Origin of the sequence: Flavobacterium sp. MR2016-29, from assembly GCF_015350695.1 — a bacterium.
Classification (GTDB): domain Bacteria; phylum Bacteroidota; class Bacteroidia; order Flavobacteriales; family Flavobacteriaceae; genus Flavobacterium.
In genome coordinates, this window is the sequence record NZ_JADKPU010000006.1 from 1 (window position 1) to 57,671 (window position 57,671).

33 protein-coding genes (1 of these 33 running past the window's edge) are annotated in these 57,671 nt (G+C 34.8%); 21 read left to right on the plus strand and 12 right to left on the minus strand.

From position 1 onward, the window contains the following. The first annotated feature begins 212 nt into the window (after nucleotides 1-212). Both IR010_RS13755 and IR010_RS13760 read left to right on the plus strand, forming a co-directional pair. Complete coding sequence (locus IR010_RS13755; protein ID WP_228515168.1) at nucleotides 213-4,046, plus strand: T9SS sorting signal type C domain-containing protein; 3,834 nt, start codon at nucleotides 213-215, stop codon at nucleotides 4,044-4,046. A 495-nt stretch (nucleotides 4,047-4,541) separates the two neighbouring features. Continuing rightward, the gene (locus tag IR010_RS13760) at nucleotides 4,542-8,060 is read left to right on the plus strand and encodes a T9SS sorting signal type C domain-containing protein (RefSeq protein WP_194604630.1); all 3,519 of its coding nucleotides are present in this window, start codon (nucleotides 4,542-4,544) and stop codon (nucleotides 8,058-8,060) included. A gap of 63 nt (nucleotides 8,061-8,123) precedes the next feature. Here the strand turns inward: IR010_RS13760 and IR010_RS13765 are convergent, their stop codons facing one another. The 4 genes from IR010_RS13765 to IR010_RS13780 form a co-directional block, all read right to left on the minus strand. Further along, nucleotides 8,124-9,005: a cupin-like domain-containing protein gene (locus tag IR010_RS13765; RefSeq protein ID WP_194570167.1), complete on the minus strand. Its 882-nt coding sequence runs from the start codon at nucleotides 9,003-9,005 to the stop codon at nucleotides 8,124-8,126. 78 nt (nucleotides 9,006-9,083) lie between these two features. Then, nucleotides 9,084-10,172: a biotin synthase BioB gene (bioB, locus tag IR010_RS13770; protein ID WP_194570169.1), complete on the minus strand. Its 1,089-nt coding sequence runs from the start codon at nucleotides 10,170-10,172 to the stop codon at nucleotides 9,084-9,086. 170 nt (nucleotides 10,173-10,342) lie between these two features. Next, nucleotides 10,343-10,780 (minus strand): hypothetical protein, encoded by a 438-nt coding sequence (locus tag IR010_RS13775; protein WP_029270995.1) that lies wholly within the window; start codon nucleotides 10,778-10,780, stop codon nucleotides 10,343-10,345. A gap of 116 nt (nucleotides 10,781-10,896) precedes the next feature. Further along, nucleotides 10,897-11,826, minus strand: a complete 930-nt coding sequence (locus IR010_RS13780; RefSeq protein ID WP_194604633.1) for a bifunctional riboflavin kinase/FAD synthetase — start codon at nucleotides 11,824-11,826, stop codon at nucleotides 10,897-10,899. Between the two features lie 195 nt (nucleotides 11,827-12,021). Here IR010_RS13780 and IR010_RS13785 point away from each other — a divergent pair, with 195 nt between their 5' ends. Continuing rightward, nucleotides 12,022-14,694: a reprolysin-like metallopeptidase gene (locus tag IR010_RS13785; protein WP_194604636.1), complete on the plus strand. Its 2,673-nt coding sequence runs from the start codon at nucleotides 12,022-12,024 to the stop codon at nucleotides 14,692-14,694. Between the two features lie 62 nt (nucleotides 14,695-14,756). Here the strand turns inward: IR010_RS13785 and IR010_RS13790 are convergent, their stop codons facing one another. After that, nucleotides 14,757-15,335 (minus strand): ComF family protein, encoded by a 579-nt coding sequence (locus IR010_RS13790; RefSeq protein ID WP_194570175.1) that lies wholly within the window; start codon nucleotides 15,333-15,335, stop codon nucleotides 14,757-14,759. A gap of 203 nt (nucleotides 15,336-15,538) precedes the next feature. On the opposite strand from IR010_RS13790, the gene IR010_RS13795 reads away from it, so the two are divergent. The 5 genes from IR010_RS13795 to IR010_RS13815 all read left to right on the plus strand — a co-directional run bounded on the left by IR010_RS13795 (nucleotide 15,539) and on the right by IR010_RS13815 (nucleotide 21,404). Next, nucleotides 15,539-17,077, plus strand: coding sequence for a glycine--tRNA ligase (locus IR010_RS13795; RefSeq protein WP_029270986.1), 1,539 nt, complete (start codon nucleotides 15,539-15,541; stop codon nucleotides 17,075-17,077). A 200-nt stretch (nucleotides 17,078-17,277) separates the two neighbouring features. Then, a complete protein-coding gene (locus IR010_RS13800; protein ID WP_194604641.1) occupies nucleotides 17,278-18,153 on the plus strand; it encodes a LytR/AlgR family response regulator transcription factor in 876 nt (291 codons plus the stop codon). Nucleotides 18,154-18,327: 174 nt separating this feature from the next. Beyond that, complete coding sequence (locus IR010_RS13805; protein WP_029270984.1) at nucleotides 18,328-18,567, plus strand: hypothetical protein; 240 nt, start codon at nucleotides 18,328-18,330, stop codon at nucleotides 18,565-18,567. A gap of 301 nt (nucleotides 18,568-18,868) precedes the next feature. Further along, entirely contained in the window at nucleotides 18,869-20,716 is a 1,848-nt protein-coding gene (locus IR010_RS13810) for an ATP-binding protein (protein ID WP_317174474.1), read from the plus strand. Continuing rightward, complete coding sequence (locus tag IR010_RS13815; protein ID WP_029270980.1) at nucleotides 20,706-21,404, plus strand: response regulator transcription factor; 699 nt, start codon at nucleotides 20,706-20,708, stop codon at nucleotides 21,402-21,404. The genes IR010_RS13810 and IR010_RS13815 overlap by 11 nt, the downstream gene beginning before the upstream one ends. An 85-nt stretch (nucleotides 21,405-21,489) precedes the next feature. On the opposite strand, the gene thiL is transcribed toward IR010_RS13815, so the two are convergent. After that, nucleotides 21,490-22,536, minus strand: coding sequence for a thiamine-phosphate kinase (gene thiL, locus IR010_RS13820; RefSeq protein ID WP_029270978.1), 1,047 nt, complete (start codon nucleotides 22,534-22,536; stop codon nucleotides 21,490-21,492). A gap of 107 nt (nucleotides 22,537-22,643) precedes the next feature. Beyond that, on the minus strand, nucleotides 22,644-26,702 hold the full coding sequence (locus tag IR010_RS13825; protein ID WP_194604647.1) for a T9SS type B sorting domain-containing protein: 4,059 nt from the start codon (nucleotides 26,700-26,702) through the stop codon (nucleotides 22,644-22,646). 187 nt (nucleotides 26,703-26,889) lie between these two features. Between IR010_RS13825 and IR010_RS13830 the strand changes: the two genes are divergently transcribed. Together IR010_RS13830 and IR010_RS13835 are read left to right on the plus strand one after the other, a co-directional pair. Further along, nucleotides 26,890-27,822, plus strand: a complete 933-nt coding sequence (locus tag IR010_RS13830) for a 1-phosphofructokinase family hexose kinase (protein WP_194604649.1) — start codon at nucleotides 26,890-26,892, stop codon at nucleotides 27,820-27,822. Nucleotides 27,823-27,946: 124 nt separating this feature from the next. Continuing rightward, the gene (locus IR010_RS13835) at nucleotides 27,947-28,435 is read left to right on the plus strand and encodes a DinB family protein (RefSeq protein WP_029270972.1); all 489 of its coding nucleotides are present in this window, start codon (nucleotides 27,947-27,949) and stop codon (nucleotides 28,433-28,435) included. A 64-nt stretch (nucleotides 28,436-28,499) separates the two neighbouring features. Here the strand turns inward: IR010_RS13835 and IR010_RS13840 are convergent, their stop codons facing one another. Further along, the gene (locus IR010_RS13840; RefSeq protein ID WP_029270970.1) at nucleotides 28,500-29,459 is read right to left on the minus strand and encodes a helix-turn-helix transcriptional regulator; all 960 of its coding nucleotides are present in this window, start codon (nucleotides 29,457-29,459) and stop codon (nucleotides 28,500-28,502) included. A 130-nt stretch (nucleotides 29,460-29,589) separates the two neighbouring features. Between IR010_RS13840 and IR010_RS13845 the strand changes: the two genes are divergently transcribed. Next, nucleotides 29,590-30,084 carry a hypothetical protein gene (locus tag IR010_RS13845; protein ID WP_029270968.1) on the plus strand — a complete coding sequence of 165 codons (495 nt, stop codon included), beginning with the start codon at nucleotides 29,590-29,592 and terminating at the stop codon, nucleotides 30,082-30,084. A gap of 47 nt (nucleotides 30,085-30,131) precedes the next feature. Here IR010_RS13845 and IR010_RS13850 read toward each other — a convergent pair whose 3' ends face one another. The 4 genes from IR010_RS13850 to IR010_RS13865 form a co-directional block, all read right to left on the minus strand. Further along, the gene (locus IR010_RS13850; protein WP_194604652.1) at nucleotides 30,132-34,658 is read right to left on the minus strand and encodes a fibronectin type III domain-containing protein; all 4,527 of its coding nucleotides are present in this window, start codon (nucleotides 34,656-34,658) and stop codon (nucleotides 30,132-30,134) included. Between the two features lie 169 nt (nucleotides 34,659-34,827). Next, complete coding sequence (lepA, locus tag IR010_RS13855) at nucleotides 34,828-36,624, minus strand: translation elongation factor 4 (protein WP_029270966.1); 1,797 nt, start codon at nucleotides 36,622-36,624, stop codon at nucleotides 34,828-34,830. A gap of 162 nt (nucleotides 36,625-36,786) precedes the next feature. Continuing rightward, nucleotides 36,787-37,500, minus strand: coding sequence for an NUDIX hydrolase (locus tag IR010_RS13860; protein ID WP_157494980.1), 714 nt, complete (start codon nucleotides 37,498-37,500; stop codon nucleotides 36,787-36,789). 43 nt (nucleotides 37,501-37,543) lie between these two features. After that, entirely contained in the window at nucleotides 37,544-38,260 is a 717-nt protein-coding gene (locus IR010_RS13865; protein ID WP_194570195.1) for an NUDIX hydrolase, read from the minus strand. Between the two features lie 534 nt (nucleotides 38,261-38,794). Here IR010_RS13865 and IR010_RS13870 point away from each other — a divergent pair. The 10 genes from IR010_RS13870 to IR010_RS13915 all read left to right on the plus strand — a co-directional run. Continuing rightward, nucleotides 38,795-41,887 (plus strand): SusC/RagA family TonB-linked outer membrane protein, encoded by a 3,093-nt coding sequence (locus IR010_RS13870; RefSeq protein WP_194604655.1) that lies wholly within the window; start codon nucleotides 38,795-38,797, stop codon nucleotides 41,885-41,887. Between the two features lie 12 nt (nucleotides 41,888-41,899). Further along, a complete protein-coding gene (locus IR010_RS13875; RefSeq protein WP_194604658.1) occupies nucleotides 41,900-43,477 on the plus strand; it encodes a RagB/SusD family nutrient uptake outer membrane protein in 1,578 nt (525 codons plus the stop codon). Nucleotides 43,478-43,497: 20 nt separating this feature from the next. Beyond that, nucleotides 43,498-44,352: a hypothetical protein gene (locus IR010_RS13880; protein ID WP_194604661.1), complete on the plus strand. Its 855-nt coding sequence runs from the start codon at nucleotides 43,498-43,500 to the stop codon at nucleotides 44,350-44,352. A 97-nt stretch (nucleotides 44,353-44,449) separates the two neighbouring features. Next, entirely contained in the window at nucleotides 44,450-46,939 is a 2,490-nt protein-coding gene (locus tag IR010_RS13885; protein WP_194604663.1) for a glycoside hydrolase family 2 TIM barrel-domain containing protein, read from the plus strand. A gap of 65 nt (nucleotides 46,940-47,004) precedes the next feature. Next, nucleotides 47,005-49,404 (plus strand): alpha-xylosidase, encoded by a 2,400-nt coding sequence (locus tag IR010_RS13890; protein WP_194604666.1) that lies wholly within the window; start codon nucleotides 47,005-47,007, stop codon nucleotides 49,402-49,404. Between the two features lie 435 nt (nucleotides 49,405-49,839). Further along, the gene (locus IR010_RS13895) at nucleotides 49,840-51,843 is read left to right on the plus strand and encodes a glycoside hydrolase family 97 protein (RefSeq protein WP_194570204.1); all 2,004 of its coding nucleotides are present in this window, start codon (nucleotides 49,840-49,842) and stop codon (nucleotides 51,841-51,843) included. Nucleotides 51,844-52,004: 161 nt separating this feature from the next. Next, nucleotides 52,005-53,585, plus strand: coding sequence for a GH39 family glycosyl hydrolase (locus IR010_RS13900; protein ID WP_194604668.1), 1,581 nt, complete (start codon nucleotides 52,005-52,007; stop codon nucleotides 53,583-53,585). Between the two features lie 42 nt (nucleotides 53,586-53,627). Next, entirely contained in the window at nucleotides 53,628-55,865 is a 2,238-nt protein-coding gene (locus tag IR010_RS13905; protein WP_194570208.1) for a glycoside hydrolase family 3 C-terminal domain-containing protein, read from the plus strand. Nucleotides 55,866-55,879: 14 nt separating this feature from the next. Continuing rightward, on the plus strand, nucleotides 55,880-57,109 hold the full coding sequence (locus IR010_RS13910; protein ID WP_194570210.1) for a glycoside hydrolase family 5 protein: 1,230 nt from the start codon (nucleotides 55,880-55,882) through the stop codon (nucleotides 57,107-57,109). Between the two features lie 135 nt (nucleotides 57,110-57,244). Continuing rightward, nucleotides 57,245-57,671, plus strand: the 5' portion of a protein-coding gene (locus IR010_RS13915) for a sialate O-acetylesterase (protein WP_194570213.1). The gene runs 1,523 nt beyond the window's last position; 427 of the gene's 1,950 nt are visible here — the first part of the coding sequence; its start codon is at nucleotides 57,245-57,247; its stop codon lies off the right edge, out of view.

Consider the following 57,671-nt stretch of genomic DNA (forward strand, 5'->3'; position numbering starts at 1 on the left):
TTTTCAATAGATAATTAAGTACAATTACAGACAAATAAATAGTCTGTCTTAAAAAGCCATTTATCAATTGATAAATGGCTTTTTTTAATTACAAATATCCCTAAAAGTGGGTATTGTGTATTAAAAAAACTGGTTTTAATTTTCAGGAAAATTCTTATAATTATTTATTAACCTGATTATTATTTATTTTGTTTAAAAAATTACTTTATTCATTGATTTTAATTGTATGCATTGGAAAAATTGATTTGCATGCACAGCAAGGAAAAGTTGATATTACTTTTAATACGCTGGATGATGGTTTGACTGGAGATGGTTTTGATAGTTCAGTACGAACTTTATCTTTACAATCCGACCAAAATCTAATAGTTGGCGGTGATTATCTAAATCTCAACGGAATTCCTTCTCCTTATTTAACACGCTTAAAACCAGACGGAACGATTGATGAAAGTTTTAATGTAGGTTCTGGTTTCAATGGCAAAGTTTACACTACTTATATACAGTCTGATGGCAAAATAATTGTTGGAGGCAGTTTTACTACTTATAACGGAATTTCTTGCGGAAGACTTATTCGCTTAAATAATGATGGTACTTATGATGCATCATTTAATACTTTAATTGGTGCAACAACTGGAATCATTTATGAAGTTACACAACAGCCTGACGGTAAAATTATTATTTCAGGAAGCTTTACAAAATATAACAATATAACAGCTAATAGGATCGCGCGAATTATGCCTAACGGCTCTTTAGACACCTCTTTTCTCATAGGTTCAGGTTCTTCCACAAACATCACAAACGTGAGAGTTTTATCGGATGGGAAAATTTTGCTTTCTGGAAATTTCATTTCTTTTAATGGAATTCCAACTAACAGAATTGTTCGATTAAATTCAGACGGAAGAGTTGATTCAAGTTTTAATGTGGGAGCAGGTTTTGATGATGATGTCAATGCAATGGAAATTCAGGCTGATGGCAAAATAATTCTCGGCGGAAAATTTACGACATATAATGGCATTTTGGCTAATAGAATCATCAGACTTAATGATGACGGCAATGTAGACAACAGTTTTTTATCTGGTACTGGATTTAACTCAGGAGCAGTTCAAAAGATAAAAACAGATTTCTCAGGAAATATTATGTTAGGAGGTTCTTTTAGCGGTAATTATAATGGTATTGATGTTAATCGGGTATGTCTTTTAAATTCTGTAGGTGTTCTTAAAAACGATATTGATTTTGGTTCTGGACCCGCGACATTATCTGTTTTAGCTTTAGAAAAAGATGCAGAAGGATCTTGGTATATTGGAGGATCATTTTCAGTTTTTGATGGTCTTAATCAAGGAAGATTAGCAAAAATTAATCCTGAAGGAGAATATGATACGGGTTATTTGTCGGCTGGAGTTGGTTTTGATAATTCTGTTTACAAAATATTGTCTCTAGAAAATAAAGAGACTATGGTTTTTGGTAATTTCAAAAAATTCAATGGTAATTTTGCTTCTAGAATTGCAAAACTGTTAGAGGATGGATCGTCAGATTCTAATTTTAATTTTGGGCAATCTGGTGCCAATAATTTAATTAAAACTGCGATTTCACAATCTGATGGTAAGATTATATTTGGAGGAAACTTTACAAAATACAATGAAACATCCATTAACCGAATCGTTCGTATTTTACCAGATGGTACAGTTGATCCTGCCTTTAATGTCGGTACTGGTTGTAACGGTCAAGTTTATGCAATGGCAATTCAATCGGATCAAAAAGTAATTGTTGCCGGAAATTTTACTAAATATAATGAAGCAGCTTCAGGCAGAATAATCAGGCTATTATCTAATGGTTCGCGTGATGTGAATTTTAACGTTGGTTTGGGAGCAGATGCAATTATTGAAGCCGTTTTGATTCTGCCCGATGGTAAAATTTTGGTCGGAGGAAGATTTAATAATTTTGATGGACATTTAATTTCAAAGTTAGTTCGTTTAAATAATGATGGAAGTATTGATCTGAGTTTTAATGTTAGCACTGGATGCGATAAATATATTTATGCAATAGCTGTACAATCAGATGGAAAAATAATTGTTGGAGGATCGTTTTTAAGCTTTAATGGAGTTTCTCAAAAGCGAATTCTTCGATTAAATTCAAATGGCAGTTTAGACACAACATTTGACTCTGGAATTGGTTTTAATAAAGGTGACGTCAGAAGTATTTTAGTACAGCCAGATGATAGCATTTTAGTTGGCGGCACTTTTTCTGGAACTTATAAAAGTACCTCTTCGTTGAGGTTAATTCGATTATTGAAATCAGGTGATTTTGATCCTTCTTTTAAAGCTAATCTTAATAGCAAGCTTTATACAATGGGTTTTACATCAGATTATAAACTTATGATTGGCGGTGATTTTAATTCCGTTTCTGGTATTTCTAAACACAGAATTGCGAGATTAAAACTTTGTTTAGAAGCTACAGTTTGGAATGGCACTTCATGGTCAAATGGTTTTCCTTCAGGCGGAAAAGAAGTTCTTTTTAAGGATGATTACCCTTCTATGACTAATGCAAATGTATGCAGCTGCGCTATTGATGCAGGAAAGACAGTAACCTTATTAAATGGAAATACATTAGGAATTGAATTTTCTTATTCTGGATTAGGAACTTTAATTTTAGAAGATGGGTCAAATTTATATCAGTCAGATGATGATATGATTAATACTGGAATTATACATCTTAAAAGAAAATCATCTCCTATTTTAGGGAAAGATTACACATATTGGTCTTCTCCTGTTGCAGATCAAAAATTAATTGATGTTTCTCCAGATACGGCATCTGATTGTTATTATTCGTATGATTTTTTAATAAAAAACTGGCATAGAGAAAGTGGGTCAAATACTATGAACCTCGGAACAGGATATATTATTAGAGGACCAGAAAATTTTTCTGAAACAGTTGCTCAGAAGTTTGAGGCAACTTTTAAAGGAATTCCAACAAATGGGAAAATAGAGGTAAGCATAGGAGATAAATATGTCTTTAATTTGGTTGGAAATCCTTACCCGTCAACTATTAATGCAGATGTTTTTCTGAAAAAAAATGCATCAAAAATTAAAGGAGCACTGCATTTTTGGACTCACAATACTCCTGTAGCGAATAACAAATATGCCTCTGATGATTATGCCGTTTACAATTTGCTTGGAGGAGTAGGTACGAGAGGCGCACTATCGTCAGGTATTAACGAAAATATTCCAGATAATAAAATTGCTTCAGGACAAGCCTTTTTAGTAGAAAGTGAAAATTTGGGGACAATAGAATTTGATGATAGTATGCGTATGGTAGAACAAAACTCTACTTTTTTTAAACCTGGAAAATACAATAAATTACATAATAAAAATGAAATTGAAAGGCATCGCATTTGGATAGACTTTAAAAATCCTGAAGGTATCTTTAAGCAAATTTTGATTGGATATATTGATGGAGCCACAAATTCATATGATGTGAAGTATGATACTCAATCTTTTAACGGAAATAAATTTGCAGATTTTTACAGTATCGTCGACGATAAAAATCTAGTTATTCAAGGCCGAAGCCTGCCATTTGAAGATACGGATATTATACCGCTTGGCTATATGACTAAAGTGGATGGAGAATTTACAATTGGAATAGATCAAGCCGATGGAAACATGAGTATTCAGCCCATTTATTTAGAAGATAAAAATACGGGACTTATACACGATTTAAGAGTTAGCAGTTATAAATTCAATACAGAGTCAGGAACTTTTTTAGATCGATTTCTTCTACGTTATACAAACAAACCTTTAAATACAGCTAATGGTAATGATACTGGAAGCAATATTTTAATTTCTGTTAAGAACAAAGTAATCAGAATAACTTCTATGAAAGAAAATTTACAAGAAGTCTCTGTTTTTGATATATCTGGAAAACTGCTTTACAATAAAAAAGATATTGGACAATCAGAATTTGATATAATAAATCTACAGGCAGCAAATCAAGTTTTATTGCTAAAGGTTAGTTCGGAAAATGAATATTTGATAAGCAAAAAAATAATTTTTTAAAGGAAAATTTATTGATTTTAAGAATCCACTTCAAATATAAGAAGTGGATTTTTTGCTTATATAAGGGTTGAAAAGTTCCTGTCAAAAACACATTAACAGTTGCTTTTAATTTTTAATTGAATTGAATGTTTTTTTATTCGAAATGTTAAAGTGTTGTTTTTCAAGTTAAAGTTTAAAAACAGATGTAAAAAAAATCGTACCTTGTTGTTGTTCTTACCCGACGAACAAACGTAAAAGCCCGTTATACTGCCTTTTTGGTAAGTTTTTTAAGAAAGCTAAATCACATATTTTTTAGTTTTTATCCGCCTAAATACTTCTTGTAAAGTTTTAAATGCCTCATTATAATAAACAAAAAAGTACGTTACATTGATTTTAGTATTTTGGATATAGTTTAGGGTACTTTTTTGTATTTCTGTTTAATTGTGAGCCGTTTAAATTTCAAGATGATTCGATTTGACTTTGAATCTAATTTTTAAATTTTTTAAATGCCACGTTATGAAAAAATCTTTACTTCAACTATTACTTTTTGCCCAAATTTTATTGCCGTTTTTATTTGTTAAAAGGCTCTATTCAAAACAATTCTCGCTTTCAAAAGTAAAATTGTCTCTTGTTTTAATTTTTGCTTACGCTTCTTTATGGTCTCAACCTCCACCACATAAATTTATTGCTACCGGTTCATTAGTTGTTCCGGCTGGAATTACAACGGTAACTGTTGAAGCTTGGGGAGCAGGTGGAGCAGGTGGAGGAGCTAGTGGGGCTATAGGGACTACGGGAAGAAGTGCAGGTGGCGGTGGCGGTGGTGCTTATGCCAAATCAAATATTACTGTAGTGCCAGGTACAACTTTAACGGCAATTGTGGCTCCTCAAACTTTAGGAACAACTTCTGACGGAGCTTCAGGAGGAAATTCTACCATTTTGAATTTCGAAGGAAGTATTCTGGCTCGTGGTGGCGCAGGTGGAATTGCGAACACAACTGGAAACCAGCCAGCAGGAGGATTAGGAGGTTCAGCTCTAACATCTATTGGTGGTTTATCGACTGCTGCTGGGGAAACAGGAGGTGCTGGAAATTTCGTTTTAATATCCGCTTTGCTTGCTTCTGGAAAAGGAGGCAACGGAGCTAGTCCTGGTGGAGGAAATGGTGGTAACCCAGCTTCAACGGTAGTTTTAGGTAGTTATCCCGGAAATATTGGAAGCGCACCAGGAGGAGGAGGAAGTGGAGCTCTAAACTCTGCAGGTGCCGCTGCTCAGATTGGAGGGATAGGTGAACGTGGAGAGGTTGTTGTGACTTATACTTGTCCTTCTTATAGTATAACAGGAATCTCAGTTGTAAATGCTTGCGCTACAGTAGGCGCCGCTAAAATAATACTAAGCTCAAGTGCGGCTTCATTACCATTTGGTGTTTATACAGTAGATTATAATTTAACTAATCCTGTTGCAAGCGGAACTGCAACAATGAGTGTTACAACAGCTGGGACAGGAAATTTTGATATTTCAGGTTTAACAACTGTTGGAACAAGAGCTATAACAATTACAAAATTAACTTCTGGAGTATGTGTAAGTAATATCACAACAGGTAATACAGGAAGCATTGTAATTTCAGGAGCTTCTGTTCCTGGATCTGTTACTGGTGGCAGTACAATTTGCAGTGGTTTTACAAGTGGTACACTTTCATTAGGAACACATACAGGCTCAATTATAAAATGGCAATACTTTACTGCTTCATCAGGCGTTTGGACAGATATTTCAAACACAGCGGCCACATATACTTCCGTTTCATTAACAGAAACTACTCAATTTAGAGCAGTGATAAAAAATGGAGTTTGTGATGAAGCGTATTCAACTTCCACGACTGTTACTGTTAATCCGCTGCCTCAAGGTAGTCTTACTGCTAACGGTCCTTTTTGTACATCTGGAGTGCCTCAGTTAATATTTACAGCTACAAATGGCGCCGGTCCGTATACTGTTGTTTATAAAGAAAATGGAGGTGCAGACCGCAGTGCAACAGGAGTCATAAGCGGAACAGCTTTTACTCCTTTCACAACTCCAGTACTAAATACAACAACTTATACATTAGTCTCGGTAACAGGGGCAAATACATGTGTACGAAATGCTGGATTTACTGGAGGATCAGCAACGGTTACGATTAATTTAGTTCCAGCTGCTCCTACAATTTCAAATATTATACAGCCAAACTGCACAACGGCTACAGGGAGTATTGTTGTAAATGGTTTGCCTGGGTCTGGAAATTTGCTTCAATCAGACGGTAGTACTATTGTTAGTCGCCCTTATACAGGAAGTTCTTTGGCAATTTCTGGATTAGTAATGGGCAAGTATAATTTTGCGATTGATAACAGCTGTGGATTGAACTATTCTACAGATGTAACAATACAGGCAAATACATGGAATGGAACAAGTTGGTCTTACGGTTTAGAACCTACAACTGATAATTTAGTGAATTTTAACGGCGATTACAATATAAGTGCAGATGTAAATGCTTGTTCGTGCACAATAAGCAATGCGGCAGCGGTTACCATACAAAATGGGAAAACATTAAATGTAGTTAAAGGTGTGCACGTGGTTTCGGGCTCCCTAACATTTGCAGATGGAGCAAACTTATTGCAGACTAGTACTGACAATAATTTAAATACTGGAAATATTACTTATAAACGTGCAAGTAAACCAATTCGCCAAGCAGATTATGTGTATTGGTCAACGCCGGTTAAAGGACAAACTTTAGCTGGAGTTTCTCCTCTAACAGCTAGTGATAAATATTTAAGTTATGATGGAACCAAGTGGGTTGCTCATCCTAGTACTGATGTGATGATTGTTGGTAAAGGTTATATCATACGCGGTCCCGAAAACTATTCAAATACAGTAAGAAATCCGTTTGCGGTGGCTTTTGTAGGTGTGCCTAATAACGGAGACATAAATGGAGAAACCGTACTGGATTCGAAATATTATTTGATTGGAAATCCATATCCTTCGGCTTTGAATGCTGATGATTTTATACTAGCAAATAATCTCTTAGAAGGAACGCTTCACTTTTGGACACATAACACACCTGTAGTTTTAGGTCCGAATTATAAATATGCCTCAGATGATTATGCGACTTATAATTTAAGCGGTGGTGTTAGAACAGCATTTGCAGCGCAATCTACCGGTAATCCGTCTGATCCTGAAAACAATAAAAGCTTACCAAGCGGTGAGATTGCGGCAGGACAGTCATTTTTTGCTAGTACTGTATCATCAGGTATAATTCAATTTAAAAACTACATGAGAAGAGGAGGCGCTTCAAACGGTCAATTTTACAAACCCGGGAGTGAATCAAAAACTCTTCTAGAAAAACACCGTTTATGGCTTAATATGACTAATTCAGAAGGCGCATTTAAACAAACCCTGATTGGTTATATTGAAGGAGCAACTAATGAATATGATCAGAGATATGATGGAACCAGTCTTGACGGAAATAAATATTTAGATTTTTATAGCATTAATAGTGGAGAAAACCTTGTAATTCAAGGACGTGCTCTTCCTTTCACTAATCGGGATTCAGTTCCATTAGGGTATCGCACAACAATTGACGGAGAGTTTACGATTGCAATAGATCAAACCGACGGCAATATGAATTATCAATCTATTTATTTAGAAGACAAAGATACAGGCGACATTCATGATTTACGCGCCAGCAATTATACTTTTACTACTTTAGCTGGTACTTTTGCAGATCGCTTTGTTCTTCGTTATACAAATAAAACACTTGGAACAGATGATTTTGAAAATACTGAAAATTATGTTTTAGTTTCTGTAAAAGATAAAATCATTAAACTCACGTCATCAAAAGAAAACATCAGCGAGGTGAATATTTTTGAAACATCCGGAAAGAAAGTTTTTAATAAAAACAAGGTTAATGCAACAGAATTGCAAATATCCCATTTACAGCTTCGTCACCAGGTTTTACTGGTAAAAGTAATTTTTGAAAATGGAAAAACAGTAACAAAAAAGATAGTTTTTTAATAGTGCTAAATAAAAAAAGCAGTTGTAGTTTTTAAAATTCTACAACTGCTTTTTTTCTATTTATTAAGATACTTTCCTTAAAAAAGTCTTTTCTAAATTTTCATGTGTATTCTGAATTGCTTTTTCATTTTTGTAATCAATCCATTTTTGGCCTTTAAATTTCCGCATCATTATATCAAAATGACGCATAATAAAAACATTATATGCCGCCTTAGATAAGTTCGCAATGTTTCTAGGAAACGCACGTAAACTCATAGAAAATCCTGGAGTTAAATATTTCATATAATGCCAATAACCCTCAGGCATATAAAGCATTTCTCCATGTTTTAGATTAGTGATAAATCCTTCTGCATTTTTTAAAGCCGGAAATTTATCATAATCAGGATTATCAAAATCAATATCTTCTCTCGAAATTAAAGCGTGTGGTACTTTATACATATATTTTGACTGATCAGGAGCAAAAATCATACACTGCTTTTCTCCATGAAAATGAAAATGCAGAATATTCGAATAATCAATATCAAAATGCATAAACACTTTGGAGTTTTCTCCACCAAAAAAAAGCATAGGCATTTGCTTAACCAATTTGAGGCCAATATCCGGCCATAAGAAGTCATCTTTTAGCGTTGGCACCACTTTCATTAAATTATAAAGAAAGATTCTGTAATTGGTAGGTTTTGATTGTAAAAGAGCAATATAATCGCTCATTTTCATTTTAGTATGTGCTTCATTAAAGCCATCTTCATGATTTACAGGTCTATCATCATATAGCGGAACTGTAATATCACCAGCGATATCATTGATATAAGATAATTTCCATTTGTGATAAGCCGGCCAATCTTCGGTCAGCTCTTCAACAACTACTGGAATTTGTTTTTTAACGTATTGGGAAATAAAATCGGATTTTGAGATCTTTTTTACCCTTTCGATTTGTTTTAAATTCATCTCTTTGAAATAAAAAAATTGCTTCTGGAACTCAGAAGCAATTTAAAAATATTTATTGAGATGTATTAACTCAATTAACTAAATTTTTGATTTGATCGAAGCCTCGAGGTTTCTTTCAATGGTATGTCCTGGTCTTGACCATTTAGGTTTTTCGCCTAGTGGAGCAAATTGAGAATCAGCTGCTTCTACCGTTTGTGGCTGTGAAACTTTAACAAATGGTTTTTGCGGAATCAATCCTAATAGTTCAAACATCTTCATGTCTTCTTGTACATCTGGATTTGGCGTTGTCAGTAATTTATCTCCAGCAAAAATAGAATTTGCACCTGCAAAAAAGCACATTGCCTGTCCTTCACGGCTCATATTAGTTCTTCCTGCAGATAAACGAACCTGAGTATCAGGCATGACAATTCTTGTTGTTGCAACCATACGAATCATCTCCCAGATTTCAACTGGTTTTTCTTCTTCCATCGGAGTTCCTTCTACAGCAACCAAAGCATTTATTGGAACTGATTCTGGCTGGGGATTTAAAGTAGAAAGCGCAACAAGCATTCCGGCTCTGTCTTCAATACTTTCTCCCATTCCAATAATACCGCCACTGCAAACGGTGACATTTGTTTTACGGACGTTTTCTATAGTTTCTAATCGATCTTCAAAAGCACGTGTCGAAATAACGTCTTTATAATATTCTTCAGAAGTATCTAAATTATGATTATAAGCATATAAGCCTGCTTCTGCTAAACGCTGTGCCTGATTTTCTGTAATCATTCCTAAAGTACAGCAAACTTCCATATCAAGCTTGTTTATGGTACGAACCATTTCTAAAACCTGATCAAATTCTTCACCATCTTTTACATTTCTCCAAGCCGCTCCCATACAAACTCGAGAAGAACCGCTAGACTTTGCACGCAAAGCCTGTGCCTTTACTTGGCTGACACTCATTAAATCATTGCCTTCAACTCCTGTGTTATAACGTGCAGCTTGTGGACAATAGCCACAATCTTCTGGACATCCGCCAGTTTTGATAGATAGTAAAGTTGATACCTGAACAACATTGGGATCGTGCTTTTGTCGATGAATTGTTGCAGCTTCATAAAGAAGATCCATCAGAGGTTTATTATAAATTGCAATTATTTCGTCTTTAGTCCAGTTGTGTTTCGTAATGGTCATTGATTAATTTTTTTTGGTATTTCAAAAGTAGTTAAATTGTCGTAATCACCAAATATTGAATTTGTAAATGAATAATTGTCAGCTATTTTCAAAAAAGAAGCACTCTAAAATCAAAGAAATTTACTTTTTTATGATTTTAGAGTGCTAATAATATGATTTATTTTGAATAATTAATCAGCGATATATTTGTTGTTCCAATATAACATCATCATCAAGGTGACAATCACCGAAGACGCAATTCCTTCAAAAAGTAAACAGATGCAGTAAGTTGGAACAGAAGGATCTCCTCCAAACATAAAAGTTTCTGATAATGTTTTAACGTAGGCATCTCCCCCTCTGGCATAGCTATATATTAATAATCCAAAAACACTCATCGATACGCCAACTACTGAAGTTGCCATTGCTGAGACAGCATTCGATACAAAATTGTTCTCTCCTTCGTGAAGGTTCATTTGCATAGTTCTGTTTACGCCATAAAAGATAAAAAATACATTTAGGGTTCGTAAGTAAAACAAATCTGCTAAACCTAATAGATTCATTAATAAAAAATAAATGCCTATTCCGAGGAAAATCAAAAAACCGTTGGTTATTTCTTTAGGTAATTTCATAGTGGTTATTTTTAGAAGTTAATAGTAAATATTTGATAAACAGAGTTCTATATCAAATTTACTAAAAAAATAACTACGATGATTTAAAAAAGGCAAAAAGTATAGTGCAGTATATTTTAAAGCTGCTTCACAAAAGCTAAAGCATCTTTTTTGTCTTGGCTTAATTGCGCTTTCAGTAAGTCAACTGAACCAAATTTCTGCTCTTCGCGAAGATATTGCAATAGTGAAACTTCGATTTTTTTGCCATAAATATCGGCATCAAAATCAAAAAGATTTACTTCAATAGTTTGCTTTTGGCCATTTACAGTTGGATTGAACCCAATATTCATCATTCCAAAAACTTCTTTTTGATCGATTACGGCTTTAACAGCATAAACCCCATTTTTTGGAATTAACTTGTAATCTTCTTCAATTTGAATGTTTGCTGTCGGAAAACCAATTGTTCTTCCTAATTGTTTTCCTTTAACAACTTCTCCGGATAAAAAATAAGCATAACCCAGATATTCATTGGCTAAAGCCATATTTCCTTCATTTAAAGCTTTCCTGATTTTGGTAGAACTTACAGAAACATCTTGTATTTCTTCTGCAGAAATTTGTTCTACTTCAAACCCATATTCAGCTCCAAAAGCAATTAAATTGTCAATATTTGCAGTCCTGTTTCTTCCAAAACGGTGATCGTGACCAATAATTATTTTTTGAATTTGAAATTGATCTACAAAAATAGAATGCACAAATTCTTCGGCAGTTAATCGCGAGAAGCTTTCGTTAAACGGATGAATAACAAGATTTTCAATTCCGGTAGCTTCTAAAAGTTTTGATTTTTCAGAAATAGTATTTAAGAGTTTTATTTCTGATTTTTCTTGTAAAACCATTCGCGGATGCGGAAAAAAAGTAAGCACTAAACTTTCGTATTTCCCATTTTCAGTATTTTGAGTAATTCGTTCCAGAATTTTTTTATGACCAATATGTACACCATCAAAAGTACCAAGAGTTAAAATCGTTTTCTTGGTCGAATGGAAATCGTTTATAGAATGAAAGAGCTTCAAAACAAATAATTTAAGATGCTGCAAATTTATACTATCTATTTTGAATTTTATATCAAGCCAAGTTGATTTTTTGGAGAGTTTGGGTTTCTTTTTGTGAAAAATGGCCAGCTCGTCGACTAAAAAGCATTAATTGTCGTATTTATGTAAGAATTTAATTTAATTCGTTTAATTTTGATTGATCAATTTGCCACGAGTATGAAAAAACAACTACTTTTTATATTTTTTATTTTTAGCTGCGCCAACATTTATGCTCAAAGCGATGACTTGTGGCAGAGGTCAAATTCAAGTTCTGCTCTCAGCAAAAAGATAAATTCATCCGATTCTGATAAATTATACTATAAATTAAATTCAGATTTTTTAAAATCAAAACTTTCTCCTGCGACAAATGAAACGACGCAAAACGGTACTGTAGAAATCACTTTTCCAAATGCAGCAGGTGTTTTAGAAAGGTTTGCAGTTTGGGAATCTTCGAATTTTGAGCCAGAATTACAGGCAAAATATCCAGAAATAAGAGCGTATGAAGGAAGGGGTTTAGATGATAAAACGGCGAAAATTCATTTTAGCGTTTCTCCTGCAGGAGTACAAACCATGGTACTTCGTCCTGATAAATCGACTGAGTTTATTGAAACAAATCCAGACAATCCAGCAGAATATGTTTTATTTGCTAAAAATAGTACCACTTCAAAAAGATTACTTTGTAAAACAGACGATTTATTTTTAGATAAAAATCTTTCTGGCAAAACGGCGAAAACTGCATCTAATACAAAAGTTTTTAAAACAATGCGTTTGGCATTGTCTTGTACCGCCGAGTATACTACTTTTTTTGGAGGTACAAAAGCTGCTGCATTAGCCGGAATGAATGCAACAATGACGAGAGTTAATGGTATTTTTAATAAAGATTTGGCCGTAAAATTGGTCATAATTGCCAATACAGATGCTGTAATTTATACAGATGCAGCAAGTGATCCTTACTCGAATGCTTCTACAGGTGCAGACGGCGCATGGAATCAGGAAGTGCAAACGACTTTAACCAACGTAATTGGAAATGCGAATTATGATATTGGGCATTTATTTGGAGCTTCGGGCGGTGGCGGAAACGCAGGCTGTATAGGCTGTGTTTGTACCAACCCAACAGTTAATGTGCCTTTAGGAAAGGGAAGTGCTTATACTTCGCCTTCTGATTCAAAACCTCAGGGAGACACATTTGATATTGATTTTGTAGCGCATGAATTCGGTCATCAATTAGGTGCAAATCATACATTTTCATATGATTCTGAAGAAAGAACCACCGTAAATGTTGAGCCAGGAAGCGGTACGACAATAATGGCTTATGCTGGAGTTACTGTTGATTATGATATTCAAAGTGCTTCTGATGATTATTTTGCTTATGCTAGTATTCTGCAGATTCAAAATACTCTTGCATCAAAAAGTTGTCCGGTAAATACTGCTATAACAAATAATCCACCTACAATAAATGCTGGAGAAGATTATACTATTCCCATTGGTACGGCTTTTATTCTAACAGGAACAGGTTCTGATCCTGAAGGAGATTCGGTAACTTATACTTGGGAACAGAATGATAATGCCACAACAACTTCTGGAGCAAACAGTATAGCATACCCAACAAAACCAGATGGTCCTTTGTTTAGATCTGTGATTCCGAGCAGCAGTACAATTCGTTATATGCCTAGCTACAGCTCAGTTCTTCAAAATAGATTAACCACAACTTGGGAGTCAGTTTCGTCTATTGCAAGAACGTTGCATTTTACCTTAACGGGAAGAGATAATGCAGCTTTAGGAACAGCACAAACCAATACAGATGCAATGGTGGTAAATGTTGCTTCATTCGCTGGTCCGTTTGCGATAACTTCTCATACAAATGATAATGTAAGCTGGTGGCAGGGATTAAGCGAAACAGTAACTTGGAGTGTAAACAATACAAATACGCTGCAAGGTTCTACTACGGTTAACATAAAATTATCTACAGACGGAGGTTTAACTTTTCCGATAACTTTAGCGGCAAATACTCCAAATGACGGTTCTGAGACAATTGTACTTCCAACAAGCGTACCTTCATCTAAAAATTGCAGGATCTTGATTGAACCTACGGGAAATATTTATTATGCAATTAACAGCAAAGCTTTTGCAGTTGGTTATACGTCATCAGCAACCTGTGATTCTTATAGCTTTGGGAGTTCATTTTCAATTCCAAATACTGCTGCTTTTGTGACTAGAACAATAACAGTTCCAGATACTGGTGCAACGGTTGCAGATGTAAATGTTTCTGTAAATGTAACACATGCAAGATTTTCTGATATTGAAATTCAAATCGTAAACCCACAAGGAACTATTGTACGTTTATTTAATAAAAACTGCGAATCTACAAATTCAACTTTAGCACTCCAGTTTGATGATGCCGGTGCCGCTCTAGATTGTAATGCAACTACTCAGCAGATTGTTATTCCTGTAGATGCTTTAAGTGTTTTTAATGGGCAAAATACACAAGGAACTTGGACTTTAAGAGTTCGAGATGCAGTTACTGGAAGTTTCGGTACTTTAAATTCAGCTTCAATAAGCATCTGCGGTCAAACGTTTACTTTAGGAACTAGTGATTTCGAAAATATAGATTTCAGTCTTTATCCAAATCCCAATAAAGGAAATTTCAACATTCAGTTTGAAAGCCAGGGAACAAAAGGAGTTAAAGTATTTGTTCATGATATCCTAGGCAAAAATGTATATTCTAATACTTTTGAAACTACAACTCAGTTCAATCAAAATATTCAATTGCAAAATGTGTCTTCAGGAATTTATCTTGTAACGGTTATTGATGGAGATCGAAGAACAGTTAAGAAACTTGTAGTTAACTAAATTTCAATATTTAAATTCCAAATTCAAATTAAAAATGAGTTGGAATTTGGAATTTATTCTTTTTAAGAGTTCGCCATCGCCATACAAACAATACTAATCTTAGCTCCGGGAATTTTTAGTAATGCTCGTGAACAGGCTTCTAGAGTTGCGCCGGTAGTAAGAACATCATCAACAATTAAAAAATGTTTGTTTTGATTTGCTTCTGAGAAGTTGGCGTCAAAAATAGCATCAATGTTTTCAGATCTTCCCAAAAGATTCTTTTTAGATTGTGTTTTCGTGTATTTCTTTCGGTATAAAATAGAATCATCAAAGCTGATATTAAAACCTTCGGATAAAGCTTTTCCAAAAGTTGTGACTTGATTGTAACCGCGTTCTCTAAATTTTTTCGGATGGAGCGGTACCGGAATTACAACATCAAAAGGAGTTTTCAGATTTAATTCTTTCAAATCTTCTACGTACCAATTTCCTAAGAGCGCACCAATTTCTTCGTGACCTTTGTATTTTAGGTTATGAATCAATTCCTGAACTATTCCTTTTTTATTGAAATACAAAAATGCCGAAGCGTGTTCAATTTCAATTTTGCCATAAAATTTTTTAACGGCTTCATTATTTGAGTCTAAATGATATTGCGTAAGAGGCATTTCGTGTCGACAGCTGGTGCATAACACAGATTCATCATTTAGTAAAAGTTGCCGGCATCCGGCACAAACTTTAGGAAAAAATAGGCTTATAAGATAATTAAACACAAATAGAAAGAATTTAGTTACAAAAATAACGAAATCAATCCTTCAATCTTTATTATTTTTCTTTTTTTTAAAAGTACTTTTTATATTTTTGCATCACTATGGCAAAACAAGAAGATTTATTTAAGAATGTGGTTTCGCACGCAAAAGAGTACGGATTTATATTTCCGTCAAGCGAAGTATACGATGGATTAAGTGCTGTGTATGATTACGCACAAAATGGTGTCGAGTTAAAAAAGAATATCCGTGAATATTGGTGGAAATCAATGGTTCAGATGAATGAGAATATTGTCGGCCTTGATGCTGCAATATTAATGCATCCAACGACTTGGAAAGCTTCAGGCCACGTTGATGCCTTCAATGATCCATTAATTGATAATAAAGATTCTAAAAAAAGATATAGAGCCGATGTTTTAGTAGAAGATTTTGCTGAAAAGATCAATCAAAAGGCTCAAAAAGAAATTGAAAAAGCAAGAGCTCGTTTTGGTGATGCTTTTAATGAAGAAGAATTTGTTACCACAAATGCCCGCGTTGTAGAATATCTTTCAAAATACAAAGAAATTTTATCAAGGCTTGCAAAAGGAATGACTGATAATCTTCAGGATGTAAAAGCTTTAATCGAAGAATTAGAAATTGCTGACCCTGAAACTGGTTCAAAAAACTGGACAGACGTAAAGCAATTTAACCTAATGTTCGGAACTAAACTTGGAGCTTCTGCAGAATCTGCAATGGATTTATATTTGCGTCCAGAAACAGCTCAGGGGATTTTTGTGAATTTCCTGAATGTTCAGAAATCAGGCCGTATGAAAGTTCCATTTGGAATTGCTCAAACAGGTAAAGCGTTTAGAAACGAAATTGTTGCAAGACAATTCATTTTCCGTATGCGTGAATTCGAACAAATGGAAATGCAGTTTTTCGTTCGTCCGGGTGAAGAAATGAAATGGTACCATCACTGGAAAGAAACGCGTTTAAAATGGCATTTGTCTCTAGGACTAGGAAAAGAGAACTACCGTTTTCATGATCACGAAAAATTAGCGCATTACGCAAATGCGGCGGCAGATATTGAATTTAACTTCCCATTCGGATTTAAGGAATTAGAAGGAATTCACTCTCGTACAGATTTTGACTTAAAAGCGCACGAACAATATTCAGGCAGAAAACTGCAATATTTTGATGCTGAATTGAATGAAAATTACGTTCCATACGTTGTAGAGACGTCTGTAGGTCTGGATCGTATGTTTTTAGCTGTTTTTGCAACATCGTTGCAAGAAGAAACTTTAGAAGACGGATCAACAAGAACTGTTCTAAAATTACCAGCAGTTTTAGCGCCAACAAAAGTGGCAGTTTTACCATTAGTTAAGAAAGATGGTTTGCCAGAAATTTCTAAAAAAATTATCGAAGATTTAAAATGGGATTTCAATGTAGCGTATGATGAAAAAGATGCAGTTGGTCGTCGTTATAGAAGACAAGATGCTCTTGGAACTCCATTTTGTGTTACTGTAGACCATCAAACAATAGAAGATGAAACAGTAACAATTCGTCATAGAGATACAATGAAACAAGATCGAGTTAAAATCTCTGAATTAAGAGGTATTATAGAGAACGAAGTTTCGATGAAAAATTGGTTGATGAAAATGTAATTTTTTATTTTAACACTATATAAATCCCAAATTCCTAGCAGGAGTTTGGGATTTTTTTAATTTTGAGATTTGCATTTCATCGATGATTTCTGCATTTCGTCCTTATGTATTAACATTTTGTTTTAATGTGTTAACAATGAAATGATTAGAATATTGAAATGCGTAAATTTAATTGCGTATAATACACCATAAACAAAAAATTGAAAAAATATTCGTACATTATTATTGACAATGACGCTGAAAGTGTTTTGAAAACCAGAATCGTTGCAGAAGGTTTCTCAGAATTGACTTTTATAGCATCTGCTACGAATTACCTTCAAGGTTTAAATTTAGTTTTGGAACATCGGCCGTCCTTTGTTTTTCTCGAAGTTGATCCTGAAAATTCTTTAAGTAATTTGTCATTGGCATTTATTGGCGAATTATATCGATATCTGGCTATTATTCCTAAAATAATAATTACTACAACCAAAAAAGATTTTGCTTTCGAAGCTATTCAGTACAGCGTTTTTGATTATATCATAAAGCCTTTAACCCACATTGATCTACTCAAAACACTTCTCAAATTAGATAAAATACTTGTTGAGTCAAAAAATACAAACATTACTGCAGTTTTGCCTGAAACTATTGTTCCTCAAGAAATTGTTTCTATAGTCGAAAATCCTGTTTTAAAAGAAGAAATAACACCAACTATTATTAGAGAAGTACAAATAACTCAGGAGGCCGAAAAACCGCTTATTATTTGTGTAAAATCATATGGCGATTATCGCTATATGAATGCGGCTGATATCTGCTATTTTCAAGCCGATAATAATTCGACAGATATTTATTTGAGTTCTGGCGAAATGGTTACTGCTTTTAAAACTTTAAAACATTTTGAAATTGTATTATCTCTACCTTTTGTAAGAATTCACAATAGTTATATTATCAATCAAAATTATATTTCTAGAATTCACCACGGGAACTCAGTTTGTTACATAAAAAACTCTCCAAAAAAGATCCCTTTTTCAAAGACCTACAAATCAAATATCGATTTAATTATTGCTGATTTCGCAGCGGGAAACTACTTAGAGGTCTAAAAATTAGATATTTACACAGATTTGACGCTCATTGACTATCATTTGGGCATGATCTACCATAAAGCCAATTTTTCGTATAAATTTTTTTTGATTCTGGAGTTAGTTTTACACCATGATTCGCACAAGGCGATCAACTCCAAAAACAAAAAATCACATTTAATACCCCCCAGGAACATGAAAAAAACAGCTTTAACAATCGGATTATTTTCTTTAGTAGTAGTAGCAACATCTTTTGCTAACCCAACAATAAATTCAGCAACAAGTTCATATAATGAAGAAGGTGTAATAACTGGACAAAATCAAGGAAGAAAACTTGATTTTCATTCTAATGGTAATCAACTAAAAAATAATAATCAATCTGAAGGATTTCGTCAAGATAGACAATCATTAGGGAATACTATAAAACTTGACTAATAATACAAGTTTACTATAACAAAAAAAGGCTCTCAAATTTTGAGAGCCTTTTTTTGTGTCTTTACTTTTAGTATTTTTGATGAAATTCATTAAAATATTGAGAAAAGCCTGTCAAATATTATTAGTTCTGCTTGTATTTAGCTGTACCAAGAAAACTGATCTAAATAAAGAAATAACTTCTTCAGAGGATAGTCTTTCAACATACCTATCATTGGCTAATGATATTAATTTGTCTTATGACTACAAGCAAAAATATAACCATAAAGCTTTTTCTATTGTTAGCAATCAAGAAAATGATTCAATGAATAGAGTTAATCTTTTTAAAATTGCTAATCGATATTATAATATGAATGATTTAAAATCATATCAGCAAATATCACATTTAGTCCTAGAAAGATCCAAAAGTGCAAAAGATTCTGTTAGCACAGCAAAAGCTTATACTTATTTGGGAGATTATTATAGTTCTGAAGGAATCGCAGATAGTGCTTTTTTGTTTTTTTTTAGAGCTCAAAAAATCTATTTGCAAATTAATGATGATTATAATTTAGCAAAAGCATTCTTAAGCAAAGCAAGCCTTCAGTACAACGAAGGAGATTTTTTTGAAAGTGAAATTGCTGTTTTTAAAGCATTAAGTATTTTAAAAAAACAAAAGAATGTTAATGATTTACTTTATGAGTGTTATAATCTTTTAGGCATATTATATAGCGACAGAGAAGAATATACAAAATCATTAGAATTTCATAATAAAGCTTTAGAAGTTTTAAATGATAATTCTATACCATCAGAACTTCAGCTAAGAGCAACTTCGTTAAATAATATAGGATTTGTTTATATCAGTATGCGCGATTATGAGCAGGCCAAAAAATATTTTCAACGCGGATTAAAGGAAAAAAATCTTTTTAAGGAAAAGGTAGTTTTATATGCCATGTTATTAGATAATTTGGCGTATTCCAAATTTAAATTAAAAGAATCAGACGGACTTCCTGATCAGTTTTTTAAAGCTTTGCGAATAAGAGACAGTCTGGGATTAAAATCTGGAATAATCTCAAATAAGATTCACTTGTCTGAATACTTTGCTTTTAAAAGAGATACTTTTAGAGCAATTCAATTTTCAAAACAAGCATTAATTTTAGCCAGAAATTCAAATAAAATAGGGAATACGATAGATGCTCTTAAACAAGTTGCAATTGTTGACCCAAGAAATGCTTCGACTTATTCAAAGGAATACATTCGATTAAATGAAAAAATGCTGAAATCAGAACGCAAAATGGGAGAGAAATTTTCCCGTATTGAATATGAAACAAACGAAATAAAAGATCAAAATTCGAATTTGCAGGAAAAGAATAAAACATTAGTATATGTTTTTAGTATTTGTACATTAGCGGGGTTATTTTTCTATGTATACAAAACACAGCAGGCAAAGAATCGTGAATTGCTTTTTAAACAGCAACAGCAGATTGCCAATGAAGATATTTATAATTTGATGATCTCGCAGCAAAATGACATCGAGCTGACTCGTATAAAAGAGAAGAAAAAAGTTGCGCAAGAGCTTCATGATGGTGTTTTGGGCCGAATGTTTGGCGTGAGAATAAGTTTAGACAGTTTAGATAAAATAGATGAAGCGCAGGCAGCTCCAAAAAGAAAAAAATACTTAACAGAACTTAAACACATAGAAGAAGATATACGAGAAATTTCGCATGATTTAAATAGAGAAAAATCAGAATTAATTAATAATTTTGTGGCAATTTTGTCGAAACTGTTTGAAAATCAGCAGAACACGTACGATTCAGAATTAATTACAAAATTTGATTCTCATATAAAATGGGAATTGGTCAGCAATGCTGTTAAAATTAATTTATACAGAATAGTGCAGGAAGCGCTTCAAAACTGTAATAAATATGCTAAAGCAAATATTATCAGGGTTGAATTTAAAAGCGAGATAGATCATTTGGTTTTATCTATTCTGGATGATGGTATAGGTTTTAATACAAAAAGAACCAAAAATGGTATAGGATTGCATAATATTCAATACAGAGCGACAGAATGTAAGGGTACAGTTACGATAAAATCTGCCAAAGGAGAAGGAACACTTCTAATAGTTAAAGTCCCAATAGATCAAAAAATTAACCTGCATAATAATGACATTTGACCTTACAGCCTCATCTTCGCAAACAATTAAGCGAAATATTCTAATCGTAGATGATCACCCTTTTATTATTGAGGGATATAAAAATGCAATTACGCGGTATAATCCAAAAGAGTATGACTTTGTTATTTCGCAAGCTTACGACTGCAGATCTGCCTATGATTTGCTTGAAGATGAAGCAACTCCAAATTTTGATATTGCTTTTCTAGATATCAGTATGCCAGCATATGAAGAGAAAGAGCTTTATTCTGGAGAAGATTTGGCAAAGCTTATCATGAAAAAAATGCCATATTGCAAGATTATCTTGCTAACAATGTATACAGAACTTCTTAAGATAAAAACAATTATCAGAACCATTCAGCCCAATGGACTGATCATAAAAAATGATCTCACTTTTGATGAGTTGCTTTTTGCTTTTGATAAGGTAATTAAAAACGAAAAATATTACAGTCAGTCTGTTGTAAAAATGCTGAATCAATCACCTCATAATTCAATTGAAATTGATCAGTTTGATAAACAGATTTTATTTCATTTGTCAAAAGGAACGAAAGTTGAAGAAATGTCTCAATACATTCCTATTTCCTTAAACGCAATCGAAAAGCGCAGAATCAATTTAAAAGAACTTCTTAAAATAAAATCCGGCTCTGATGAAGAATTGGTAAAAGAAGCAAAAAGCAAAGGGCTTTTCTAAATATAAAATTTCAGATAAAAAAATTCCAAATTCCAATGTATAATAGTATTGGAGTTTGGAATTTTTTTATTTGAAATTTTTAAAACTACTCACTCAAAGCATCCCAGCCTCTTGCTTTTAGAGCAATTTTTGTATTAGCACGGGTTACCAAATGAATTCCCTCGCTTTCATCTGCCATGTGGCCGATAATTGAGAAGTTTGGATTTCCTTTTATTTTGTCAAAATCGTTAATATCGATTGTGAATAGTAATTCATAATCTTCGCCGCCATTAATAGCAACTGTTGTACTGTCAATATTAAACTCTTCGCAAGTCGAAATAAATTGCGGATCTAAAGGCAGTTTATCTTCATATAAATTACATCCCACTTTAGACTGTTTGCACAAATGAATAATTTCTGATGATAATCCGTCAGATATATCAATCATAGAAGTTGGTTTTATCTCAAGCGCGTGCAATAAAGTACGAACATCTTTTCTTGCTTCCGGTTTCAACTGGCGCTCGATTAAATAACTGTACATATCTAAATCGGGCTGACTGTTAGGATTTACCTGAAAAACCTGTTTTTCTCGTTCTAAAACCTGTAATCCCATGTAAGCAGCACCGATATCTCCGGTAACAACTAATAAGTCAGTTTGTTTAGCTCCATTTCGGTATACGATTTCATCTTCGTTAGCCTCACCAATTGCGGTAATGCTGATAATTAATCCTTTTTGAGACGAGGTAGTGTCTCCTCCAATAACATCAACTTTATATTCTTTTGCGGCGTGTGTAATTCCTTCAAATAATTCTTCTAAAGCTTCTAGAGGAAAACGATTAGAAACGGCAACAGAAACAGTTATTTGCGTTGGTTTGGCATTCATTGCACAAATATCAGACAGATTTACAACTACTGATTTATAACCTAAATGTTTTAAAGGCATATAAGCTAAATCAAAATGAACACCTTCGATTAGCAAATCTGTAGAAACAACTGCTTTTTTATCTTTGAAATCAAGAACTGCTGCATCATCACCTATACTTTTTAAAGTAGATTCCTGAGTAACATCAAAATTTTTGGTTAAATGTTCAATTAAACCAAACTCGCCTAATTGCGCTATACTGGTACGTTGCGGATTTTTATCTTCGATCATTATTTTAAGTTCCAAAAGTTATTTAGCTGCAAAGGTACAAAGTTGATAGTTTAATAGCTATAATTATCAGATAAAGGATAATTTCATTAAACCACGGCATCAAATAATTACCTTTTTAAAGTGAAATGAGATTTAAATATTTGAGACACGCCGTTTTGGGTATAAAAAGCTTGAAACCAATAATCACTGGAAGGAAGCGGACTTCCATTGTAATTACCATCCCATCCAGGTCCAGAAGGTTTGAGCTGTTTTAGGAATTTACCATAGCGGTCGAAAATATTTATTACTGCGTCAGGCTGAAAAGCGAGATCTGTAATGTTCCAAGTATCATGAAAACCATCGTTGTTTGGAGTGAAAAACTTAGGATATTTTAGAACGTTGGCAATTAAAATTTGATCATCACAATTTCCTTTTATGTCTTTAATTGTAATAACATGCTCTCCGGAATCAACATCCGAAAAAACATTGCTGGTTTGAAAACTGCCATCATCTAATTGATATTCGTATGTTCCAAATCCATTTGTTAAGTTTACAATTATATCGATATTATCTTCAAAAGCATCGGTAACAGTAACGGTTGCAATTGCCGGACTTGATTTTTCGACGATAACTGTGGTTGTGCTATAACCGCAATCGTCACCAATATTAGGTGTAATTTTAGTACTTACAACGGTATAAGTTCCTTCTTTGATGGCTGTATAAGCTGGTCCCGTGCTTATTTTACTGCCTTCTAAAAACCAGTCAACGGTATAAATATTCGAGTTAAGTCCGGAATCTAATTGTACCGGGCTCAGTAAAATTCCGGTTTGGTAATCGACACAAATTATGCCGCCATTTATTGGCAAATCTTTTAAAGGGTAAATCGTAATATTAAAATCATCTTGAGAAGCACAAGTCTGATTTGTCGCTGGAAAAGCATAGATATACATTTTTTGGTTGGTCTTTATTTGTTGACCAGCAAAATATTGCGTTCCTGTCGCACTTGGTCCGCTATAGTAATAACTTCGAATCGGTAAGGGAGGCAATGTGTAGCTTTCACAAATGGCAACATCAGGTGTACTGACCAGTATGGGCGTTATAGAAATGGTAACAGAAAAGCTCTTTTCGCTCGTGCAAGTCGATCGCGTTCCCACAATCGCATAAACATAGATTGTCTGTGAGGAAGTTAAAACAGTTCCCGCTGGAATAATGGGACCTTTGCCTCCAGGCTGTGAAAAATAATTGCCTAAATTTAATGGTGGAAGAGTGTAGCTGTCGCAAACATTTATATTTTCGAAAGTTCCAACATCTATTCCGTTGGCATTGATTTTAAAAAAAGTTTCATTAGTGCACGTTTTAAAATCAGGCCATTCATTATAAATATAAACAGTTTGAGTTGTTTTTATGCTTGTTCCTTCAGCAATTTGAGTTCCCAAACCATTTGGGCCTCCTGTAGCGGTGTAGTATTGACCATTTTTCAATACAGGCAGTTTAAAATCTGCACAGGTAACGACATCAGTAAAACTATCAACTGGGGGAAGCTTTCTAATTTCGACAATAAAACTATGTTCATTATTGCATTCTGTTCCAACGGAATAAACATAGATGGTTTGTGTTGAAGTGATTATGTCTCCAGCTTTTAACGAATTTCCTCCGCCATTTGTACCAGTAAAATAATTGCCATTTATCAAGGGAGGCAAAATATAACTTTTGCATTCAAGCCTATTGCTAGGCATATCGACCAAAGGCAAGGGTTTTATGGTAATGTCATATTTAAGGTTATTTGTACAATTGTTAGAAGTTGTAGTGGCGACATAATAATAAACGGTTTGTGAGGTGGTAATAATGGTTTCAGAAGGAATGTTTTTTCCTTGTCCACCAGGACTATCATAATAACCTCCTATTTCAACTGCTGGCAAAGTGTAGCTGCCGCATTGCGTAATTGGAACAAAGATTGAAGAATCAACAATATCAATTTTAAAAGAATGTTCATTGGTACACCTTCCGTCATTTGCAAAAACAAATAAGGTTCGGCTTGAAGTTATATTCGTTCCAGCATTCAATAAAGTTCCACCGCCACCAGCTGCAGTGTAATAATTTCCATTAACTAAAGAAGGCAGTGTATACGAATCGCAAGTCACTACATTACTTGGTTTGTCTATCGGTGGCAGGGGATGAACAATAAATGGCACAGCTTCGTCACGACAAACTGATCCATTAAATACGGCATAATAATAAATGGTCTGATCAGTAGTAAATAATGTGCCGTTTGGAATAGGATCTCCCCGGCCACCAGGTTCGGTAAAAAAACCGCCCGCAGCTACTCGGGGAACAATGTATGCTCCACAAGCTTCTTTTGCAAATGAGAGTTCATAAACTAAGGTTACATTAAAGTAATTCTCATTGGTACAATTATTACTAGTTGAACCACTGTATATGTAATATACTCCAGTTTTTGTAATAACATCTCCAGCATTCAATTTGGTTCCCGTTCCGCTTGGACCAGTATAATAATTTCCAAAAGTGATTGGCGGCAATGTATAACTGTTGCAGGCAATAACATCTGGAAGAGCATCTACATTCGGAAGCGAATTAATTATGATATCGAAATTTACTATAGTATAACAAACTGAGCTCGAAATATTTTGAACTCGAACCCAGATGGTTTGTGGTGATTGAGCTAAAGAAGTAATAAAGACGGTTGGATTTGGTATACTGTTCCTGCCATTGTTTGCATCTGTTTGGCTTGTGTAATATATAATTTTATAATCTGATGGATTTAATCCATTTAAGATAGCCGGTTCTTGAACAGTCAAATCAACTCGTACTCTTCCTGAATTGGTATCACAAACACTCAAGTCTGGCGGTTTTACAACGTTGATTGGAGCGGTCACCAACAAATCAAATGAGATTAGATTATTGCAAAACGTATTTCTATTATTAACTGGTACCGCTTTTATGTATATAGTTTGATTGCCAGAGCTGGTAAAAGAGTTCAATTGATTTTCTGGTATTATTGGGCCGTTTGCATTGGCAGCAGTCAAAGAAGCAAAATAATAAAGTGAATATTCTGCCGGATTAACACCTAAGACAGTCGCATTATTTTGAGTTAGGTCATATTGGTAGATACCGTTTTCGGTATAGCAGGCAATCAAATTCTTAGGAGGTTTAATCGCCAAATCGCTAATCACGACTTCATCTTTTATAACGCAGCCAGAAAGTGTTGCCGTAACGCCATAAGTTCCGGCTTTATCTAGCGTTAAAGAACTGCTTGTTTCTCCAGGAATAACGGTTCCGTTTAAAGTCCAGATATAGGTATAATTCCCGATAAGTCCTGATTGAAGTGTGATTTTTTCGCCTTGACAAATATTTCTGTCTGGACCCAAATCCATATTGGTCATAAAACTGCCCCCTTTTATAAAAACTGCAGAATCATAATTGCTGTCATTGTAATCGCCAATTGCCAGTTTGATGCTGTAAGTTCTATTTGGAATTACAGTTGACGAAGCCATTAGAACTTTGGTCTCACCTCTCATATTTATGGCCGAATTTGCTGGATTATTTACGTTATAATGGTCAAATAAATTGGCATTGGCAGATAAACAGGAAGAATTATATTGTTGATCTCTAATATTCTTGACTGAAACAGGCGTATTTGTTCCCGGAACTACAGCAAGATTAGTGGTAGTTCCTGTAGTTAAATCAGTCAGTATAAATGCAAAAACATCGCTGAAACCACATTGAAATTCGCCATATTCATTCGAAGCAAAAAGAAACTCAAAACTAAAATTACTCGATAAAGGCGTAAAATCAAACTGAACAAAACTTACATCTGTGATCGGAACAATTTGTCCGTTGCTGTCACTGATAACCTGCAGATCGCTGTCATTGGCAGTATTCAATTGACTGCTTTCATTATTGCCAGTATAGTTTCCTTCGGTATATTTGGCGATTCCATTACGAATAATGATTCCTTCTGAAATGGGAAAGTTAGGATTCGTACTTGTAAATTTACCAATGCCCAGATGTGATGAGAACTTGAAGTTATTTTCGTTGGCACAGGCATTCTGCATTAATTCTTCGCGAATCAGTTCAGGTATAGTCAAAGTTGTAGTGTCGACAACGATCCCCTGTGACAAAGATATAGTCGAATAAAATAATAAAAGAAGAAATAGAGTTGCTCTCATAATTCTTATTTTTATTAATTGGGGTTATTAAAGATACGAATGATTTTATTTTTAATACCATGAATGTCAGTTTTTTATGATTTATTTCGTTAAGATTAATTATTTGTCCAAAAGTGATTATCGGTTTTAATTTTAGTAAATTGCATATACATCTCATAAATAGAAACCATTTTCACAATAAAAAAATATGAAATCATTTGATATAGTTACCTTGACCGTAAACCCTTCCGTAGATAAGAGCACACATTTCTCTGGTTTAATTGCTGAGCAGAAAATTAGATGCAAAGACCCTCAGTTTGATGCTGGAGGCGGTGGTATAAACGTTTCAAAAGCAATTTCTCGCTTGCGCGGAAGTTCTCTTGCTGTCTTTACTTCTGGCGGACCTGTAGGAGAAATGCTTAAAGATTTGGTTAAAAAAGAAAAAATTGATTTTGAAGTTATTGAAACGGAAACGGCAACAAGAGAAAATTTTATTGCTGTTGATGATCATACAAATTCGCAATATCGTTTTGGATTTTCGGGCGATGTTTTAGCTGATGTTGAGGTTGAAAAGATTTTAAAAACCATTTCAGAATTAAAACCTAAGTTTTTGGTGGCAAGTGGCAGTTTGAACGAAGGTTTATCTGATGATTTTTATCAAAGAGTGGCTGAAATTGCTAAAAAATCAAATTCTAAATTAGTCGTTGATACTTCCGGAGAAGCCTTGAAGAAAGTTTTAGAAACGGGTGCTTATCTTATAAAACCAAATGTTGGAGAACTCGCAAAATTAGTAGGAGTAGAGCGCCTTGAAATGGAAGAAGTAAACGATGCCGCAAAAAAAATAATTGCCAAAGGCGGAGCAGAAATTGTCGTAGTTTCACTCGGGCCTCAAGGTGCAGTTCTGGTTACTAAGGACAGTTACGAATATGTACCTGCGCCAAATGTTGCTAAAAAAAGTACTGTGGGAGCAGGAGACAGTATGGTTGGGGGCATAGTTTGGGCATTATCTCAAAATAAAGATTTGAAAGAAGTAATTCGATGGGGTGTTGCCTGTGGATCAGCCGCGACCATGAATGAAGGAACGCAATTATTTAAATTTGAAGATGCCAACCGTTTGTTTGAATGGCTGAAGAATAAATAAATTTAATTGTTAATTATGAATTGTGAGTTTAGGAAATAAAGTAAAATATTTTTTCCTGCTGACAAACTGTTGTCACCGACCCTCAATAATTTTGAAGTATTAAACAAATTAAAACTTTAAAATCATGAAAACATTAGAAGCACATGCACAAGTAATCAGTTCAGAAGATTTATTAAAACACTGGCAAGGACACCGCGCACTTACACGCCGAATTATCGAAGTTTTTCCGGAGAAGGATTTTTTTGAATTTTCGATTGGCGGAATGAGACCTTTTGCAAAATTAGTAGATGAACTTTTAGCAATTGCAGTTCCGGGCTTAAAAGGAATTGTAAATAAAGAAATTAAAGCTTTTACCGAAGAGGAATCGGAAAAATTGATTTTTAAAGCGCAATATCTTGAAAAATGGGACGAAGCAACTTTAGAAATTAATAAATATTGGGAAAAACTGTCGGTTGAGGATTTTAGTGAAACTTTTAATCTGTTTGGTCAATACGAATTTCCTGTTATACAGAATATATTATATTTTATTGATAATGAAGTACATCACCGCGGACAAGGATATGTGTATTTAAGAGCTTTAAATATTGAGCCTCCTTTTTTCTGGGAAAGATAAAACCTTAGAATTTATAACAAAAAACTCCTAAAAGATGAAATCAAATTCTTCTCTAGGAGTTTTTTTATAAAAGTCTTTTTCGATTAACCTCCAACAATTCTAAAGTTCTAGTTTTAAGTCTTTCCGGTTCTAAGATTTTAGCGTAATCTCCAAACATTAAAAACCACCGTGGAAAACCGCTTTCTATATCTCTGCACATAAAGGTCATTTCGATTTGTCCGTTTACTTCTTTTTCAGAAACATATCCATGATATTTTTGTTCATAACGAAGGTAACAGGCAATTTTTTTATCGACTAAAATGCGAACTTTTGTCGTTGGTATCGTTTCTGTTTTCGTTAAATATGTTTCTAAAGAATCGTGTTCTATTGTAAAATCGTAATCTGTTTTTTGAATTCCCTGAATTCTATCGGTTCTAAATTGGCGATAATCTTTCCTCAAATGACAATATCCTAAAAAATACCAATTATTGTTATCATGAAAAACACCAACAGGCTCAATATTTCTATTGCTCGCTTCTTCGGCTTCCAAGGTTTTATAAGTTAAAAGAACTTGCTTTTTCTCCGCAATACTTTCAAACAAAACGGCTAAAGTATTAGGAGAACTGTCATTAAACATGGGTTCGGCAGTTTGCATAACTACTCTCGATTCAATATTCGAAAGCCAATCTTTATCCGTACTTCTTAAAACCGATTTGAGTTTATACATGGCAGAAGCGTAATGTGACCCAAGAGATGGATCAGTGAATTTCTGCATTAATTTCTCTGCAGCAATAAAACTGCTCACTTCTTCGCGCGTAAACATAACTGGAGGCAATCTATAACCTTCCATTAAAGCATAACCCACTCCGGCTTCACTGTAAATAGGAACTCCGGAAGCTTCAAGAGTTCGAATGTCCCTGTAAATAGTTCTCAAACTACAATCAAAACGATCAGCCAATTCCTGAGCTTTTACAATTTTTTTAGATTGTAATTGAATCAGAATGGCGACAATTCGATCAAATCGTTTTGGGGTTTCGTCGAGCATGATTTTTTTTGAGGGTTGAGAGGTTCAAAGATACAGAGTTTTTAATGTGGAAATAAAAAGAAAGTCTTTAATAATTAATTCAAAATGCTATTTTTGAATAAATATGACAAATAAGTTTTAATGAAAATATATGATAGAAAATTACACTTTTAATGAAACTCACACACGATTTGAACCTCTTAACAATAAATGTACTTATTGCGGAGAAGCAGAAATGAAAAGTATTAATGATTGCTGTTTTGTATCTCTTTATGCAATTAATGACAGAACAAACCTTATTGTCTACAGATCTGTAAAATATGCAGCAATCACGATTGGAGTACCACGATGTTCCTCTTGTAAAAAAATCCATATTTCGACGCAAAGCAAAGCAAATTGGGTTAGTCTCGGGATATCTGCATTTGTTTTAGTTTTTATCATTTACTTATTTTTTGGTTTTAATCCTTTCTCAATTGTCTTTGGGCTTTTTGGAATTTTTATTGGCGCAGTTTTATTGGCTCCAAAATTAACGGAGACATATACGAGTAATCAAGGAATCTATACAATGAAAGATGGTGCTGAAACAAACCAATTTATTCATGATCTAGTTATGTCTGGCTGGTCTTTTACCAAGCCATCAGCATAAATAAAAAACCTCGCTGTTTGCGAGGTTTTTATCTTATTTGAAAATTTTTATTTCTTTATAAATTTCTTGAAAACTGATTTTTCTCCATCATTCAATTCTATAATATAAATTCCTGAGCCAATTCTGCTAATATTAATGCCAGCTTCATCAACTTTGCCTTCATCAATATTTTGACCAACTACATTAGTTATCTTGTATGTTGCTGTTTTATTTTCAGGAATTCTGACAAACAATTTATCATGAGCTGGATTTGGATGCAAAATATAACCAAGATTCTTTGAAGTGTCATGATCTTCGACAGAAAGATTTGATTGGATATTTACAGTATAATCTTCGACTTCTCCCAAAGCAAATGTTTCGCAACTGGCAGGAGTTCCGTTTTGTTTCATAGAAATCCTCATTCTTGTCGATCCGTTGACAGCAGTATTTGGAATTGTAAAATTACCTGTTACAGCTGTTGAAGTTACCAGAGCTGAACTCCAAATTAATTCATTGGCATCCTCAAAATCTTTATCTCCATTTAGGTCAATCCAAACAGCAAACACATTTGATTTGCCGTTTGAAGTCCAAGTTTCTATAGTAATCGTATTGCTTTGACCCTTTGCTAAATTTGTAGATATTGTCGTGAAGTCAGAATATCCTCCAATTCCTCCTTTTGTTGTATTGTCTATTGAGTTTAAGAGTACTTTATTAATGTGTCCTTTTTCTGTATCTGTTCCAGCAGAAGTACAATATAAAATTTCTTTATCGGTAGTTACAGTTACAGTATTACTCGCATCAGATAAATTTTTTGCCCTGTCTTTTGCTTTAACGGTAAATAAATAATCCCTTCCTAATGTTAGATTTTTAACGGTATAAGTTGTTGTTGTAGACGTTGCAATCAGCGTATTATCAATATAAATTTCATAACTGGTTACACCTACATTATCTGTAGAAGCTGTCCAAGTTAAGATTGTTGTTGTTCCGTTAGTTGTCGCAGTAAGATTTTTTGGTGCTGTTGGAGGCGTTGAGTCTTCCGGTAAAGTATCTACTATAACATTTTTGCTGGCGTCAGATAAATTTCCGTCAGCATCTTTTGCTTTTACAGTAAACGAATACCTTTGTTCTGCTATTAAATTCGTAAAAGTATAAGTCGTATTTGTTGTTGTAGCAAAAAGAACATTATCCAGATAATAAATGTTATAGCCGGTAACTGCAATATTATCTGTCGAAGCTGTCCATGATAAAGTAGTTCCTGATTTTGTAGTGTTAGAGGCTATAAGATCTGTTGGCGCAGTTGGAGGCGTTACATCCTGGCCCAGAGTGGTTATCATTAATTTAGTACTAGCTTCAGAAACATTTCCCGCTTCATCTTTGGCTTTTACAGTAAAAGTATAAATTGAGTTTGATTTTAAATTTGAAACATTGTAAGTTGTTGTAGATATTGTTTCAAGTAAAGAGTAATCCTTATAAACCTCATAACTAACAACGCCTACATTATCTGTTGATGCTGTCCATGATAATATTGTTCCTGTTTTTGTGGTATTGCTTGCGGTAAGATTTAATGGAGGTGTTGGAGCCATTATATCAGCCGCCAAGGTAGTCACTAAAGCAGTGTTGCTTTCTAAAGAGCTGTTTCCAGTATAATCTTTAGCTTTTACAGTAAACGAATAAGCGGTTTGCGAATTCAAGCCTGTAACTATATATTCTGTATTAGAGGTACTTGCTGTAAGAATACCATTCTTATAAATTTCGTAAGTGGCAACGCCAATATTGTCTGTCGAAGCTTTCCAGGACAAATTAGCTGTGAATGACTTGATGTTCGATGCTGTTAGGTTTGTGGGTGCAGTTGGAGCTTCAAATTCTACTATTGGTTTTTTAATAGTGACTGAATAATCTTCAACCTCTCCATAAGGAAATTTTTCGCATGATGTTGGAATTCCATTTTGCTTCATGGCAATTCTTAGCCTTGTTTTTCTCGGAGTTACAGTAGTAGGAATCGTAAAATTTGCAACAGCATCAAAGTTTAGGGTTGAGATATTTTTGTATGTTGAACTCCATACCAATTCACCTTCATCATCAAAATCTTTATCATCATTAAAGTCAATCCAAATTGCAAATCCATTAGATTCAGTTTGTGGACTGCTTTTATAAATTGTTGTAATAATAGAGGTTTCCTGCCCGGGAGTTATTGAAGCGGTGTAAATCGTAACATCTTCATAGCTGGATGAACCAGAAAAGTGAGTGACTGCTCCAAAATCAACATTTGAAATGTAGTCTTTTTTTCCAATTGTTGCCCCAGGAATGCAGTATTTTAGCAATGCGACAGTTTGAATTGTTAGCGTACCGCTTTTAGAAGTGTAGGAATCATCATTAAGGACAGCCTCAACAATAAACGAATATGTTTTCTCACTTTCCAATCCAGTTACATTAAAAGTTGTTATGTTGCCATCAACTGTGCCAATTTTTTGACCATCTTTATAGATTATGTAAGATGTTATAGGTGTGCCATTTTTCGATGGTGTCCATGTTAGCGTTGCTGATGAGGTTGTAATTTCTGTTGCCGTTAGATCTGTCGCAGGCAGTGGAGCGGGACCATAGTTTAAGGTAGTGCCTTTAATACTATCACTCATTGGCGATTTATTTGATGCTTCGTCAACTGCTTGTACCGTAACGGTATAATCTCTATTTGGACCAAGACTTTTGATCGTGAAATAAGGATTTTTCGTTGAGCCAAAGGATTGATTGGTAAGCGACCCGTACGATAGATAAATATAGTAAGTTATATCGCCACTGCTTACTGAGGGACTCCATGAGATGTCAATTTTAGTAGCACTTACATCCGTAATCTTTAAATTTGTTGGAACACTAGGATTTGGAGCTCGTAGTGTTTTAATAAATACAGGAGTGCTAGACTTCGAGACTGTCCCGTCAGATTTTTTTGCTTTTACTGTAAATAAATAGGCTCTTAATTGCATTAAACCAGTAACGGAAAAATTGGTGGTTTGCGAATTTCCAATCAAAACATCTTCCTTGTAAATTTCATAGCCAACAATATCTGCTGTATTTGCAGGCGCGAGCCATGCTAAATCAGTTGTTGTCCAAGTAGTACCTGACGCGACTAGATTTGTTGGTGGTGAGGATGCATTAGGATCATTAGAGGAATTTATAATATTTACAGTATAATCAAAAGTGTGTCCATAATTGTAAGTGCCAGTGTAATCTCCACAAGGATAAGGAATGCCAACAGCATCACCTTGAGTTGTTACTCTCATTCTAGTTTCTCCACTAATTGCGCTTTCAGGAACTAGAAAAGTACCTATTACCGGTGAAGTTGTAGTAACTTCTTGATTCCAAATCAATTCTCCAGGATCATTAAAATCAAAATCTTTATTGTAATCGATCCAAACAGCATAACGTTGACCAAACTGAGTTTGACCGCTAATATATTCAGTTGCAGTAAGGGTAATACTATATGATATTCCTTTCTTTAAATCTGTAGTCGGCGACGTACTGTTGCCACTTTGTGATGCATCTTGTTTGGTGTCAAGAGAGCCAACTTGTACTCTGCTTATAGACATAGGTATAGAGCTGCTAAAGCCTGTAGAAACACAATAAGCAGGAATAGGAGGTGCTGTAGTTACAGTAATTACGGCGCTTAAAGGAGATGTATTTCCGGCAGCATCTTTTGCTGTTATTGTAAAAGAATACTTTGTATTGGCTTGTAATAGTGTGGCATTAAAATTAGCCGATGTTGATGTACCAGCAAGATAGCCATCTTTAAAAATCTCATACGAAGTAACCCCTCTGTTATCTGTTGATGGAATCCACGATAAATTTATAGATGTTGGGTTAATTTCCGTAGTAATTACACTAGGTGTTGTTGGTGGCAGCGTATCTACAGTTTCAAATAAAACAGCAACACTTTTCTGAGAAACATTTCCGGCAGCATCTCTGGCTTTTACTGTAAAAGTGTAAATGTTGTTTGGGACTAAACCTGTAACGGTAAAGTTTGTGGTAGTTGAAGTTCCAACAAGCAAACTGCCACCTTGATAAATATCGTAAGCAGCCACAGCATCATTATCTTTTGAAGCTGCCCATGATAAATTGATACTCGTAGCAGTTGCTCCTGAAGCTGTTAATTTGGTTGGTATAGTTGGCTCCGTTATGTCTAGCGTTTTAATCGAAAGTGAAACACTTGCAACTGAAACGTTTCCCGCGGCATCCTTGGCCCTTATTTTAAAACTAGTACTATAATTTGAAGATAAAGGAGTAACAGTAAAAGATGTTGCCGTTGAATTTCCCATAAGTATATTGACTCCCTGATAAATGTCATAAGACACAACACCTACATTATCTATAGCAGCTGTCCAAGATAAAGTTACACTTGATGCTGTAATTTGTGTTGCCACTAAATTTGTAGGAGCGGTTGGAGCTTCTGTATCTGCAATTGAATGAGAAAAGGAATTTTCTATACTGGAAAAAATGCGTAAATCAGAAATAATAGATTTAGTTCCTGCATTCGCAAATATTGGTGTTAGAAGTGAAATAAACAAAATAATTTGCAATCTAGCTTTAAGTAAAGTTTCTATCATATGGTATCGTTAATTAGTAGAGTAAATCTATTGCTTTTTACTTATAAAAAAAATAGTATTAAATTTTTTGAATTGAAATAATTTGAGAGCAGTAAAAAACCCGACAACTTTCGTCATCGGGTTTTATCTCTATTCTATTCTCTTTATTCTTTCTTCTAAAAATAAAAATCTAGTCGTTCAATTTCAAAACAGCCATAAAAGCTTCTTGCGGAATCTCAACGTTTCCTACTTGTCTCATACGTTTTTTACCTTTTTTCTGTTTTTCCAGCAATTTACGCTTACGCGAAATATCTCCCCCGTAACATTTTGCGGTAACGTCTTTACGAAGTGCTTTAATCGTTTCACGAGCGATAATTTTTGCTCCAATTGCAGCTTGAATCGGAATGTCAAATTGTTGTCTCGGAATCAATTCGCGTAATTTCTCGGTCATTTTTTTACCAATGTTGTAAGCGTTGTCTTCGTGAATCAAGGCTGAAAGTGCATCAACAGTCTGTGCATTCAAAAGAACATCCAGTTTTACCAATTTTGAAGTCCTCATTCCGATAGGAGAGTAATCAAAAGAGGCATAACCTTTAGAAACGGTTTTTAAACGATCGTAAAAATCGAATACAATTTCGGCCAGAGGCATATCAAAATTCAATTCAACTCTTTCTGTAGTCAAATAAGTTTGATTTGTAATTTGACCACGTTTTTCAATACACAGGCTCATTACGTTTCCTACGAAATCAGCTTTTGTAATGATTGTGGCTTTAATATATGGTTCTTCAACTCTGTCTAAACGAGAAGGTTCAGGCAAGTCAGAAGGATTGTTTACTACAAACGCAGTTTCAGGATCTTTTTTGGTATAAGCCAAATACGAAACGTTAGGAACTGTAGTAATTACAGTCATATCGAACTCACGCTCTAAACGTTCCTGGATAATTTCCATGTGAAGCATTCCTAAGAAGCCACAACGGAAACCAAAACCTAACGCTGCAGAACTTTCAGGTGTAAAAACCAGCGAAGCATCATTCAATTGCAATTTCTCCATAGAAGAACGCAAATCTTCATAATCTTCCGTATCAACAGGATAAATTCCGGCAAAAACCATTGGTTTTACATCCTCAAAACCTGTAATCATATTAGTTGTTGGCGTTTTGGCATCTGTCAATGTATCACCAACTTTTACTTCTTTTGCTTCTTTAATTCCAGAAATTAAATAACCAACATCTCCAACAGAAATTACATTTTTCGGAACTTGATTTAGTTTTAAAGTTCCAATTTCGTCAGCAAAGTATTCATTTCCAGTGGCCATGAATTTAATTTTCTGTCCTTTTTTAATTTCTCCGTTTACAACTCTAAAGATTACCTCAATTCCACGAAACGGGTTATAAACCGAGTCAAAAATTAAAGCCTGTAATGGTTCGTCTTTATTTCCTTTAGGAGCTGGGATTTTTTCGATAATGGCAGCTAAGATATTCTCAACACCAAAACCTGTTTTTCCAGATGCGTGAATAATATCTTCTAATTTACATCCTAATAAATCGATAATATCATCACTAACTTCTTCAGGGTTGGCACTTGGTAAATCAACTTTATTTAAAACCGGAATAATTTCCAGATCATTCTCAAGAGCTAAATATAAGTTCGAAATAGTCTGCGCCTGAATACTTTGTGCAGCATCAACAATCAAAAGCGCACCTTCGCAGGCTGCAATAGATCTTGAAACCTCGTATGAAAAGTCAACGTGACCAGGAGTGTCAATCAAATTTAAAATATATTCTTCACCTTTATAAGTGTATTCCATTTGTATGGCGTGACTTTTAATGGTAATTCCACGCTCGCGCTCCAGATCCATGTTGTCAAGCAATTGTGCTTTTTCTTCACGAGCTGTAACGGTTTGTGTAGCGCCCAATAAGCGGTCTGCCAGTGTACTTTTACCGTGGTCAATGTGTGCAATAATGCAAAAGTTACGTATCTTCTTCATTTTAATATATCAATTCTCTTAACGAGTTTTAGTCTTTTCTGGGTATAAATTGCGCTATTGCAATTGCTTTAGTGCATGTTATTAAGGCGCAAAGATAGCGCAAAGTTTTGGATTCTGGAATGTTGAAGAGTGATAGTTAAATTCTGAAATTTAAAACGGCTTCTAAAACTCAAAATTAAAACCTTTTTCGGTCAGTTTTTTGTAAATATCGGGGTCAAATTTGTAGAGTTTTGCTGCTCTGTGCGAAACATCCTGCTGTTTTTCATCGAGCTCAACCAGTAATTTCATGTGCAGAATTTTTCTTCGGAAATTTGACTTGTCCAATTCAATTCCTAATATTTCTTCATAAAGATGCATTAGCTGCAATAAAGTAAATTTTTCTGGCAAAAGATTAAAACCAATTGGCGCTTGACGAACGCGATTTCGCAATTGCATTAAACTAAAGCCTAAAATTTCGTTATGATCAAATATTAAATCCGGAACATCATTGATTTTGTGCCATTTAGCTTCGATTACCGTTAAGCTGGCTTTAATATTATAATCTTCACGATTTACTAAAGTGTAATAGCCAATAGTAACTACTCTTCGTTCGCTTACACGATTTGGGTTCGTAAACGCTTTTAGTTGTTCTAAGTAAATATTATCTAGAGCGGTGAGTTCGTATAAAATTCGCTGTGCGGCGTCATCTGCACTTTCATCTTTTTTTAAGTATCCTCCCAAAAGTCCCCATTTTCCAATACTTTCTCCCTCGGCATGCTGTACTAAAAGTACTTCGAGGCTTGCTTTGTTAAATCCAAAAATAACGCAGTCAATCGTGATTCCGTCAACGGCTGGCTGTGGCATTTCTGCAGCTTTTTTGCTGTCTGGATTTAGCATATTTTTAGAAGCTGAAAATTTCATTATTGCTTACAGGCTGGGGTTAAAATTCAAAATTAAATCCTTTTTGTGTCAGTTTATTGTAGATCGCTGGGTCAAATCTGTATAGTTTTGCTGCACGGTGTGAAACATCCTGTTGTTTTTCGTCTAACGCAACTAATAACTTCATGTGCAGAATTTTTCTTCTAAAATTTGATTTGTCCATTTCGACGCCTAAAATTTCTTCATACAAATGCATCAATTGCAATAAAGTGAATTTTTCAGGCAAAAGATTAAAACCAAGCGGTGCTTGACGAACTCGATTCTGAAGATGTTTTAAGCTATAAGAAAGAATTTCATTATGATCATAAATTAAATCTGGAATAGTATTGATTCGATACCATTTAGCATCAGAAGCTGTAAAACCTGCTTTAATGTTATAATCTTCGCGTTTTACCAAGGCATAATATCCAATCGTAATAACGCGTCGAAGCGGGAAACGGTCTGGATCTCCAAACGCTTTTAACTGCTCCAGATAAATATTGTCAAGTCCTGTAAGTTCATTTAATAAACGGTGCGCAGCATTATCGGTGCTTTCTTTTTTATAAATCCAACCTCCCGGAAGTCCCCATTTTCCTTTACTGATTCCTTCTCCGTGCTGTACTAAAAGTACTTCTAAACTTCCTTTGTCAAAACCAAAAATAACACAGTCAATCGTGATCGCATTCATTGCGGTTTGCTCGCTTTTTAAAGCCGAATCGTCCTGTGCACTTTTAACCATTTGTTATCAAAATTTTGACAAATTAAATAAATAAAATGAATACTTGGTGTGATAAAACATTTATATTTTTTTTAACGAAATAATTTTCTGACAATCAGATACTTATCAAATTGTTGAAATTGACAACTTAAAATTAATTATCCTTAAATGATTGATTGTCAATTCTCTAAACTATTATTTTTTCAATATTTTTTATCTCAATTTAACGCAGTCTATTGAAATATCCATAATTATCATAGTTGTTTAATCGTAATAGCAAATTTTTTTGCCTAATATTTTGTTAATATGAAAAAATGTTTTACACTTGTAGTCAAATTAACCATAAGATAAATTCATTTTGACTATAACTTTTAAAATAGCAAATAATTCTTCACTTAAAAAAATAGGTCAGATACTGTTTTTGGAATTAAAAATGAAATCGTAGATGGAAATTTCAACTTGAAAAGGAAGACCGCTATTATAAAAATTAATTCGGATTTCAACAATTAGATTAAAAATAACTTAACTATAAATTTTAACCAATTCTTAATTATTATGAAAAGCAAATATTGTATTAAAACAACAATGCTTCCATTTTGTTTGGCGCTGTTGCTTAGCGTATTTATGATGCAGTCTGGTTTTGCTCAGGACCAGTCTAAATCAGTAAGTGGAAATGTAAAGTCGGCAGATGACGGTATGGGAGTTCCTGGTGCAACTGTTTTAGTACAGGGAACAAAAACGAGTACAGCAACTGATTTTGACGGAAATTTTAAAATAGAAGCAAAAACGGGCGACGTACTTGTATTTAGTTTTATGGGATATAAAACACAAAACATTACAGTTGGAACTCAAAAAATAATAACCGTTACGATGCAGGCTGAAACTGCTGAACTTAAAGAAATTGTTGTAATCGGATACGGAACACAAAAGAAAAAGGTAAATACAGCAGCAACTTCATTAGTTTCAGGTAAAGATATTCAGCAAGTAGCAAGTTTAGATGTTGTAAATGCTTTGCAAGGTCAGGCTTCTGGGGTTTCTGTTACTTCATCTTCAGGACAGCCAGGTGCTAATATGGTGGTAAATATTCGTGGCGCCGGAACTGCAGGAAACAGCGATCCGCTTTATGTAGTAGACGGTGTTGTGGTTGATAACGGAATCGGATATCTTGATCCTTCAGTTATCGAAAGGGTCGATGTTCTTAAAGATGCTTCTGCCGCTTCTATCTACGGAGCAAGAGCAGCAAACGGAGTTATTTTGGTTACAACCAAAAAAGGAAAAGACGGAAAAATGAATGTGTCATTCAATTCTTATACTGGTTTTCAGCAAGTTGCTAAAAAATTAGATTTGATGAATACCAAAGAATATACTACAATCATCAACGAAGCACGTGTTAATTCTGGATATACTCCATTATACACACCAGCTCAGGTTGCAGCATTGCCAAATCATGACTGGCAAGACGACTTGTTTAATGAAGGTGCAATGAAACAAAATCATTCACTTTTGATTACTGGCGGTGATAAAAAATCTACAATTGCTACTGGTTTGTCTTACTACGGACAAGAAGGTATGATTGGCGGTGTAAATAATCAGTCTCAATACGATCGTATTACTTTTAGCGTAAACTCAACTTCTGAAATTATTGAAAATCATTTGAAAATTGGTGAAAACTTCACTTTATCAAATATCAAAAGCAACGGAGTTGCTGATAAAGGAATTTACAGCAATGGTATCAGAAGCTTCTTAAATGCAGCTCCAGTTGATGCAGCTTACGATGCAAATGGAGATTTTGCTCATTCTATTATTTCTGCAGATGTCAGCAATCCGGTTGGATCATTGTATTACAACAACTTTAATCAAACAAAGGTAAATCGTTATGTTGGAAATATTTTTGCAGAATTGAAATTCGCAAAAGATTTTACTTTCAGAACTAGTTTTGGTGTTGATATGACAGACAGTAATTTCCGTTCATTCAGACCTGTTTATTCTCTTTCTTCAAATGATAATAATACGGTTTCAAGCGTTACTCAAAGTGGTACAAAAGCGATGGGATGGATTTTTGAAAATACGTTGCAATACAAATTCTCAATTAGCGACACACATAATTTTGATGTATTGGTAGGAACTTCTGCTAAAAAGAATACTTCAGATTATATGAGCGGTACAGGTAGAAACTTGATTTTTGATGATTTTGAACATGCGTATTTAAGTAATGCGAAAGATCAAACTTCTAATACAGTAGCAGGAAATCGTACAGATTATGCAATTCAGTCTTACTTCGGACGTTTGCTTTACGATTATAATAACAAATACTTATTCTCTGCAACCGTTCGTAGAGACGGTTCTTCAGAATTTGGTCCAAATAACAAATATGCCATTTTCCCATCTTTCTCTGCAGGTTGGAATTTAGATAAAGAAGCTTTTTTTAAAGAAAATGCAGTTTTAAATACATTTAAACTTAGAGCGAGCTGGGGACAAAATGGTAACGACCAGTTTGCTAGAAGATTTGCTTATATGTCTACGGTAAGTTCAACAGATAAAAGTTACCATTTTGGTACTGGAGATGAAACTTTGTTAGTAGGTTCTAGCCCTGATCAGCTTTCAGACCGTAACTTAAAATGGGAAACTTCAGAGCAGTTAGATTTCGGTTTTGATGCTGTTTTGTTCAAAAACTTTACTTTAACTTTTGATTACTACGATAAGAAAACAAAAGACTGGCTGGTTTTAGCTTCTATCCCAACTTATGCAGGAGCAACAGCACCTTATATTAATGGTGGTGATGTAAGCAATAAAGGATTTGAATTTGCACTTGGTTACCGCAAAAGTTTTGCAAAAGATTGGAATTTCGGAATTAATGCAAACCTTTCTGCAAACAAAAATGAAGTACTTCGAATTGCAAACAATGAAGGAATCATTCACGGAGAATCAAATGTATTGTTCCAAGGTTTAGATGAAATGAACCGTGTTGAGGTAGGAAAACCAATGGGTTATTTCTACGGATTAAAAACAGCGGGAATTTTCCAAAATGCAGCAGAAGTTCAAGCTGGCGTACAGCCAAATGCTTCGCCTGGAGATGTTCGTTTTGTTGATTTGAATGGAGACGGAAAAATCGATGCGAATGACAAAACTGAAATCGGAAATCCAAATCCAGATATTTCTTATGGTGTAAACATGGATCTTTCTTATAAAGCTTTTGATTTTTCTATCAATACTTACGGTGTTTCAGGAAGTCAAAACGTTTTCGGAATTCACGATGCAACTCGTGCCTACACAAATAATACAACAGAAGTTTTAAACAGATGGACTTCTGAAGGAACTTCTAATACGGTTCCAAGAGTAACTTACGGGACTGATCCTAACGGAAACTACACGAAATTTTCAGATTTATATGTTCAAGACGCTGATTTCTTCAGAATTAAGAACGCAACTATTGGATGTGATTTGACAAAATTAACAAACAAGTTAAGTTTCTTCAGCAAATTCAGATTGTATGTAGCAGGAAACAACATTTACACTTTTACAAAGTATAAAGGAATGGATCCAGAGATTGGTTTTGGAAACGTAAACCAAACTTGGGCAAAAGGAATTGATGTTGGATATTATCCACAGCCTAGAACATACATGATGGGTCTTAATGTTAACTTTTAATTTATGAAAACGATGAAACGATATATAAAATTATTTGCCCTTTCAAGCTTATTGGTTTTAGGAGCTTGTTCGGAAGATTTTTTGGAAAATGAACCATACACAGATAAAGTAACTGAAAATTTTTATAAAACGCCAGCGGATGCTTTTGAAGGATTAGTTGCTGTTTATGATGTATTACAGCGTGAGGCTTACGGCGGACCGCTTATTGTGAGCGAGCAGGCATCTGATGATTGCTTTGGAGGATTTGGTATTGCCGATCCAGCTGGAGATTTAGAGTGGGATCGCTTTTTATACACGATCGATAAAGATATGAATGCAAATATCTGGACTACTTCTTACTTAGGAATTTACAGAGCAAATATCTTATTAGAAAATTTAGATAAAGTAAATTGGGGAGCCAACACCGCTTTAAAAACACAATACGAAGCTGAAGCACGTTTTTTAAGAGCGCACTTTCATTTTCAGGCAGCAAAAATGTTTGGCGATATTATTCCGCTTGACCATACGGTTACAACAAGCGAATTTGAATTGCCAAGAGCTACTCCTGATGTGACTTATGCGTTAATTGCAAATGATTTAAAATTTGCTGCTGATAACTTAGGTCCTGAAAATTATTCTCAAAAAGGAAATGCAAATTACGGTCGTATTACAAAATGGGCTGCTGAAGCCTATATCGCAAGAACATTTTTGTTTTACACAGATTATTACAAAAAAGCTGATTTAGCTGGTGTAATTACAAAAGCGCAGGCTGTAACTTATATTAATGATGCAGTAAGCAACAGCGGACACGGATTAGTGGCTGATTTTGCGAACCTTTGGCTTGCAGCTTCTTTTGAAAATTTTGCAGGAGAAGATAATACTGAAATGGTTTGGGCGGTTCGTTTTAACGGATCGGGAAAAGGAAACTGGGACTTACACGAAGGAAACCGTTTTCAGGTTAACATTGCACCGCGTGGTGGAGCTATCGGAAAATATGCAACCGGATGGGGAGGAGCAACTGTAAATCCAGATTTATATAATGCTTATGAAGCTGGAGATACTCGTAGAAATGCAACTATCATTAGCTATGCTGATGAAAACTTAAATTTTGATGCACAAGCAAGAGAACAACGCCAGTACACAGGATATTCTTGGAAAAAATATTGCCCAATTACCAATGCAGCTGGAACTGCAGTTGTTGAGGCTAACGGAGGAAACTTCCAAATTGATAATTACCAAGATTATGCAATCATTCGTTATGCAGATGTTTTATTAATGGCAGCCGAATTGAACTTAGGAACAAATGCCGGATTAGCGCAAGCAGATTTAGATAAAGTTCGTGACCGTGCTTTCAAAAACACAACGCACAGAATTGCGGTTTCAAAAGCAGCTATTTTGAATGAACGTCGTTTAGAATTAGCTCTTGAAGGACAACGTTATTTCGATTTGATCAGACAAGGAGTTGATGTTGCAAAAGCAGCAATCGATAACACAGATGCTGATTCTCAATTTAATGTGACTTTCAGAACTGAAACTTTAGGCTGGTTTCCATTGCCACAATCTCAAGTAATACTTTCTAATGGTACAATCAAACAAAATCCAGGTTGGTAATTAACTAAAAACAAATGATTATGAAACGTATACTATATATATTAATAGCTGCTGTAACCATCGGTTCGTTATTATTCTCATGCGAGGCTGTAGAAGATCGCGAGAGTTTGCCTGCGGTAACTTTAACGCCGTCGACACTTAAGTTTTCTGTAACTCAAAATGCCGCAAATAAAAATCAAATTACTTTAAAAAGTGATGATCCAACTGTAATTCCATATTGGAAATATGTTGATGGAAACGGAAACGAATTAGGACATTCTAACAAAAGCAGTGACAATGTAGTTTTTCCTTTCGCAGGAAAATATACTGTTTATTTCACAGCATACACAAGAGGAGGCTCTGTAGATGCAGCTCCTGTAGAAGTATTGGTAGATAAAAATGATGCTACTTACTTTAATGATCCTAAATGGAACATGCTTACAAATGGGGTAACAGGTAAAACTTGGGTATTAGATTTTACAGATCCTGTTGGTTGGGCTGGTTTAGACTACCCAGCAGCGTCTGGAGATAACTGGAGCTGGCTTCCAGATTATGCAAGCAATTCATGGGTTATGGCAAATAAAAATTGGGGACAAATGTATTTCGACTTAAATGGCGGATACAATACAAATGTCACACAAACTGCAATTGCAAACGATACGCAAACTACAAAAAAAGGAACTTATACTTTTGATATTGCAAATAACAAACTAATCTTTAATGGTGGAGTTGAAATGCTTTACGGTGGCGATTATTATGGAGATGTAAGCAACTGGTATAGTGTAAAAGTAGTCGAATTGACTGCAACATCGTTAAGATTAGCCGTTATTAGAGATAAAAGCCGTACTGGCGAAGGTGTTTGTTTAATAGTGTTTCATTACAAACCAAAACCTTAAATTTACTTAAATATATAAAACTAACCGGTAGGTGATTGGTACAGTCGCTTACCGGTATGTTTATATTTGTTTTTCAAAAACTATAAATTATATCAAAATGAAGAATAAAGGAAAGTATTTAAGGAGCGGGCTGTCATTAGTAATGTTGGCAGGAATTATAATATTCAATTCTTGCAGTAAAAAAGAAGAAGCTTTCAGCAACCGAAAAGTTTCTTTTAATTCAGATTGGAGTTTTCACTTAAATGATAGTATTGCAGATAAAGATACTATTGGAGCATCAACAAAATGGAGAACTTTAACTGTTCCTCATGATTGGAGCATCGAAGGGAAATTTGATGAAAAAAGTCCTGCCGGATACGGAGGCGGAGCGCTTAACGGAGGTTTAGGCTGGTACAAAAAAACATTCAAAGTAAATGCCGCAGACAGCAGTAAAGTAACTTCAATCATTTTTGATGGCGTTTACAGAAATAGTGAAGTCTGGGTAAACGGACATTATTTAGGAAAACGTCCAAACGGATATATTGGTTTTCAATACCAAATTTCTCCATACTTAAATTACGGAGACAAAAACAATGAAATTATTGTAAAGGTTGACAATTCAAAACAACCTAATTCACGCTGGTATTCTGGTTCTGGAATTTTTAGAAATGTCTGGATCGAAACCACTGATAAATTGCATGTTGCACAATGGGGTACTTATGTAACAACTCCAAAAGTTACGGTTCAAAAAGCTTCGGTACAATTTGAAACTACTGTTCAAAATCAAAACGCAGCTTCAAAAAAAGCAACTGTAACCACAACTATTTATAAAGAAGATACAAAAGTAGCATCGGTTACTCAAGATATAACAATTGGTGCAAATGCCAATCAAACAATTAAGCAGCAAACAGAAGTTGAAACTCCTGTTTTATGGTCTGTTGAAAAACCAGAACTGTATACAGCAGTTACAGCAATTTCGGTTGATAATCAAATTATAGACGAATACAAAACTAATTTCGGGATCAGGGATTTTAAATTTGATTTAAACAAAGGTCTCCTTTTAAACGGAAAACAAGTTAAAATTAAGGGAGTTTGTATGCATCATGATTTAGGCCCGTTAGGTACTGCAATCAATACGCGCGCGATCGAAAGACAATTAGAAATCTTGAAAGAAATGGGTGTAAACGGAATCAGAACTTCTCACAATCCGCCCGCTCCAGAACTTTTAGATCTTTGCGATAAAATGGGTTTCATTGTCATGGATGAAGCATTCGATATGTGGAAACAATCTAAAACCAAATACGATTACGGAAATGATTGGGATAAATGGCACAAGAAAGATTTAATCGATCAATTGCTTCGAGACCGTAATCACCCGAGTATTTTTATGTGGAGTATTGGAAATGAAATTCCACAGCAGTGGGACGAAAGCGGTGTTATAATTGCCAAAGAATTGGCAGGCATTACACGTCAATACGATAAAACACGTCCGATAACGGCTGCCATGAATCCGCCAGTTAATATGAATCTTGATGGTATCGATTTGCAGTTTGATAAGGCAGCAGTTCAATACAATAAAATTGCAGCTTCTGGTGCTTTAGATATTATTGGTTATAATTACGCCCATCAAACGTATGAATATCATCAGAAGAATTTCCCAAAAACACCATTTATTGCTACTGAAACAACATCGGCTTTAGAAACTCGCGGTTATTACGACGAAAGTTCAGATTCGATTAAAAAATGGCCAGTAAGATGGGATCTTAAATTTACAGACGGAAATCCAGGAAACACTGTTTCTGCTTATGATCAGGTGCAGGCGCCTTGGGGTTCTACGCACGAAGCAACTTGGAAAATTATTAAAAAACACGATTATCTTTCTGGAATGTACATTTGGACCGGATTCGATTATATCGGAGAACCAACTCCTTATGAATGGCCATCAATCAGTTCTTATTTCGGAATTGTAGATTTAGCTGGTTTCCCGAAAGACGTTTATTATATGTACCAAAGCGAATGGACGAATAAAACAGTTTTGCATTTGTTTCCGCATTGGAATTGGAAAGCTGGACAAACCGTAGACGTTTGGGCTTATTACAATAATGCAGATGAGGTTGAACTTTTCTTAAACGGAAAATCAGTTGGAGTTCGCAGTAAAAAAGGAGAAGAGCTGCATGTAATTTGGAAAGTTCCTTTTCAAGCCGGAACATTAAAAGCGGTTTCTCGTAAAAACGGAAAAACAGTTTTAGAAACAGAAATCAAAACTGCTGGAAATCCATCAAACTTAAAATTGACAGCAGATAGAAGTACGATTAAAGCAGATGGAAATGATTTGTCGTTTGTAACAGTCGATATTTTAGATGCAAACGGAACTTTGGCTCCAAAAGCAAATAACGAAATTAACTTTTCTTTAAAAGGAAACGGAAAGATTGTGGGAGTCTGCAGCGGAGATCCAGTAAGTCACGAATCGTACAAAGGTTCAAAACATACTGCGCTTAACGGGAAATGTTTAGTAATTGTTCAGTCGGATACTAAATCAGGAAGATTAGAATTAACCGCTAAAGCGAATGGATTAAAACCTGCAACGATCGTAATTACAGCAGAATAATAATTTACACTCCTAACAGGTTTCCAAAACCTGTTAGGACAACTAACATATAGAATTACTAACAAATGAAAAACACACAACTAAAAGTATTGTTTTCCATCTTCATGTTTGGATTTCTTGCTATGCCAAAAGCATCAGCACAGATCCAGAACGCAGATGTATTAAACGCTCCAATAGATATCAGCAAAGATTTTCAGAACTATCTGAACACTTTTTATTTTGCTGATGAACTAGCATCTTTTGATCCGGCAACGGGAAAAGGAACTATAAAATATTTGAGATACAATTATAAAACGCGTCAGGCTTTCAACAATATGATGATGAAGCCAGATGTGGAAAAGGCAAATGAATTCCCAACAACGGAATATGCGGAATCTCCTGTTTTGCCATTTGAAATTCAGTTTGTTTCAGATCGAACTATCCGAATCAAAACCACTTCGGGACCACAATTTCATCCAGAAAAAGAGTCTTTAATGCTGATTAACGGTGTTGCGCCAAATCATCCAGAATTATGGAAATATTCTAAAATTGAAGGCGGTCATAAATATACCAGCAAACATGGAGTTGTAGAGATTTTATCAAAACCTTGGCACGTAAAAATTTACGATGAAACAGGGAAATTGTTAACGAGTACACTTCACGATTCTGATTTTAAAAATACCTATACACCAACACTTCCGTTCTCGTATGTGCGCAGAAACAGCGATTATTCAAGAAGTATGGGCGCGGCTTTCAGTTTAGAGCCAGATGAAAAAATATTTGGCTGTGGAGAATCTTTCACTCAATTCAACAAACGCGGTCAAAAAGTAGTTTTATGGACAGATGATGCGAACGGAATTCAGAATGAAACAATGTACAAACCTGTTCCGTTTTATATGAGCAGCCGTGGTTACGGAGTTTTCATGCACCATTCAACGCCAATTACTGTTGATTTTGGAAGATATTACGGAAGCGCAAACGAAATGTACATTGGAGATGATGAAGCCGATTTATTTTTCTTCATTGGTGAACCAAAAGATATTCTAGACCAATACACAGATTTAACCGGAAAAGCAGCAATGCCACCACTTTGGTCATTTGGTTTCTGGATGAGCCGTATTACGTATTTCTCTGAAAAAGAAGGACGTGAAGTAGCAAAAGATTTGCGTAAATATAAAATCCCAACAGATGTTATTCACTTTGATACAGGTTGGTTTGATGTAGATTGGAGAAACAATTATGAGTTTTCTAAAGATCGTTTTCCAGATGCTCAAAAAATGATGTCTGATTTAAAAGATGATGGTTTTCACGTGTGTTTATGGCAGTTGCCTTATTTCTCACCAAAGAATACATTATTCAACGAAATCATGGATAAAAATCTTGCAGTAAGAGACCGCAAAGGAAATCTTCCTTATGAAGACGCGGTTTTAGATTTCTCAAATCCTGAAACCGTAACTTGGTATCAATCAAAATTAAAGCATTTGTTCGATCAAGGTGTTTCTGTTTTTAAAGTAGATTTTGGAGAAGCTGCACCACCAGATGGAATTTACCATTCAGGGCGTACAGGTTTCTACGAGCACAATTTATATCCGTTAAGATACAATAAAGCTGTTGCTGAAATTACCCAAAAAGAAAAAGGATATACTTTAATCTGGGCGAGAAGTACTTGGGCAGGATCGCAACGCTACCCATTACATTGGGGCGGAGATGCTGAAACTACAAACGGTGCAATGTCGGCAGAATTAAGAGGCGGACTTTCATTAGGTTTAAGCGGTTTCAGTTTTTGGAGTCATGATGTGGGTGGATTTGCAACAAAATCGCCGGAGAATTTATACAGAAGATGGGCACCATTCGGAATGTTTACTTCGCACGTAAGAAGCCACGGCGAACCTCCGCGTGAACCTTGGTTGTACAGTAAAGATTTCTTGGAAGGATTTAGAAAAGCAGATAATATGCGTTACGAATTGATGCCTTATATCTACGCTCAAGCGAAAGAAAGTTCTCAAAAAGGATTGCCAATGATGCGTGCCTTATTTGTAGAATATCCAAACGATCCCGGAGCTTGGCTGGTTGATAATGAATATTTATTTGGTTCAAGCATTTTAGTTGCACCGCTTTTTGAAGAAGTGACAGAAAGAGATGTTTATCTTCCAGAAGGAACTTGGATTGATTATCAAACTAAAAAAGTATACCAATCAGGATGGCATAAAATTAAAGCAGGCGAAGTGCCAATTGTAGTTTTAGTAAAAGACGGAACGGCATTGCCTCATATCGCTTTGGCACAATCTACAAAAGATATGGATTGGAGTAAATTAACGCTAAAAGTATATGCAAGCGACAAAACAACTTCGGCGACAGCCAAAGTATTTTTACCAGAAGGCGACGCAGTTCAGGAAATAAAAGTCACAAAAAGTGGAAACAATTTTGAAGTAACACCAAATGCATTGACAGGAAAAACCACTTTTAAAACGGAGTGGGTTAAATAAAAAAATTAGTCACAGATTGTACAGATTAAAAGGATTAAAATTTGCAAAATCTGCGAGAAAAATATTTAAACACATAGAAACATAGGTTTTTATTTGTGAATAAAAGAAGTTAGAAAGAAACTAGTTTCTCACACATAGTCTATGTTTGTTTAAACTAGTGGAACGCCTTTTTGAAGTTTCCAAAGAGCTATGATTCTATGTGTTTTAAAAAAAATAGCCACAGATTAGCCAAGTTAAAAAGATTGAAAAATCTGCTCGATCTGCCAAATCTGCGAGAGAAATAAACACAGAATTTAAAGAAATCATTAAAATCCTTTACTCTGTCAGAAAAAATAATCCCAACAGAATAAAAAATAAGTTAGTTTAAGTTGAGTCTTTTTAAATCGGATGAGATTTTCGCATCCGATTTATAAAAGACGAATTAAGAAAGAAAACATGAAAAAATATCTAGTTCTTCCAGCTGTATTATTATCAATTACAATTGGTTATAGTCAGAAAAATAAAAATGCTTACGAATTGGCTTCGCCTAATGGGCAGAATAAAATAAAATTCGAATTAGTAAAAAACGCTCCCAAATATGCTGTTTCACACGGAAAAACCGAAGTGATTACACCATCGGATATGGGTTTTTTATTAAAGGGAAATGAAAATTTAAGCTCAGATTTCGAAATCAAAAGTGTAAAGAATTCAACATTTGATGAAACTTGGGAACAAGTTTGGGGAGAAAAGAAAAACATTAGAAATCACTACAATCAGTTAGTAGTTGATTTACAGCAAAAAACTGGCAACAAACGAAAGCTGCAAATTCAATTTCGTGCTTTCGATGACGGAATCGCGTTTAGATATGTATATCCAAAACAAAATGTAAAAGACAGTATTTTCATTATGGATGAAAAAACGACTTTTAACTTAAAAGAAGATGGAAAAGCATGGTGGATTCCGGCAAACCGAGAAAACCGTGACGAATATCTTTTTAAAGATGCAGCAGTAAGTACTTTAGATACTGTTTTGACACCGCTTACAATTGAAAGCAAAAGCGGATTGGCCTTGAGTTTTCACGAAGCAAACTTGGTAGATTTTGCAAGTATGACTTTGGTAAACACACAAGGAACACAACTTAAATCAGATTTAGTGCCTTGGGCTGACGGAGTAAAAGTACGCGTAAAAGACACTTTTACCTCTTCTTGGAGAACGCTTCAAATTGGAGAAACCCCAGCAGATTTAATTACTTCTTATTTGATTTTAAATCTAAACGAACCAAATAAATTAAAAAACACAAGCTATTTTAAACCGTATAAATACTTCGGAATTTGGTGGGGAATGCATATCGGGAAATATACTTTTTGGGAAAGCGAAAAACAAGGCGCAACAACCAAACATGCAGAAGAATATATCGATTTCACGGCAAAAGAAGGGTTTCACCATTTATTGATCGAAGGCTGGAACAAAGGCTGGACGCCGGCTTGGTATGAAAATCACATGCACATGTTCAGTTTCACCAAAAGTGCAGATAATTTTGATTTAGAAAAAGTAGTCGATTACGGAAATAAAAAAGGAGTAGCACTAATTGGATATCACGAAACAGGTTCTAACTTAATTAATTATTTAAAAGAAGTTGACGAAGGTTTTGCATTATATAAAAAATTAGGAATGCACTCGGTTAAAATTGGCCATGTGGGGTCTAAATTAAACATGAAAGAAAACCACTTCGGACAATTTGGGGTAAACTATTTCAGATATATTTTAGAAAAAGCAGCGCAATATGATTTAGCAGTTTTATATCACGAATCAATAAAAGACACCGGAGAGCGCAGAACTTTTCCAAATATGGTTTCTAGAGAAGCGGCAAGAGGACAGGAATACAACGCTTGGAGCGAAGGAAATCCGCCAAATCACTTAACAATTATTCCGTTTACAAGATTGCTTTCTGGACCAATGGATTTTACTCCGGGAATTTTTGATGTTGAGGTAAAACAAGGTTTTCCAGGAAAGAGAGTGCACGGAACGGCTGCACAGCAATTGGCTTTGTATGTAACAATTTATGCGCCAATCCAGATGATGGCCGATCTTCCTGAGAACTACGAAGGAAAACCAGCATTGCAATTCTTAAAAGATGTTCCAACAGATTGGGAAGATACTAAAGTATTAGAAGGATCAATTGGGCAATATATTACAACAGTTCGTAAAGACAGAAACAGTGCCGATTGGTATTTAGGAACTATTACAAATGAAAATGCAAGAGATGTAAATGTTTCTTTATCATTTTTAGACCCAAATGCAACTTACGAAGCACAGATTTATGCTGACGCAGAAGGAACTGATGAAACACATAATCCGTCTGCTATAGCAATTTCTAAGAAAACAGTTAAAGCGTCAGATTCATTAAAATTACATTTAGGCGGTGCTGGAGGAACAGCAATCAGATTTAAAAAATTGTAATTTATAGATTGTCAAACGCAAAGATTAGATTTTAAATATCCTAACAGGTTTCCAAAACATTTTAGGTATTAAATCAGAGACGTTAAAATTAATTTGAATATTGGATCGGTAAAACAATACCTAACAGGTTTCGAAAACCTGTTAGGAAATAAAAAAATCAGATGAAAAATTTTTCAGCAATACTATTTATTACAGTAATTCTAATCAATATTAATTTGTTTGGACAAAACAATAATGCTGAAAATCGAATCATAAAAGTTGATTATAAGAAAGAGGCAGGAAAATTAAACACCATGTTTAAAGAATGTATTGGCGCCGGAAGAGCCAATGAGGGTTTGCGCGCCGATTGGCAGCAGCAATTGGCAATGGTCAAAAAAGAATGTGATTTTAAATACATCAGAATGCATGGTTTATTGTCTGATGATATGGCCGTTTACAGAGAAGATTCAAAAGGAAATCCAGAATACAATTACCAATATATTGATGCTTTGTATGATTTTATTTTAAGCATAAAAATGAAACCTTTTGTAGAATTGGGTTTTATGCCATCGGCATTGGCCAGTGGAAGTCAGACGATTTTTTGGTGGAGAGGAAATGTTACGCCTCCAAAAGATTATAAAAAATGGGAAGATTTAATTCGCAATCTGACACAGCATTTTACAGAACGTTATGGAGCAGATGAAGTAAAAACTTGGTATTTTGAAGTTTGGAACGAGCCTAACTTATCTCCAGGTTTCTGGACGGGCACTCAGGATGAATATTTTAAATTATACGAGCACAGCGCACGCGCAATAAAAAGTGTAAATACTGCTTATAAAGTGGGCGGGCCAGCAACTGCCGGAGCAGCTTGGGTTCCGGAAACAATTGATTTTTGTGCAAAAAAGAATGTTGCGTTAGATTTTATTTCGACACATACTTATGGAGTAAAACAAGGGTTTTTAGATGAATTTGGAACAACAGGAACCGTTTTAAATAAAGATGAATCAAGTATCAGCGGTGATGTTATCAACTCACGTACACAGATTTCAAATTCGGCTAAGCCAAAATTAGAATTGCATTATACAGAATGGAGTTCATCTTATACACCAGCAGATCCTATTCACGACAGTTATCATTCAGCTGCTTATATTTTGCAAAAATTAAAACAAGTTGGCAATGCCGCAAACTCCATGTCATATTGGGTTTTTACTGATATTTTTGAAGAAGCTGGGCCACGATTCACGCCTTTTCATGGCGGATTCGGATTATTGAATACGCAGGGAATTAAAAAACCAGCTTATTTCTCTTATTATTTATTAAATAAATTAGGAGAAACAGAACTTCAAAACAAAGACACTTCTTCATGGGCTTCTAAAAATGCAAAAGGAGATGTTCAATTATTATTTTGGGATTTTACAAACACGCATCCAGGAGATTCTGTCAACAATCAAACCTATTATGTTCAGGATTTGCCATCAAAACCAAAGGGAAGTATTAAAATTGAAGTTGAAGGTTTGGCAAAAGGCAATTATAAATTAGAGATCTACAAAGTTGGATATAAAGTCAATGATGCTTTCGCAGATTATCTGGCAATGGGCAAACCAACTCAGCTGACAGCCAATCAAGTAAAAACGATCAAAGAAAAAAATAATGGTGATTTGCTTGCGACTGAAAAAGTAAGTATTGACTCAAAAGGCAAGTTTAGCAAAGATTTTAAGATTAATGAAAATGATGTTGTCTTTTTCAATTTTGTAAAACAATAAACTATCAATAACCACAAAAAAACTATAAATAATTTATCAAGTATGAAAAATAAAATGATATACCTCTCAGTTGCTATGGCTTTTGCGTTGTTTACTTCTTGTAAAAAAGACGTACAAAGTTCAAATGCTGATTCGGCACAGACAGAAGAACATCAAGGAAAAGAACTAGGTTCTGAATTTGATGCAGAAATTGATAAACTTGTTTCTCAGCTTACACTTGAGGAAAAAATTGGAATGCTGCACGGTAACAGTATGTTTAGTACGGGCGCTGTAGAACGTTTGGGTATTCCAGAACTAAAAATGGCTGATGGACCTCTAGGAGTTCGTGAAGAAATTTCGCGTGACAATTGGGCTCCAGCAGGTTTAAAAGATGATTTTGCAACATATTATCCAGCCGGAGGCGGTTTAGCTGCAACTTGGAATACAGAAATGGCTTATACTTTTGGGAACAGCGTTGGTCAGGAACTGCGTGCCAGAGACAAAGACATGCTGCTTTCGCCAGCAATTAATATTGTGAGAACGCCGCTTGGAGGAAGAACGTATGAATATATGAGCGAAGATCCGTTTTTAAATAAAAAAATTGCAGTGCCGTTAATCGTTGGTTTACAAGATAATGATGTAATGGCTTGCGTAAAACACTTCGCAGCAAACAATCAAGAAACCAATCGTGATTTTGTAGATGTACAAATTGACGAGCGTACGCTTCGTGAAATCTATCTTCCAGCTTTTGAAGCTTCTATAAAAGAGGCTCATGCATATAGCGTAATGGGCGCTTACAACAAATTTAGAGGAGAATATTTATGCGAGAATGATTATATGCTGAATAAAATTCTTCGTGATGAATGGGGATTTAAAGGTGTTGTAGTTTCAGATTGGGCTGCCGTTCATTCTACCGTAAAATCATTGAACAGCGGTTTAGATATTGAAATGGGAACTCCAAAACCATTCAATGAATTTTTCTTGGCAGATAAATTAATCGCCGCTGCAAAAGCGGGCGAAATTTCAGAAGCAGAAATTGATGTACACGTAAAAAGAATCTTGCGCGTATTATTTCAAGTAAAAGCAATGGGAGGCAAAGACCGTGTGAAAGGAAGTATTTCTACTGAAGCACATTATCAAGATGCTTACAAAATTGCTGCAGAAGCAATCGTTTTATTGAAAAATGACAATAATGCATTGCCTTTAAAATTAGACGGAGTAAAATCTATTGCGGTAATTGGAAACAATGCAATGAAGAAAAATGCTCTTGGCGGATTTGGCGCTGGAGTAAAAACAAAGAGAGAAGTAACGCCTTTAGAAGGTCTGAAAAACAGACTGCCTTCATCAATCAAAATCAATTATGCTGAAGGATATCTTGAGCGTTACGACGAGAAAAATAAAGGAAAATTAGGAGATATTACGCTAAATGGTCCAGTAACAATTGACCAATTAGATCCAGCTAAATTTCAAGAAGCTATTGAGGCAGCAAAAAAATCAGATGTAGCGATCATTTTTGCTGGTTCTAACCGTGATTATGAAACCGAAGCTTCTGACCGCAGAAATTTGAAATTACCTTTTGGACAGGAAGAATTAATTAAAAAAGTATTAGAAGTAAACCCAAGAACAATTGTCGTTATGATTGCGGGAGCTCCTTTTGATATTAACGAAGTGAGCAAAAAATCTTCAGCACTAGTATGGAGCTGGTTTAATGGTTCTGAAGGCGGAAATGCCTTAGCAGACGTTTTATTAGGAAAAGTAAATCCGTCAGGAAAACTGCCTTGGACGATGCCTAAAAATATTATGGATTCTCCTGCACATGCAACTAACAGTTTCCCTGGTGGAAAAACAGTTCAATATGCTGAGGGAATTTTGGTAGGATACCGTTGGTTTGATACTAAAAATGTTACGCCTTTATATCCTTTCGGATACGGATTATCATACACCACTTTTGCTTTCGATAATGCTAAAGCAGATAAAGATTCTTATAACGCTAATGAAACCATCACCGTTTCTGTTGATGTAAAAAACACTGGAAAAGTAGATGGAAAAGAAGTAGTGCAATTGTATGCGTCTAAATCAGATTCAAAAGTAACGCGTGCTGCAAAAGAATTAAAAGGATTCAAGAAAGTAGAAGTAAAATCTGGCGGTTCGAATACAGTAACCATTAAAATTCCAGCTAAAGAATTGGCATATTATGATGTAGCTTCTAAGAAATGGGTAGTTGAATCAGGAAAATACACATTGAAAATTGGAAATTCTTCTAGAGATATCAAAAAAGAAATTGTTGTAACAATTAAGTAAAAAAATCCAGCGACATGAAAAACACTGTTAAGAGTTCCTTGTTTAGTGCGATTTTGTGCTTGTCTTTTTTAAGCCTTTGGGCATGCAGTTCTGATAAAGATCCAGAAAATACAGCGCCAGTTGTTGGTTTATACCCAAGTTATAATACAAATCCAATTGCTGCAGATGCAAGCGGAATGGGAAGTACAGCCGTTCAATTGGCAGCAAAAATAAAAATAGGCTGGAATATCGGAAATACTTTAGAAGCAACCGGCGGTGAAACGGCTTGGGGAAATCCAAAAGTTACAAAAGCATTAATTGATGCGGTTAAGGCTAATGGCTTTAATGCTATCCGAATTCCGTGTTCTTGGAACCAATATTTATCAAACAGTACAACGGCACAGATAAAAACAGAATGGCTGGATCGCGTAAAAGAAGTCGTTCAGTATTGTGTGGATAATGATATGTATGTTGTAGTTAATATTCACTGGGACGGAGGCTGGCTCGAAAATAACATTACCGAAGCCAAAAAAACAGAAAACAACGCCAAACAAAAAGCTTTTTGGGAACAAATCGCAACACACTTACGTGGATTTGACGAGCATTTGCTTTTTGCCAGTGCCAACGAACCAGCGGTTGAAGACGCAGCTCAGATGGCAGTTTTAACGTCATATCATCAAACTTTTATTGATGCTGTTCGTTCTACTGGCGGTAAAAACGCATATCGTACTTTAGTAGTTCAAGGACCAACGACAGACATTGAAAAAACAAATAAATTAATGCTGACGCTTCCAACGGATAAAGCCGTGAGCCGAATGATGATAGAAGTTCATTATTATGCTCCATGGAATTTTGCGGGTTTAACCAAAGATGAAACCTGGGGCAAAATGTTCTACTATTGGGGAGCAGGTTTTCACTCGGCAACAGATACGGAACGAAACGCAAGCTGGGGAGAAGAAGCTGATTTAGAGAAAAATTTCAAACTAATGAAAAGCCAATTTGTCGACAAAGGAATTCCTGTTTTATTGGGAGAATTTGGTGCAATTCGCAGAAGTACCTTAACGGGCGATGCCTTGACCTTGCATTTAAATTCAAGAGCATATTATTTAAAGACAGTTGTCAAACAAGCCAAAGCAAATGGTTTATTGCCTTTTTATTGGGATGAAGGAAGTACTGGAAACAACGGTTTCGGGATTTTCAAAAGAAGCGATAATACTGTTTTTGATACTCAAGCGCTAAACGCCCTGATTGAAGGATTGAAATAATATTTTTTAAACCATATAAGTGATATAAGTAATTTTAAGTTGCATAATTTGTGAGCTTATTTTTACTTATATCACTTATATGGTTTAAATTTATCAATTGTTTATAGGTTGCCTTATTCTTTTAAAATAAAAAAAATGAAAAAATATACAGTCTTTGTTTTAATGTTTTGTGGCATAATTGCAAATGCAAATGTAAAAATGCCTTTATTGTTTTCTGACGGAATGGTTTTGCAGCGCAACAAAGAAATTCCGGTTTGGGGCTGGGCAGATGCTAATGAAAAAGTAGAAGTTCATTTTAATAATCAAACTAAAACCATTCAAGCAGATAAAAGCGGGAAATGGATGATTAGTCTAAATCCTGAAAAAGCCGGAGGTCCTTTCGAATTAATCATTATAGGAAAAAATAAAATTGTCATAAAAGATGTTTTGGTTGGAGAAGTATGGATTTGCAGCGGACAATCGAATATGGAATTTCAGGTTTTTAAAACAATTAATTCCGACAAAGAAATAGCCGATTCTAATTATCCAATGATTCGCCATTTTGGTGTAGCGCAAGATTTAA

Bases quoted from the DNA above. Each gene is read 5' to 3' on its own strand.
- IR010_RS13760 (WP_194604630.1), top strand. From the start codon at position 4,542: ATGAAAAAATCTTTACTTCAACTATTACTTTTTGCCCAAATTTTATTG.
- IR010_RS13765 (WP_194570167.1), bottom strand. From the start codon at position 9,005: ATGAATTTAAAACAAATCGAAAGGGTAAAAAAGATCTCAAAATCCGAT.
- bioB (WP_194570169.1), bottom strand. From the start codon at position 10,172: ATGACCATTACGAAACACAACTGGACTAAAGACGAAATAATTGCAATT.
- IR010_RS13775 (WP_029270995.1), bottom strand. From the start codon at position 10,780: ATGAAATTACCTAAAGAAATAACCAACGGTTTTTTGATTTTCCTCGGA.
- IR010_RS13785 (WP_194604636.1), top strand. From the start codon at position 12,022: ATGAAAAAACAACTACTTTTTATATTTTTTATTTTTAGCTGCGCCAAC.
- IR010_RS13790 (WP_194570175.1), bottom strand. From the start codon at position 15,335: ATGCCTCTTACGCAATATCATTTAGACTCAAATAATGAAGCCGTTAAA.
- IR010_RS13795 (WP_029270986.1), top strand. From the start codon at position 15,539: ATGGCAAAACAAGAAGATTTATTTAAGAATGTGGTTTCGCACGCAAAA.
- IR010_RS13805 (WP_029270984.1), top strand. From the start codon at position 18,328: ATGAAAAAAACAGCTTTAACAATCGGATTATTTTCTTTAGTAGTAGTA.
- IR010_RS13810 (WP_317174474.1), top strand. From the start codon at position 18,869: ATGAATAGAGTTAATCTTTTTAAAATTGCTAATCGATATTATAATATG.
- IR010_RS13815 (WP_029270980.1), top strand. From the start codon at position 20,706: ATGACATTTGACCTTACAGCCTCATCTTCGCAAACAATTAAGCGAAAT.
- thiL (WP_029270978.1), bottom strand. From the start codon at position 22,536: ATGATCGAAGATAAAAATCCGCAACGTACCAGTATAGCGCAATTAGGC.
- IR010_RS13825 (WP_194604647.1), bottom strand. From the start codon at position 26,702: ATGAGAGCAACTCTATTTCTTCTTTTATTATTTTATTCGACTATATCT.
- IR010_RS13830 (WP_194604649.1), top strand. From the start codon at position 26,890: ATGAAATCATTTGATATAGTTACCTTGACCGTAAACCCTTCCGTAGAT.
- IR010_RS13835 (WP_029270972.1), top strand. From the start codon at position 27,947: ATGAAAACATTAGAAGCACATGCACAAGTAATCAGTTCAGAAGATTTA.
- IR010_RS13840 (WP_029270970.1), bottom strand. From the start codon at position 29,459: ATGCTCGACGAAACCCCAAAACGATTTGATCGAATTGTCGCCATTCTG.
- IR010_RS13845 (WP_029270968.1), top strand. From the start codon at position 29,590: ATGATAGAAAATTACACTTTTAATGAAACTCACACACGATTTGAACCT.
- IR010_RS13850 (WP_194604652.1), bottom strand. From the start codon at position 34,658: ATGATAGAAACTTTACTTAAAGCTAGATTGCAAATTATTTTGTTTATT.
- lepA (WP_029270966.1), bottom strand. From the start codon at position 36,624: ATGAAGAAGATACGTAACTTTTGCATTATTGCACACATTGACCACGGT.
- IR010_RS13860 (WP_157494980.1), bottom strand. From the start codon at position 37,500: ATGCTAAATCCAGACAGCAAAAAAGCTGCAGAAATGCCACAGCCAGCC.
- IR010_RS13865 (WP_194570195.1), bottom strand. From the start codon at position 38,260: ATGGTTAAAAGTGCACAGGACGATTCGGCTTTAAAAAGCGAGCAAACC.
- IR010_RS13870 (WP_194604655.1), top strand. From the start codon at position 38,795: ATGAAAAGCAAATATTGTATTAAAACAACAATGCTTCCATTTTGTTTG.
- IR010_RS13875 (WP_194604658.1), top strand. From the start codon at position 41,900: ATGAAACGATATATAAAATTATTTGCCCTTTCAAGCTTATTGGTTTTA.
- IR010_RS13880 (WP_194604661.1), top strand. From the start codon at position 43,498: ATGAAACGTATACTATATATATTAATAGCTGCTGTAACCATCGGTTCG.
- IR010_RS13885 (WP_194604663.1), top strand. From the start codon at position 44,450: ATGAAGAATAAAGGAAAGTATTTAAGGAGCGGGCTGTCATTAGTAATG.
- IR010_RS13890 (WP_194604666.1), top strand. From the start codon at position 47,005: ATGAAAAACACACAACTAAAAGTATTGTTTTCCATCTTCATGTTTGGA.
- IR010_RS13895 (WP_194570204.1), top strand. From the start codon at position 49,840: ATGAAAAAATATCTAGTTCTTCCAGCTGTATTATTATCAATTACAATT.
- IR010_RS13900 (WP_194604668.1), top strand. From the start codon at position 52,005: ATGAAAAATTTTTCAGCAATACTATTTATTACAGTAATTCTAATCAAT.
- IR010_RS13905 (WP_194570208.1), top strand. From the start codon at position 53,628: ATGAAAAATAAAATGATATACCTCTCAGTTGCTATGGCTTTTGCGTTG.
- IR010_RS13910 (WP_194570210.1), top strand. From the start codon at position 55,880: ATGAAAAACACTGTTAAGAGTTCCTTGTTTAGTGCGATTTTGTGCTTG.